This window comes from Winogradskya humida, from assembly GCF_016862215.1.
In the GTDB taxonomy this organism is placed as follows: domain Bacteria; phylum Actinomycetota; class Actinomycetes; order Mycobacteriales; family Micromonosporaceae; genus Actinoplanes; species Actinoplanes humidus.
In genome coordinates this window covers 57,672-115,342 of sequence record NZ_BOMN01000032.1, presented here as the reverse complement: position 1 = coordinate 115,342, position 57,671 = coordinate 57,672, and the positions used below count along the sequence as shown (strand labels likewise).

The window sequence follows — 57,671 nt, the reverse complement described above, 5'->3', positions numbered from 1 at the left end:
ACGGCAACACCGAGGTCATGCCTGTGTACGGCCTGCACCGCACGGATTTTGTCACCGAGGTGTCCGTCCCGCGGCAGTTGGCGGCGGGTATCGAGGCGGCGAACCTCGGGAAGCCGGCCGTTGTTCTGCTGCTGGGTAACCCGCGGCTGCCGGAGAACAGTGGCAACTACGCGCACGCGAGTGACCCGGATGCGGCAGCGAAAATCGCCAACCTGAAAGACGGCGAGGTCCTCGTCCTGCGTGCCGGGAACGTGCCGCAAACGGTGTTCAATCACCTTTATCAGCAAGGCTCGTTGCCCGCGGTGCTCGAGGGCGCGAACACCGCGAACCTCGCCCAGCTCATCGAGCGGCCGTACCTGAATCTGCGGGAGCATTTCGACCGGCCGGGGATCGCCTCGGATGTCACGCGGTTCCCGTCGACCGGGGACACCGCGCTGGACAATCAGGCCGTTGAGCAGCTCAATCAGGCACAGCGTGCGATCACCACCGACACCCCGGCGGTGGAGGACGTACGCCAGGAGCAGGCCTTCGACAACTACACGAAGGTCCACACAGCGCGCGACGTCATGCGCGCACTGGGAGCCGTACCCGAATCCGATCGGCGCCTGACTTTCGATGAGATGGAGCGACTCAGCAAAGCGTTCCAGGATGACAAAGCACTCGCGGACACCATTACGCAGAACGGCGGCCCTCCGCGCGTACGCGTCAATGACTACGGCCTGGACATCCCGCTCCCGCAACAGACGCTGGATGCCCTGAACCAGAAGCTCAACGACCTCGCGACCGACCTTGCGGCGGAGCTGGAGCCTTCGCTGGCGGCGATCACGCCCGACCCGCAGTCCGTGGCGGTTGTCGCCGACACCGTCTCAGCGCTGACCACTCAGCCGGACAGCGTGCAGTCGACGTACTTCGACAACGTCTTCGATCAGGCTCGCGGTCCGGAGCGCGACCAGGTCACCCAGGCCCTGTTCCAGCTGACCACGCCGCCGGTGACCCTCGGTTCGACCGCTGCGGTGCCGCCGGTGACCAGTCTGACCCGCGGCCCGGACGGCACCTGGCGGGCCGACGGCAAGCCGCTGGACATCCGGCCGCTGCCCGGCGACCGGCCCGGCATCGCGCTGCTGTCGGATGACGACTGGAACTCGCTCGGGTCGCGGGATCTGCTGCCGCCGGGTGCGTCCACCGCGGTGGTCGTCCATGGTGCCGGTGACAAGGTGCATGCGCCGGTACGCAATCCGGACGGTACGACGACCACGGTCGCCCTCGACCCCAACCAGCTCGCGGCCATCGTCGGCGATCTGGGAACACCGATCGCGCTCGTGTCCTGTGACACCGGCACCCTGGCCGGCGGCTTCGCCCATCAGTTCTCCGACGCGCACCAGGGCGACGTCCTGGCGCCGAAGTCCGACGTCGTGATCGGCTCCGACGCTGCTCCGGGGCAGATCATCACCCCGAACGGCGAGTCGTGGCAGCTCTACACCCCGGACGCGATCGACGATGAGGGCTGGGACGTCGTCAACGACGAGCAGCCGTTCGACGGCATCAGCGCCACGCCGGTCACCACGGACGACGGGGTGCAGCTCACCGGTAAAACGCCGGTGCTGTCGGACGTGTTGCCGCGGGATCAGTGGTGGCAGCTCTACCTGGACCCGAAGCATCACGCCGAGGCGCAGGCGAAGTTCCCGGACGACCCGGGTTCGCTGTACGACAACGACCAGTCCCCCGGTTTCCAGCGCGGCATGGTCGAGGCGTACGAGTCGTTCCTCAACGATCCGTCGGTCAACAGCTCGACGCTGGACTCGTCGACGTACAAGCGGATGCACGAGACCGTCACCCAGCACCTGGCGACACCGCTGGACTGGACGGGTGGCACGGCCCGGGGCAACTTCGCCAGGCCGACGTCGTTCCCGGTGCGTAACGCCGAGGTCAGCCCCGACGTCTTCACGGACCGTGTCGGGGATCGGCCGCTGATGATGGATCTGCGCGACGCGATCAAGCAGCGTGGCGCGAAGCCGGTCACGTTCACGAGCACGCTGATGGGGCGTAGCGGCGCGAGCAACAACGACATGCCGCGCACGATCACGACGAACTATCTGCGGGCCGATGCCCCGGCGCTGGTCGACCAGATCTTCGACCAGTACCGCGGTGAGCTCGTCGCGGCCGGGACGGATCCGGACGCCAAGCTCGCGGCGATCGCCCGGACCGTGCGTACGCTGCACATCACCCACCCGTTCGAAGACGGCAACCGCCGCCTCAACGTCCACGTCCTGCTCCCGAAACTGCTGCTGGACAACGGATTCCGCCCGGTCATCGCGCCCGACATGGACCAGCTGTTCCAGGGCGGCCGGTCCGTCGAGGACATCGTCACCGCGCTGAAGGATTCACAGCCGGACGGCGTACGGCTGGGTGCCCCGAGGCCGGACCCCACGCCGCTGCTGAGCAACGCGCTCCCCCGTGACCGCTGGTGGCAGCTCTACCTGGACCCGAAGCACCACGCCGAGGCCCAGGCGAAGTTCCCCCGCGACCCCGGCTCGCTCTACGACAACGACCAGTCCCCCGGTTTCCAGCGCGGCATGGTCGAGGCCTACGAGCGGTTCCTCAACCGGCCCGCCGTCAACAGCACCACCATCGGCGCATCGACGTACAAGCAGATGCACGAGACCGTCACCCAGCACCTGGCGACGCCGCTGGACTGGACCGGTGGCACGAGCCGCGGCAACATGGCCCGGCCCACCTCGTTCCCCGTGCGGAACGCCGAGATCGCCCCGGACGTCTTCCAGGACCATGTAGGTGGCCGGCCGCTCATCATGGATCTGCGCGACGCCGTCCGGCAGCGCGGCGCCAAACCCATCACGTTCACCAGCACGATCATCGGTCGCGGCGGCGCGAGCAACAACGTCATGCCGCGGACCATCACGACGAACTACAGCCGCAGCGAGGCGCCGGCGATCGTCGAGCAGATCTTCGACCAGTACCGCGACGAGCTGGCCCGGGCGGGGAACAATCCGGATGCCAGACTCGCGGCGATCGCCAGGACTGTGCGTACGCTGCACATCACCCACCCGTTCGAAGACGGCAACCGCCGCCTCAACGTCCACGTCCTGCTCCCGAAACTGCTGCTGGACAACGGATTCCAGCCCGTCGTCGCCCCCGACATGGACCAGCTGTTCCAGGGCGGCCGGTCAATCAACGACATCGTGTCGGTGTTGCGCCAGGTTCGCCTGGGCAGCGTCGAAACCGTGCCACCTGCCGAGACGGTCACCCAGGGACCCGACGGAACCTGGCTGGCGGACGGGCGGCCGCTGGACATTCGCCCGCTGCCCGGCGACCGCCCCGGCATCGCTCTGCTCAACGATCACGACTACCGCTCGCTCGGCGACCAGCCACTGGTCCCGGACAGCTCGTCCACCGCCGTGGTCGTGCACGGCGCCGGCGACGTGGCGCATGCACCCGTACGCAATCCGGACGGCACCACCAGCACGGTCGCGCTCAGCCCCGAACAACTCGCAAAGATCATCGATCAGCCGGGTACGCCCATCGCCCTGCTCTCCTGCGACGCCGGCACCCTCGCCGGCGGCTTCGCCCACCAGCTCGCCGACGCGCACCAGGGCGACGTCCTCGCCCCGAAGAGCGACATCGTCGTCGGCAGCAGGGACATCCCCGGCGGCGTCCACACCGTCGACGGCGAGTCGTGGCAGCTCTACACCCCGGACGCGATCGACGACGAGGGCTGGGACGTCGCCAACGACGTGCGCCCGTTCGACGGCATCAGCGCCGACCCCACGGCGTCGGACGACGGTGTGCAGCTGACCGGGCAGACCCCGCTGCTGGGTGACGCGCTTCCCCGAAACCGCTGGTGGGAGCTCTACCTCGACCCGAAGCACCACGCCGAGGCCCAGGCGAAGTTCCCCCGCGATCCGGGTTCGCTCTACGACAACGACCAGTCCCCCGGTTTCCAGCGCGGCATGGTCGAGGCCTACGAGCGGTTCCTCAACCGGCCTTCGGTCAACAGCACGACGCTCGACTCCGGCACCTACAAGCAGATGCACGAGACAGTCACCCAGCACCTGGCGACGCCGCTGGACTGGACCGGTGGCACCAGCCGCGGCAACATGGCCCGCCCGACGTCGTTCCCCGTGCGCAACGCCGAGATCGCCCCGGACGTCTTCCAGGACCACGTAGGTGGACGGCCGCTCATCATGGACCTGCGCGACGCCGTCCGGCAGCGCGGCGCCAAACCCATCACGTTCACCAGCACGATCATCGGCCGCGGCGGCGCGACCAGCAACGACATGCCGCGCACGATCACCACCGCGTACAGCCGGGCCGAAGCACCCGCGATCGTCGACCAGATCTTCGACCAGTACCGCGACGAACTGGCCCGGGCGGGAAGCAATCCGGATGCCAGACTCGCGGCCATTGCGCGGACCGTGCGTACGCTGCACATCACCCACCCGTTCGAAGACGGCAACCGCCGCCTCAACGTCCACGTCCTGCTCCCGAAACTGCTGCTGGACAACGGATTCCAGCCCGTCGTCGCCCCCGACATGGACCAGCTCTTCCAGGGCGGCCGATCCATCCCGGACATCGTCGGCGTGCTGCGGAACTCCCAGCCCGAGGGCGTCCGGCTCGGTAGCACCGACAACTCGGCGCAGCAGCGGGTGCGGGACTTCCTCAGCGACCCGCAGCAGCCGGACCTGGCCGTCTACATCGACAAGGCCACGAACTCCGGGCACGTCGCCGCCGGCATGAACCTCATCGACTCGCTGCGGGCGCGGGGCTACGACCGGCCGATCCAGGTGATCATGTCGCCGGGGACGCGGGACGCGCTCGGGCGGATGGCACCGGGCGGGCTTACCGCGTACGAGCAGAGCCACGCCCTCACCCTCGACATCCGGCCCGAGTTCGAGGCCGGGACGTCTGAACCGGGGCCGCGGCGAACCGACAGCGCGGGCCGCACACCGACCGTGCTCGTCCCCGCGATCGACGACATCAACGGCACCACCGAGCAGACGGAGTTCCTCGACTACCTCGGCGTCGACAAGGCGCTGGTCATGCAGCCGTTCGCGTGGCAGCTCGGCAACCGCATGATGCTCGACCGCAACGAGGGCACCACCGCCCTCCCGATCGACGAGTTCTCGGTCTACCGCTATCCCGTGCCGACCACGGGCGCGACCGCCGAGATCAGCCGCTCGATCACCGACCCGACGGTGGCGAGCACGCTGACCACGCTGGTCGACCGGGCACAGAGCGGCGACCTCGAGGTCATGCCGGTGTACGGCCTGCACCGCAGCGACTTCATCACCGAGGTCAGCGCCCCACGTCAGCTCGCCGCCGCCATCAAAGCCACAAACGACGGCAAACCGGCAGTCGTGCTCCTCCTGGGCAACCCGCGACTCCCGGAGAGCGGCCCCGATTACCGCCACGCCGCCGACCCGGGCGCGGCGACCGCCATCAACAACCTCAAGCCCGGCGACGTCCTGATCCTGCGCGCGGGCAACGTCCCGCAGACGGTGTTCAGCCACCTCTACCAGCAGGGCACGCTGCCCGCGGTGCTCGAAGGCGCGAACACCGCGAACCTCGCCCAGCTCATCAAGCGTCCCTATCTGAACCTGCAGGAGCACGGCGCGTCCCAGGCCGGCACCCGCTTCCCCTCGACCGGCCGGCCGGAGCAGGACTCGGCGGCGATCCAGGACCTGAACCGGGCGCAGAAGGCACTCGTCGAGGAGACGTCCGCGACGAAGGCCGTCCGGGCCCAGCCCGCGTTCGGCGACTACGAGACGGTTCACACCGCCCGCGAGGTGCTGCGGGCGTTGAACGCGTTGCCGCCGGACGAGCAGATCCTGCGTAACGACGAGGTCAACCGCTTCCAGGACGCGCTCGGCGACGATGCCGTCGCGCAGGTGCTGGCCCTGAACGGCACGCCGCAGTCCACCATCGACAAGCTGATGATGGACCCGGGCACGTTCGTCATGCTCCGCAACAACGACCGGTACTTCACGCAGGCCACCGCCGAGCAGATGGGTGAGTTCGATCGGCAGTTGCGCGCGGCCGCCGAGCAGAGCTCCCGGGACCTGGGCCCGTACCTCGCGCAGATCACGTCCGACCCGCACTCCACCGCCGTGCTGACTGACACCATCAACGCGCTGCGTGACGACGCGGACAGCACCACGGCGGAGTACTTCGACCGGCTCTGGGAACGGTCCGACAGCCCCGGCCGCGACCAGGTCCTCCAGGCGCTCGACCAGCTCAGCCAGACCACGCCCCGCCAGACCACAACCGAGGCAGCCTCGTTCAGCGCTCCACCCAACGCCACAAAGGCCACCAGAGCCCCAGAAACCCGGAATGTCCCATCCGGCATCGCCATGCTCGGCCAACGGCATGCCGACCCCGACGACGCACTTAATCGCCTGGTCAACGCGTTCCCCCAGGACGGCCGCCTGCACGTCTTCGTCCACGGCGATCCGCAGCACGCCCTCGTCGACAACGAGGAACACACCGCGAAACAGGTCGCCGACCAGATCCGCCCGAGCTGGATCGCCGCCGGGCAGCCCCCGATCCACCTGCAGTCCTGCTACACCGGAAGCGACGACATCACGGGCTTCGCCGCCGAACTGGCCCGCGAATTCCCTGGCACAGCGGTCATCGCCCCGCCGAACCTGGGCTGGCTCGTCCGCGGCACAGCACCGATCGTCGCGCCCGCTGAAACCACGTACTCCGAGGACGGCCGCCCGCTGCCCGGCGTACCGACGGTCGAGGACCAGTGGCGCGAATACCGCTACGAGCCGACGGACACCGAACCCGACCGCTCGGTGCCCGTGCCCTACCGGACGCTCGGCCCCGTACTTCAGCCGGCGGACGCACCCCAGGACTACGTGCCCGACCGCAACGACCAGGTCGACCCGGATCTCGCGGCGGAGCAGATCGAGCGGTACGCCGCCACGACCCGAGCCGCCGTCGCCACCTTCGACGCGCACCGCACCCGGGCCGAACAGGAGCTGCAGCCCGCGATCGACTCCGTCACCGCCGCCCGCGACCTCACCGCCCAGGCGACGGAACTCACCGGCGACAGCACGACGATCGACCGGAACATCGAGTCCGCGCTGCGCGACATCGACGAGGCGCTCCACGAGGTCCGGTACAGGACGGGACGGGCCGAGGTTCCGCTGACGTCGCCCGCGGCCGTCCGGGACACCAGGACAGCACTCGAGGATTTCCGTACGGCCGCCGCGCACACCGAGTTCGACGCCAAGGACGCGATCCGCGAGCTGGAGAACCTCACCCGCTTCCAGAGCCGGCTCCCCTCGATGCGCGCCGAGGCCGTCACGCTGGCCGAACGCGCCGAGGACTCGGTGGCGGCGGCCCGGCAGGCGCTCGCGGAGGGCCGGACCCGCGACCTGCGTACCCTGCTGGACCAGGCCGCCATCACCACCGCCCGGTCCCGGCTGCTCACCGGCATGGCCGACGCTCTCGTGGACAACGCGACACGCGAGCAGGACGCGACCGTCAAGCGGGCCACCGACACGATCGCCGATGTCCGGACGCGGCTGGCCGACGTCCGGACGCTGCGGGACACCGCGACCGCCGCGCAGGACACCCTGCTGACCGGGCTCACCGCCGACCGCCAGTCTCTCGACACCGCGTTGCGGGCCGCCACCGATCAGGGTCTGGGAGCCGCGGACGAGTCGGACAGCGACATCGACCTCTCCGATGACGACCTGGTAATCCCCGATGACAGCGACACGGAAGACCTCGCAAGTGCGCTCGCGCCGTCGCCGTCGCCCTCACGACGGTCCGTCCAGCGCCGCGTCGAAGACTTCCTGCGCGATCCCCGCCAGCCGGATCTGGCCGTCTACATCGACAAGGCCACGAACGCCGGGCACGTCGCCGCGGGGCTCATGCTCATCGACTCGCTGCGCGGGCAGGGATATCGGCGACCGGTCCGGCTGATCGTCTCGCCCGGAACGCGGACGCTGCTGGACCGTCTCGCGCCGGGCGGGCTGGCCGCGTACCAGCGGCGACAGGACCTGGTGCTGGACGTCCGGCCCGAGTTCGAGGTGGGAAACCGGGTCCGCACACCGCGGATGCGCGACGCTCAGGGGCGTACCCCCATCGTCCTGGTGCCCGCGATCGACGAGATCGGCGACCGGGACGACCAGCGTGACTTCCTCGATTATCTCGGTGCCGATCAGGCGCTGGTCATGCAGCCGTTCGCGTGGCAGCTCGGCAACCGCATGCTGCTCGACCGCAACGAGGGGACCACCGACCTCAGCAACGCGATCGACCGGTTCGCGGTCTACCGCTACAACGTCCCACGCACCGGGGCGACCCAGACCATCACTGCCGAGATCACCGATCCGGTACGCGCGGACACGCTCCGAGCCGTCGTCCGTGACACCCGCGCGGGCCGGGTCGAGGTCATGCCGGTCTACGGCCTGCACCGCGTCGACTTCGTCACCGAGGTCGCCGCCCAGCGTCAGCTCGCCGCCGGTGTGCGGTCGGCGGGGCTGCGGCAACCGACCGTGATGCTGCTGCTCGGCGAGGGCCGGCTGCCCGAACGCGCGCAGCTGCCCGGCATCCGGTATGCCCGCGCCGACAGCCCGCGCGCCCTGGACGAGCTCGACGGCCTGCGCCCCGGCGAGGTGCTGATCCTGCGCGTCGGCAGTGTCCCGCAGCCGGTGTTCCAGCACCTGTTCCAGCTGGGGACGCTGCCCGCGGTGCTGGAGGGCGCCAACACCGCGAACCTCGCGCAGATCGTCGAGCGGCCCTACCTGAACCTGCGCGAGCATCACCAGCGGGCCGGCATCGCCTCGGACGTCACCCAGTTCCCGTCCACCGGCAACTCCCGCGAGGACGCGCGGGACGACGCCCGGGCCATCAACGTGTTCAACGAGGTCCAGCAGGCGGTCACGCTGGAGACCGAGCAGGTCGAGGACATCCGCTACCTCGAGTCGTTCGAGGACTACGGCAAGGTGCACACGGGCCGCGAGGTGCTGCGGTCGCTGCGGGCGTTGCCGCAGAACGAGCGCGTGATGACGTACGACGAGGTGGAACGGCTGCGGGCCGCGTTCGGCAACGACCGCCGGCTGAGCGACGTGCTCATCGGCGCGGGGGCGTCGCCGCGGACCGTGGACGCGTTCATGCTGCCGCAGGACCGGTTCTGGCGGCTGCGCGGCGCCGACGAGATGTCCATCCTGCTGACCCCGCCCATGGCGACCAGCCTCAGCCGCAACCTCGACGCCGTCGCGGACGAGCACCTCGACGATCTCGCCCCGCACCTCGCCCGGATCACGCCGGACCCCGCGGCCGCCGACGTCATCGGCGACACCATCCGCGCGCTGCGCCGCAACCCGGACAGCACCGAGTCCACCTACTTCCAGCGGCTCTGGCGCGAGGCGAGCCACCCCGACCGCGACCAGGTACTGCAGGGCCTTTACCAGCTCAGCCGGGCCCGGTCCGCGAATACCGGCAGCTCGTCGGCAGCCGCGTTCGGGCGGCAGAAGAAGCTGCCGAAGGACGTCGTGGCCACGCGGAGCAACACCGCGTTCACCACGCTGACCGCGGGCGCGGCCCCGGACGGGCGTACGCCTCAAGAGATCGGCGCGGAGCTGATCGAGCAGCGGGCGCCGCTGTCGTACGTGGTGAACATGATCGTCCCCGCCTCGGACGTGGACCGGCTGGGCGACGTGGTCACGTCCGTCCGCGCGGGGCTGAAACCGGGCACGAACGTCGCATTTGTCATCGGGGTCAACACGATGGCGCAGGTCGCCGATGACGGGCTGCGCGCCGCGGTCGACCGGGCGGCGACCATCGCCGACAGCATCCCCGACGTGCCCATCGCGGTCACCGGTAACGCGATCGGGGGCAAGCGCGGCGCCTTCCAGTACGGAACCGCCCGCAACGCCGTCCTGAAGTCCGACCCGACCATCGACGCGGTCAACGCGCTCGCGGCCGGCGGCACGTACCCGTACGTGGCGTTCCAGGACTACGACACCGGCACCCGGACCGTCCCCTCCGGCACCCACGTCTTCGAGCACTTCCAGCAGCGCACCCGGCTTCCCGGCGACGGCGGGCGCGGCGTCGAACGACCGCTGATGATGGCCGGCGGTTACCGCGTCGCTGATCCGGCGAAGCTGCTCGCCGATGTCGGGCCCCGGCTCCGGCAGGACCGCGACGAGCAGGAGACCAAGCTCGAGAAACAGCGCCAGGCACTGGCCACGGCGACCACCGACGCGCAGCGGGCGACCATCGACCGGCGGATCGCGGACCTGTCCGCGCGGCGGGCCAACGCCGACGCGGCCCTCGACATGCTCGCCGATCCCGCCCGCGCCGCCCGGTTCGTCGACGACTTCCTCACCGAGGTCGGCGACGACATGCAGACCCGCAACCGGCTGACGGAGCTGGCGCCGCTGCTCTCGTACGCGCCGGAGCCGAACCTGTTCGTCGACGGCCTGCTCGCCGCGGGCGACCCGGAGATCCGGTTCGGCGACGGGCTCGCGGAGTTCAGCGATCTCGGCAACAGACTGAATCGCGCGTACGCCGCCGAGCTGCACCAGCACCAGACACGCACCGGCCACGACGACGGAGCCGACGCGCAGTACGGCCGGCATCCGGTGCGCGGCGAAGCCTTCCTCACCGACTTCACCGGCGCGGCCGTCGAGACCGACCTTTCCCGGCTGGCCGCGGCGTACGCGGTCACAGGCAACCTGCCGCAATCGCACGTCCCGGAGTCCACGCTCACCCAGCGGCTCGCCGCATATGGCGGCCACGCGGTCTCCTACACCGACCCGTCCGGGATCCACGTCGGACTTCCCGCGGGCATCAGCACCGTCAGCCAGCTCACCCCGTCGTCGACCACGGCGACCATCGCGCGGGACTTCACCGCGGCCGGGAACGTCGTGGCCGAACTCGCGCCGCCGATCCAGGACAATTCCCTGGTGGCAGCGCTCGCCACGGCGACCGGGCAGACTGCCACCGACCTGCGCGCCGACCTCATCACCACCGGGCAGCGCCTGACGGGCACCCCGGACGGGCGGGTCGCGGGCGGCCTGCGCAAGCAGCGGGTCACGCAGTCCTACGACCACGGCCACTTCCTGGTCGCCGCGACCGGGGTCACCACTCCCGCGGGTGATCTCGCCCGGCAGCAGGCGGCTTACCGGGTCGTCGCGGACGTGGCGGCGCAGACGCTCGGGCGTACGATCCGGATCCACACCCCGGACGGCCTGGTCACGCACGCTCCGGCCCTGCCCGCGGCCGGTGTGATCGACGTACGCCAGGACGTCGGCGCGGACGGGCGCATCACGTTCCAGCCGGGCGCGCCCGCGACGTTCGCCGACCTGGTCGACGCGGTGCCGCCGCTGCGCCGCGACCAGGACCTCGCCGCCTGCGTCACGTCGCTGCGGCGCCTGGCCCGGGCCCAGCACCCCGACGGCCTGACCACCCCCCGCGCCCGCGACGATCGCGACCTCGATCCCCGCAACGTGCTGCCCGGCATCTCCGACCGCCGCTGGCAGCCGACCAGCACGTGGACCGGCGTCGAGGCCGCGCTGACCGCCGCCGGGCCCGGGACGACCGCGTATGTCCTGGTAGGACGGCCGGGCGATGTCGGGCACGCGGTCGCCGTGCACCACGACGCGCAGGGCATCGGCTACATCGACCTGGGCCGCCCACCGGGTGCCCGGATCGCGACGACGCCGGACGCGCTGCCCGCACCGGTGGACGCCCGTGTGCTCCTCGTCGGCCCGGACGGCCGGGTGCAGGACACCCCGCTGCCCGCAGCACCGCCCACCACCGCGCAGGCCATGGTCGACGCCCCTGCGACCGACCAGCGCGGTACACGGTTCGGCGCGATCGGCATCGAGGTCGAGGGGCGCCGGCACGAGTTCACCGGCACTGACGGGCTCGGCTACGGCGACGTCCTCGTCCGGCACCGCAGCGGCCTCGCCAAAATCACGATCGACGAGTACCACGCCCGCGACAGCGCCGGGAAGCTCACGCCCGACAAGGTCAAGCTCGGTGAGGCGGTCGGCGAGCCGAGCCGGGTGCTGTCGCAGGAGGGCCGCCCCGACCGCGCGTACGTCACCGGGCTGGTCGCCGAGGCGAACCGGAAGCTGGACGGCCTGCGCGCCGGTGAGGAGCGCTCGCTCACCGACCTGTTCCCCGAGTCCGAGGGCTGGATCGTCGACCCGGACGCCGCCGAGGTCGGCGTGCGCGGACGCGTGCTGAACCCGAAGAGCGACCCGTATACGCAGTTCACCCTCGGGGTGCCGCTCGCGCGGACGGCGAACTTCATGCGCTACGTCGCGGACAACTCGGCGTCCGTGGCGATGGACGGATCGCTGCGCAGCCGCCGGGCGATCATCGAGGACGGGCTCTCCGTCGCCGACGAGCTGCGGGAGTCCTACCGGCGCTGGGCGGGACCCGACGCCACCGACCGGGACGCCGACGAGATCGCCGGTCTGCTCGCGGTGATGTATCCGCACGTCGCGGCGTTGATGTACAGCGACGTCTCGCGGCTGATGAATCGACCGCGGCGGCTGCTCAAGAGCTACCTCGCGGTCGCGTCACGGGTCGCGCCGAACGGCATGCGCACCGCGCTGTCCCCCAAGGTGAAGGCTTTCCTGGACGAGCACGCCGAGGACGTACGCGAAGCCGTGGCCAAGCAGTTCGGCACCGCGATCGCCGACCGGCCCGACGTCGTGGCGGCGCTGGGTGACGACGAGCCGATCGACCTGCTCTCCGGAACCCACGTGGGCGACTACCTCGACAACGCCCTGTACGAGCGGGGCAAGTACGACATCCCGTTCGTCGACCAGCGGGACTTCCTCACCACCCGTTTCGACCGGCTGGACGACAACGAGGGCCGCCTCGCCGACCGGCCGCTGGTGCAGCTGGAGATCCGCGCACTGCGGGCCCACCAGGACCTGGACGGCATGACCCGCACGGTCGAGGACCTGGCGGAGCTCGTCACCGGGTACGACCGCGAGCTCGGCGGGTTCGACATCGACGCCGCCCGCGCCGAGCTGGCCACGCAGGCCGACCGGCTGCGCACCGCCGCCGCCACCCTGGCCACCACCGCGGCGCAGACCCGCCGGGCGGCGGCACAGGCGCTCGGTGACTCCCGCGACTTGAACGAGCTGATCAACCACTCGCGGGACACCCAGGCGGCGCTACGCGACTACAGCGCGTCGGCGCGACGGGCACGCGCGGCGCTCAACGATCTGGTCGACCGGGAGAACCACGTCACCCGGGTCAACCGCCGGATCGTTGCGGAAGCCACCGCACGCCTCACCGGGCAGGGTGCCCCCGCCGCGCTGGCCGACCTCAACACCGCCGCCGCCACGCATCGGGATGCCGTCGACGCCGCCGAGGACGCGGCCGAGGACTTCGGACACGCTGCCCGGCGCAACGCGGCGCGGACCGACGCGGCCCACAACGCCATGTCTCCCGTGATCGCGGAGGTGGGCCGGACCGACAACACCCTGGCCCAGCTCTTCATGCTCGACGCCGACCTTCGCGACGCCGCGGCCGACGCCGCCGAGCTGGCCGAGGCCGCCGATCGCTATGTCGAGCAGGGGCGCACCGCCACCGGCCCGGCCGAGGTCGCGTTCCTGCGCAATGCGGCCCGCGTGTCCACCGCCCAGGTCGAGACCGATCGGGACGCCACCAGGGACCGGCTCGCCGCGCTCCTGGACGACACCGGCACGAGCCTCGACGAGCTGCCCGGCAGTCTGCACGACCGCTTCCGTGACCTGGACCAGCAGTATCGGGCACTCATCGGACCCGCCACCACCGCGCTGGGCCAGCACAACGCTGACCGGCCCGCGTACGACCACGCGCGCCGCCTGATCGACCGTGCCACCCGCCGGGGTGACGCGGTGCTGGATCTCGCCGAGGACCTCGGGATCGACCCGGGCACCGCGATCCGGGCCGAGCGCCGGGCAGCGGCGGGTGTCGACGAGGTGAGCCGGCTCGTCCAGCAGTGGACCGTGGCACCGGACGCCATGCCGGCCACCACCACCGACGAGCCCACGCGGCAGTACGACCTCGACGAGGTCGACGTCATGGTCATCCGCAAGCCCGCGGACGCGGACGGTAAGCCGGGCCCGGTCATCGGCGTCGGCTTCCCCACCCGCGCGGGCGACCGGAAACTGTTCGAGACGTCCATGCCCGCCATCGACGACGCGCAGTCCGGCACGTACGTCCAGGAGTCGCCGGCCGGTTCCACCACGCTGCAGGTGCCGTGGGGTGGTCCCGCCGGGCTCGGCGACCGCCAGATGTTCTACGTCCAGGCGCACGCCGAGCCGACGTCGTTCCGCATCCGGCTCAAGAACGCCGACGGTACGCCCGGCCGCGTCGTCCCCGTCGACGGCGAGCAGCTGGAACACCTCGTCAGCCAGACCCACGCGATCGAGCAGAGCAGGTCGGGCAAGCAGTCACCGCTGCTGTTCCTGTCCTGCTCCGCCGCGCAGTTGCAGTCCCGGGGCGGCGCCGTCTACGACTTCCTGCGCAGCGCGTCGGGGCGGCACGGGCACCTCGGGGAGGCGTACGGCGCCACAGGAACCCTGCGCGCCGGCCCGCCGCTGCGGATCGAGGACGGCGGCAACCTCGTCCAGTTCCGCAACCCGAACGCGGACGCACCCCGGGTGCCGAGCATCGCCGCGGTCACCCAGGCCCCCGGTCACCTCGCGACGAGCATCGACGACGTGCCCCTGGGCGGCAGCGTGCAGACCCGGGACGTGGATGCCGGGATGCTGTTCGTCGACGACGACGATCCGGGGCAGGCGGCCACCGCCGAGCACTTCCCGGCGCGCGACGACCGATACACGGTGTTCTCGCACGCCGACGCGTACCACCTGCGCCCGGAGGGCCGCCGCGTCACCGCACGCGACCTGGCCCGGCGGATCCGGGCCGACCCGCGCTGGAACAACAAGCCGATCGTGCTGATGGCCTGCGACACCGCCGCCGACCTCGACAACGGCTTTGCCACCCAGCTCGCCCGGGAACTGCCCGGCACCCGCATCATCGCTCCCGTCGCCATCGCGTGGGCCACCTCGGACGGGCACGCCGTGGTCACCCCTGCGGCCGACTACGCCAACGACGGCCGGCCGATCGTCGCGACACCGACACCGCAGACCACGTTCGTGGAGCTCCTCCGCACCCCCGGGCCGGACGGACGGCTCACCGTCACCGATCTGCCGCACGTGCTCGGCACCGACGCGGACCTGGGCGACATCAACCCCGCGGGGATCGCCGCCGAGATCGCGCTCGACGCCGACGAGGCCCGGCAGGACGCCGCCGACACGGCCCGGATGCTGCAGCCACTGATCGACGCGATCACTCCGGTGCTGGCCGACTCGCCGACGGCCGAGCAGTTGCACCGCGACGCGTCCGACCTCGCCGGGCAGCTCCGCGGTCTCGGGGACCAGATCGGCGACTCGCACAGCGAGCTGGGCGCCCGGATGTCGGACCTCGCGAGGCGGTCCCGAGCCGCCGACACGCCGGTCCGCACCGCCCTGGCCGCGGCGAACGGGTTGCGCCCCGACATCGACGCCGTGCGGCGTCACGCCGACCGGGCCGCCGCCGATGCCGGCCGGGCAAAGAGCACATTGGACACGCTGCGCCGATTCCACAGGCACTTCAGCAACCTGGTCACCCGCAGCCAGGCCGCCGCGGACCGGGCCACCGCCGCCGAACGGGACAGCAACACGGAGACCGGGGCGTTGCCGCTCGCCCAGGCGTTCGCCGCCGCGCACGGCGCCCGGCTGAGCACGAACCACGACCGGGACCTGCGTGACCAGATCGACCGGGCATACCAGGACCACGTCGGGGACGTCGGGGAGCGGGCCCGTGAGGTGCGTGCGCTGCTCGACGACGCTGCCGACCGGCTCGAACAGGCTTCCGAGGAGGTACCCGACGCCGTCGCCGCGCACGAGGAGGCCGTCGAGCATCTGACCGAGGCGCAGGAGCTGATCCGCGAGGCGCAGGAGGACCTCAGCGATTCCGACGACGACGGCGATCCGCCTGCCGACCTGCTCATCGAGGCTCCCGACGATCGGATGTCGGTCGAGCCCGTGGTCTCGCGGTTCATCGAGGACGCGGACTCGATCGGGGTCGCGCTCACCACGTCGGGCGAGGTCGCGGTGCCGGCGCCGCTTGCGGTTGTCAATGCGCTCCCCGCGTACCTCAAGGAGAGCCGGACCCTCGGCCTGGCCGAGCAGCTGCACCCCACCGAGGGTGGACCGATCGCCGACATGGTCCGCGGCCTCGCCCCGGGCATCGCGAAGGCCGACCTCGACACGCTCGCCGAGGACGCCCGGCTCGACATCGACCAGTTCCTCGGCGCCGGACGCCCGTACGCGGTCACCGTCGACGGCCGTCCCGCCGAGCTGACCGTCACCGCGACCCTCGACTGGGACGCCGTGACCGTGCAGGAACCCAGCACCAAGGCGGCGAAGGCCAAGACCAAGACCGACGGCGAGGCGCGGCACTCGATGCGGCACGGCCGCGCCGACCACATCGAGCCCAAGGCCACGGTCACCGCGGTCCCGGGCATGATCGCCGGGGTCGGCGCGACGCTGCCGACCCGACCGGCGACAACGCGCTCGTCGGCGCAGCGCACGGCGTACACAACGAGCACCACGGTCGAGATCCAGGAACGCGCGGACGTTCGCGTGCCGATCACGTTCCACGCCACGCTGACCTTCCCGGACGGATCAACCCCTGATCCGGTACGCGCGGACGGCACGGTCGCCCTCCGCATTCCCACCGCACTCGCCAAGCCACAGCCGGTCGAAACAAACAAGGACGCGCCGCCGCTGAGCGCCGCACCGCCCCGGCGCTTCGGCATGGAAAGCCTCGCGAGCCGCCCGGACGGCGACCAGTTCTTCAACCAGGTCGAGACCCTGCTGGCCGACCAGGGCCTGAGCGACGTGACCCGCATCGGCACACCCGGCCGCCAGGTGCTGCAGCAGTTCCTCAGCGACGCCAACCTCGCGGCGAACCTCGGCCGGATGGTCGTGCACGACCCGGCCGACCAGCAGGGCGGCTGGGTGTCGTCGGCGCCGCTGCTGCGCTCGCCCGCCCGTGGGTGGCGCCGGTTGTTCCCGGGCCGCGACCGGCAGATCCAGATGCGGCTCGTCGCCCGTCAGGTGCAGGTCGTGGAGAACGTCGACTCGGCGACCCACGTCGACGTCGCCGCGTTCGCGGGCGAGAACACCGACACCACCTCGACCGACCGGCCGGTGACGGTGTGGGGTCTCGCCGGCGGTGGCCTCGACATCCCGCCGCTCACGCTGCTGGTGGCGCCGAAGGTCTCCGCGTCCCGGACCGGCACGACGGTCCAGGAGATCAAGGAGGAGGCCAGCAACAAGCAGACGCTGACCGCGACCGGGCCCGCTGTGCGCTACCAGACCGTGTACGACCTGCAGGTCCGCACGCTCGGAGCCCCCGCCCGCACGCTCGCCGGCAGCGTCCACACCCTGCAGTGGACAACCAGCGACCGGGTGAAGGACAGCGCGCTCGACCCGGACCGCGACCACGCGGGCTGGCGCGGACGGCGTGGCAGCGACCGCACCCACTACGCGCCGGCGCAGATCGAACAGGGCGAGTCGTTCGGCGGCGCGTTCGTCGACGACCTCAGCGGCGGCGACCGGATCTACGAGTCGATCGTGGCCGCGTTGCGCGGCGTCCCCGGGAAGCACGGGTTCACGCTCGAGTCCGACGCGTTCGTCCGGACGTTCGACGATCCCGGCCTCGCCAAGGGCCTGAACGCGACCGTGCAGGCCGTGCTGTCCCGCGACACCGAGGCTCAGCAGCGGCTCTCCGACCGGCAACTGCGCTACGTGCTCGACCGCATCGTCGGCCCCGGGCTGGAGATCCCGCTCGTGAAGCGCGGACGGTTCTTCACGTACACCACGGTGGTCACGGTCGGCGGTCGCCTGGCGGACCTCTCCGACGGAGAGCTCACCGACCGCGGCGCACTGCGCACCGACAACAAGCGCAAGAACAAGACGACGACCACCACCGGCAACGAGCGGACCCAGACCACCGAGGTCAGCCTCGAGGCGCGGATCCTCGGCCCGGTCGGACGCGCGTTCTCGACGCTGCTCGGCGGCCCGCGCGTCAGCCGGACCAAGGCCCGCGGCCACGAGGTCAGCCTGTCGCAGGGGCACGTCGCCGACTCCCGGCACGGCCCCGATCTCGACGAGACCGGCGAGTACGCGGACCAGCCGATGCGGGAGTTCGCCGCGACGCTGCAGATCTCGGCGAGCATCCGGTCCAGCGTCCGCGCCAACGAGAACTTCCGGCACGTGTCGATCGGCCGGCCCGGCCGCGGCGTACCCCGCGAAGTGGCAGTGGCGAACTACCGGCCCAAGGCTTTCCCGCTGTCGGTACGCCTGCTGGTCCCCGAGCACCGCGTCACCGATGCTCCGCCCGCCGCGCTGCCCGTGGTGACACCGGCCCGCCAGGAATGGATCACCGACCCGGGCCCGCTCAACGCCGTGACCGGTGGCTACCCGCTGGCGTTGGACGGCGCCCGGATCGAGGCCTTCCGCGGCGCGGAGCTTCTGCAGGACGCGGTGAAGGAAACCGTGGTCAAGGCTTCGGGGGATGAGATCTTCGCGTTCCCGGACGGGCGCAACTCGACGGCGATCGCCAACATGCTCTCGCCCGAGCTGCTGACCACGAACCCGGAGATCTTCAGCCGGGCGGCGGCGCTGAGCAACCTCGGTCACGACCGGCGGCTGACGAACGCCGACGGCGATGTGCGGATCAAGCTGACCCCGAGGAACGCCAAGCCGTTGGGGACGTCCGAGTTCGAGCGGGTCAAGCACGTGCTGTCCGGCGGCTCGACGGTGAGTGCCAAGCGCGGGCGGGCGTACGAGGTCAGCACCTCGGTCACCGGCGTCGCCTCGGTCACCGGGCCGGGAACCGTCTCGGACGACGTCACCGCCAGCCCCGGCGGCGTCCTGGTCGCCTCGCTCACGCCGTGGCAGCGCACCTGGGGCAACGTCAAGGACCGCAGCCTGGCCGGTGTCACGAAGCTGCGCCTCGGCCGGGCCGCGGACCGCATGATGCTGGTCCAGCTCGATGTCGAAGCCGAGGTGTACGCCGAAGCGCAGCACCGCACCACGCTCGACCCGCTCGGTCTCGTGCCGGGCCGCAAGAACATCGCCGCGCAGCGGTTCACCATGCCCGGCGCGGTGCTGATGTGGATGACCCCGGAGCAGCTGCGCGGGCTGCAGCAGCACGACGAGGAACTGCGCCGGACCAGCGACGAGAAGCGGCTGGAGGACAAGCACCAGCAGGAGACCGCGCAGCAGGAGGCGGACTTCAAGGCGGCCGGTGACGCGCTGCGGGCCGGTCACGAGCGGGAACCCTCCGACCTGGCCCGGCGGCAGCGGCGCGAGCTGCGGGAGGCCCGGGACTTCGCCGATCGCGTACGCCGCGACAACACCCGGGGCGAGCGGGAGTTGCGCCGCACCCAGGCCGAGGAGCTGCGTACGCTGCGGGCGGGCACCACGCCCGGCGACTGGACCGGTCTGCGGCAGGTGGTGGAGCTGCAGCGCCGGCAGGCCCGGGACCTGCACCGGTTCCAGCAGAGCGCGGCCCGGCGCGAGCGTGCGGTGGCCGACGCGGTCACCGATCGGCCCGACCGCCAGCGCACCGAGCGGCTCGCGGCCGAGGGCCGCCGCCAGGCCGAGACCGACCGGCTGAGTGCGGAACAGAACGAGCAGAAGACTCTCCGCGTACGCCGTCAGCGGCGCGAAACCGAGCTCGTCCACGAGGCACAGCGCGACCGGGTACAGGCCCTGGAACGGCCGGAACCCGCACCGGCCCCCGAGCCCGCCGGGGAGCTGCCCGCGCCGATCACGTCCGGACAGCCCGCGTCACTCGGGCTCGGCGGTGTCCTCACACCCCTCGATCTCGCCGGTGTCGTCTCGGAGCTGCGGGACGCGATCGCCGCGAAAGCCGGCCGGGATGTCGCGTACGCGCTGCTGCCCGACTCCCCGCTGGACCAGCCGCACGACAACGTCCGCATGGTCCAGACGTTCCTCGGCAAGGCGGACCACCACCTGGGCAGCGCGCTCAACGGCGGCCGCAGCCTGCCCATCCGGCTCGAGGGCCGGTTCCGCGGGCACACGCACCACGTGACGCTGTCCGCGAACTTCAGCGGGACGCCCACGTTCACCGGCATCGAGCACGTCACCGAGCTGTCGGTCACCGACGGCACCACGGTCAAGGACTCGGACGTCACCAGCAGGGGGAGGACCGTCGCGTCCGTCTCGGTGACCGCCCGCGCGCAGGGCACCTGGACCGAGACCACCGGCAAGGACGACCCACCGGCCACCTCCGGGCACGGTCCCGCGAGCGGCTTCCTCGGCGGCGGCTACGTCGGCAGCGCGAACCTCGGCGTCAAGTCCACGAAGAACACCCAGCACGACGGTCAGGAGTTCGAGCAGACGCTGAGCGTCAAGGGGCCGGTCGCGCGTTTCGACGGCGAGCTCGGCTTCACGATCACCGTCACCGGCCACGACGTACCCGACGGCGGCGCCACGGTCACGGCGCGGCGGCCGGTGCAGGTGCACACGATCCCGGGCGACACCCGCCCGCTGCCCGTCGGCAACCGGCCGCTCGGGCACGCCGGCCGGCCGATGCGGTTGCACGCGGACGAACTCGGCGACCAGGCGCGGGAGAGCTGGCGTACGGCCGACGGGGAGCACGCGGTGCTGCCCGAGCGGGGCCGGTTCGCCGTTGAGCACGTCCTCGCGAACGTCGACGACCTGCACGAGGTCGCTCGTACGACGCTGGTCGACTCCGGGGCCGATGTCGACGAGGCCACCCGTACCGCGCTGCGTGACGGCCTGACGGTCACCAACCTCAAGGCGGCGCTCGAAGGCGGCATGACCGGCGGGCGTTTCGTCCTGCCGCTCGGCAAGGCGGGCCGCGACCTGATCGTGGACGCCCGGCTGCGCCCCCGGCCCCGCTTCGCCCACGCCGACGCGCGCGTCGAGATCAAGGGCACGCAGCACCACGATCGTGGCCGCAAGTTCGAGCGGACGACCGCCAACACGTACGCCGTGAAGATGAACGGCCCGGTCGCCGGTGGCGGGGTCAACCACCCCACGGGCGCCAAGGAGGTCGGCCAGCGCAACGAGTTCGGTGCGGTCAACGCGTCCACGTTCATCGAACAGCCGATCTACCGCAGCGACCCCGAGCGCGACCTCAAGGTCGAGAACAAGCTGCCCGGCAAGGGCACCAACCTGCTGCCGACGCACGGCGAGACCGAGGACAACCTGACCCGGAGCCTCGCGTACGACGTGGAGTTCCGGATCATCGCCCGCTCGCAGGACACCGGCGTGAAGCACCGGGCCGGCACCGAGCTGACGATCTCCGACGCGGTCACGGTCCGGATGGCCGAGGTGGAGGCGAGCACCCGTACGGGCGTCGACCTGCCCGGATCCCTGCGCGAGTCCGCCCTCGACCTCGCCCGCCGCAGCGAGGAGTGGACGGCCGCGATCGGCCGGCAGGACGGCGTCGCCGAGGCGGAGGACGCCTGGTGGGCGGCGCACCGGACGCATGAGGCCGAGCTCGACGCGTTCCGGTCCGCGGATCTGTCCCTCGATGATGTCCGGGCCGTCCCGCTGCGCGACTCCCAGGGCTCGGTCATCGGGGTGGGCTTCCCGAGCCGCGACGGCGACGAGACCACGATGACCGGCTTCGCCGCGGCGGGCCCGAGCGACGTGGACACCTACCGCAGCTTCACGGACACCCCCGACGGCGAGCACACCGAGCAGCCGGCACCGTGGCGCGCGGAGGGACGGCGCCCGGTCTTCGTCGACGTCCACGGCGACGCGCGCGGTTTCACGGTCGGGCTCAAGGGTGGCGGCACGATCCGGGTGCCGGGAGCGCAGTTCGCCCGGCTCGCGGCGCAGGCCGAAGCGCTCCGGGGGTCGGCGGCGCCGGTCATGCTGCTCTCCTGCGACACGGCCCAGGTCGCGGAGCAGGGCGGCGCGGCCTTCGACTTCCAGGAGAAACTGCGCGGGATCCGGGACGGCCACCGGCAGACGTACGCCGCGACGACCCGCCTCTTCACGAACCCGGATGCCCAGGGCCGGCCCGCCATCGGCGTCGCCGCCGGTGGCCGCATCGTCGCCTTCGGACCGCAGCCCACCCCCGTCCCCGCTCCTGCCGGCGATGCCCCTTCCGTCGCCCGGCAACCCGACGACGGGGTCTGGACCGCGCGTCCGCCGCAACGTCCTCAGGCGCCGCTGCCGCCTCTGCCGCCGATCGACAACGACGTGGCTGCGCGAGACGTCCGCATCGTGCACGTCGAGAACACGGCCGGCACTGTGATCGGCCTGAACTTCCCGCTGAACGACGCCGACAAGCTGGTGATGTCCCGCGTCAACCTGGCCGCCCGCGACGGCTTCTTCTCGGTGCCGTCGCGTCGCGCCGGCTACATCGCGGATGTCCGGGCACCCTGGCATGGCGGCACGCACCCGCCCCGCACGGTCAACACCCGGACCGCAGGCGACGGATACGCCGTTGTCCTGCACCAGGACCGCGGCCTGATCCGCGTCGACGGCGCGGCCCTCGCCCGCATCGCCATGGAATCCGGCCTGTTCGACGGCCCGAACGCCGACGTCACGCCGACCGTCCTGTTCGGCTCGTCCTCAGGCAGCCGCCGGGCACCCGGTGGCCTCGCCCACGACTTCGCCGATCACGCCTACCACAACGCCGGTCACCTCGCCGCCGTGTATGCGCCCGACAGCGAGACGGACCTGCGCCGCGTCACCGATCGGATCTACCTGCCGCAGGACGGCGAGTTCCAGGCGTTCAAACCGATCGAGAACGACATCGAGATCGAGAGCGTCCACTCGGATCCCGAGTCGGAGTCAGAGTCGGAGCCTTCTACCCCCACCGCCGCTGAGCCGGTCACGCCGCCGCGCACGCTGGGCAACGATGCCGGGTTCTCCTTGGTCGCCGATCCCGCCCTGAACCGCGAGCTGACCGCCTACGCGGACGCGCTCACCCCCGGCGACACCGGAGTCGTGCTGTCGGAGACGGACCTCGGCGGCGACCAGATCGACCGGCAGACGCGGCCCGCCCCCTGGGCCCCCGACGCCGACCGCGCTGGCGGCAAGCCGGTGTTCGTCTTCCTGGAACGGGCGGCCGGCGGAGCCGGGTTCCGGGTGCCGGCCCGCAACGGCGGAACCACCGTTGTCGCACCCCGCGACCTGGCTCGCCACCTGCAGGAGCAGCCCGGCTTCCGCACCCTGGACACCTCCGGGTTCAACCGGCCGATGGTGCTGGTCGTGCTCGGGTCGCACGCGGGCCTGTCGCCCGGCGAGGCCCGCGACGTGCTCGACGGGCAGCTCGCGGTCGGTGGCTACCGGGCGATCTACCACCCGGACGGCACCAACGCGCAGCTCCGGACCGTCGCCCGGCAGAGCGGCGCCCGGCTCGCCGTCCGCGACGGCACCTTCGCGCTGGTCCGCGGCCCGCGCCTGAGCGACGTGACGGTGCGTGAGCTGGGCGGCGATCGCGGGCTCGCGCTCACGCTGCCCGGCGACCCCGACGACATCACCGCCGGTGGGATGGTCACCGGCACCCCGCGGGGCGCGTCCAGCTATGGGATCGCGGTCGCGGGTGATGGCGTACGCGTCTGGGCGCAGGCCACCAACGGCCGCAAGCTGGAACTGACCGGCGGCGACCTCGCCCGGGTACTCGCGGAACACCCCCGCTTCGCCGAACTGCTCGCGGACGGTACGACCAACGTGCTGCTCGGCTCCCCCCGGGCCGGCGCCCGCAACGAACCGGGCAGCGTCGGCCACGACTTCGCCTCCGCCCTGCCGCTCGACCCGGCCCAGCGCACGGTCCTCGCCAGCACCGGCCCGGTCGTATGGACGCCGTCCGGCCGCATCGGCATGCTCAAGGGCCAGCCCCCAGCCCGCATGGCCGCCCCGCAACCCGACACCGCTTCCCCCCAACCCTCAGCAGCCCAGCCCGCAGCAGCCCAGCCGCCCACACAGGCCCAGCCCCCCGCGCAGGCCCAGCCCCCCGCGCAGGCCCAGCCATCGACGGCGGCCCCGGCGGGTTCGCAGGCTTACGACAGCGACGAATCCGACGACAGCGACACCGAGGTCCCCGACAGCGACGACGAAAGCACCTCGTCCGAGGACAGCGCGGCCGCCACCAGCCCGGCCCAGAACAACTCGGCCCAAAGCAACACGGCCGAGGACAGCGACAGCGAGGACAGCGACGACGACAGCGACGACGACAGCGACAGCGACAGCGACAGCGACAGCGACAGCGACGAGGTTGACGGGCACGTCATCCGGGAGCCGCGGCAGCTGCGCGACGCGAACGGCCGCATCTTCGGCGTGAGCTACGCGACCGACGACCAGCACCGCGACGCGATCGCGACCTGGGCCGCATCCCGCCCGGCGGCCGAGCACGGCACGGTTCTCAGCTACCCCGGGCCGGCGGGAACCGGCACACCGCAGCGGATCCGGCCGGGCTGGGCGGGCAGCAAGGGACGCCGCCCGTTCGTCGTCCACTTCGACCTGTCGGACGGCCGCTCAGCAACGGTGCCGACCCGCAACGGCCTGCGTACCCTCGGTCCCGCCGACGTGATCCGGCTGATCAACGGCACCGGCCTGCTGGACGTGCGCGGCGCGAACCCGGCGACGTCGATCGTGTTGCTCGCGCCGTACGCGGGTTTCCACGCCCAGCCGGGAAACCTGGGCCACGACGTGTTCGCGGCGGCCCGCGCCCTGTTCGACTACCGCGGCGACCTCTACGCGCCCCAGACCTCGGTGACCGTCACCGAACCGTCGCTCGCGCTGGACCACCACGGCGAGTTCACGGCGATGGTGGCCGCACCGGAAGCACCCCCGGCACCGGCACCGCCTGCGGCCGATCCCACGCCGGCGCTGCCCATCGTCGACGACCTGAAGATCGCCGACCTGCGCCCGCCGCTGTTCCTCGGTGACGGGCACGGTGGCCTGTCCGGGATCGCGTTCCCGCGGGACGACACCGACGAGGCCGAGATGCGGTCCGCGCACCTGGCCGCGCAGCAGCCCACGATCCGCGAGTTCGATCCCGCGACCGGGCAGATGACCGAGGTGCCGGCCCCCTGGCGCCGCCGCGGCGCCCCGTTCACGGTCGACGCGATCTCCGCGGGTCCGCGCTACGTCCAGGTGACCCGCGCCGACGGCTCCACGGTGCGGATCGACGGCCGCACGCTCGGTGCCCTGGTCGCGGAGGCGCAGCGGCTGGTCAACCATCGCGTACTGCGCACCAGGGATGTCGTGCTGTGGCCGTCGCGGGCGGGCACGGCCGTACGCCCCGGCCAGGTCGCCTACGACCTGCTGCGCCACCTCACGACGCAGGAGCACTTCGACGCGTCGGTCTGGGCGGCGAACGGTTCGGTGACGCTGCCCGGCGGCCGGGTGCACGTGGCGGCGGGCAGCCGTTTCCGCGAGTTCGAGGTACTCGGCACCGGCGGGCGCCGGGTCATCCAGGCATCGCCCGCGAACCCCGGCGAGTACGGCGAGTTCCATCTCCTGCATCCGTCGTCGACCCAGCCCGACGAATCGCCGCTGCTCTCCCCGGTGGCGGCGCCGACGCTGGACGACCTGGACGCACACGTCGAATACCTGGGCGGCGACGACTCCAGCGAGATCGGCGAGACGCTGTCCGACCTCGGGGACGACGAGCTGTCCGACGACGAGGACGAACCTGTCGCCGTACCCTCGCATGCGCCTTTCAAGGATGCCCTGAACGGCCCTGCGGCGACGCCCGACAGCAAGCCTTCAACCTCGGCACCTGCACCGGCACCCGCACCAGCACCCGCGCAGCCGAGCGCACCGGTGCCCGTACCCGTGCCGGACCCGGCCATTCCCGCGATGCCCGCGCCGGACACCACCACCGCTCCCGGGCCGGCCCCGCTGCCCGTCGTCGACGCCGAGCTGAACGGAGCCGAGGTCGTCACGCTGTTCAGCAGGAACGGCAACGCCCCGACGGGTGTGGCGTTCCCGACGACCTCGCTGGGCGGCCGGCTCGCGCAGACCACGATCAACCTGCTGGAACTCGATTCCAGCCCGGACTACTACCAGGGCACGAGCGACGGCAGCACCGGGCAGATCGTCCGCAAGCCCTGGTCGGGCAACCCGCCGTTCTTCTTCGTCGTGGCGGACGCCGACACCCAGACGTTCACGGTCCGGGTCGGCGGCAACCGCTCCGTGACCGTCCCGGGTGAGCAGCTCTTCGCGCTCGCCGCCAATGCGGGCGCCATGTCCGGCATGCGGGCCGGCAGCACCACGCCGGTGCTGTTCTTCTCCTCGAACGCGGGCCGGATCCCGACGATGGGCGGCGCGGCGTACGACTTCATGGCCGCCCTCTGGCGCATGGGTCACCGCGGCGAGGGCTATGCGGCCACCCGCCGGATCGACGTGCTGACCAGCACCTCGATGAGCCTGATGGTCGCCGACAACGGCTCGCTCGTCCGCATCGAGGAGTTGCCAACGCTCAACCCCTCGCTGGCCCCGGTGACCGACAACCTGCGGCTCGCGGACGTCCGCCACACCGTCACGCCGGGTCCCGACGGCCGGGTCGTCGTCGCGTTCCCCCGCAGCACCACCGACGACTACAGCGCCGATTCGCTGGCCGGCCTGTCCGCCCCGACATACCGCAGGTACGCCGGAAGCCGCGCCGACGGCACCCCGATGATCGAGGACGCGCCCTGGTGGACGATGCCGGGTTCGACGACCGCCCCGATCGCCGTGGACGCGGTGAACGCCGGCGTCGGCCACGTGTTCGCGTTCGCCCGTGGCCGCGGCCCGATCCGCATCGACGGCGGGACGCTGGCCCGGCTCACGGCCGAGGCGGGGGCGATCAACTCCGGTGGCCGGCCCTCGCCGGTCGTGGTGTGGACGTCGTACGCCGGTGCGCGGTGGAAGCCCGGCGGGCTCGCGTACGACTTCACCGACCGCCTCGTGCAGGGTCACAACTTCCAGGGTCTGGTCTTCGCCACCGACAGCCGCCTGAGCGTCGGCCCGCAGGGCGCCACGCTCACGGACGACGGCGTCTTCGTCTCCTTCGGCCCGACGCAGGCCACGACCACGGCCACCCCGCCCGCACCCACATCCGCACCCGCATATGCGCCTGCGCCTGCGCCGGCCCCCGCATATGCGCCGGCGCCGGCCCCCGCACCGGCCACCGCTCCAGCCCCGGCGACCGGTCCGAGCACGCACGATCCGCTGCACACCTCGCAGGCCGGCAGCTTCACCTGGCGCGACGTCTACTACGTGGTCACGACCGACAAGAACGGCCGCGAGATCGGCATCGCGTTCCCGAGCAAGAGCGGCGACACCGCCGTCATGAGCAACGACGACCGCGAGATCGCCCACGACGAGCTCGACTACTACTACAGCTACCCGGCCCGCGAGTCCCGCAACGGCACCGAGCTGCGTACGCCGTTCCGCGGCCGGCGTGGTCTCGGCGGCCGCGACCTCATCGTGCTCGACGCGCACGCGGACCCCGACCACTTCCACATCAAGCTCCGCGACGGCCGCCGGGCAGCGCTCAACGGCCGGCAGATGGCCCAGTTGTTCGCCCAGATCCGGCCGCTGCAGACGTTCGTCCGCTCCGGCCGCGTCGCGCCGTTCCTGTTCCTGTCGTGCAGCGCGGGCCGCAACGACGCCCCGGGCGGTGCGATCTACGAGTTCATGGCGGCCATCCGCGGGTGGGGCCACGAAGGCGAGGGGTACGGCGCCACGCAGACCCTCGTCGTCCACACCTCCCGCCGCAACGCGCTCGGCGTCTACAACCACGGCGAGCTGCGGCAGTTCGGCGTGGTCCCGCAGTTCACGCCGGGCCAGTTCCCCACCGGGCTCGCCGCCCAGCCGGTCGCCAACCAGCACTTCTGGTACACGCCGTGGACCGGTCCCGACGCACCCATCCGCGGCGAGATCGACGACCTGGACGTCGACCTGCCGATGGAGATGAGCCGTCCCGGTCCCGGCACGCCACGCGTACGCCCGGTGCTCGATCCGCGTGGCCGAGCGTTCGGTGTCGCGCTCGCAGCCGACTCCGGCTACCTCGACGACATCCGTACGTTCGCCAACAACCTGGGCGACGACGCGCTCGACATGGCCCGGCGCTACCACAAGAACGCGCTCGGCGATTGGGAGATCACCGAGAAGCACAACCCGTGGGGCGGGGACCGGCCACGTCCGGGCGGCCGGCCGCTGATGGTCTTCGTCGAGCGGGAGCCGGGCGGTGACAACTTCGTCGTGGCGGACAGTGACGGCGGTTCCACCGTGGTTGCACCGCGTGACCTGCCGGCGATCCTGTACGCCAACGACGACTTCCGCCGCCTCGACAACTCCGCGTTCAACCGGCCGCTGGCGCTGCTCATGCCGGAAGCCCGCAGCGGCAGCGACGAGCACGCGGCGTGGATCGCCAAGGCCGCGGACGATTTCCTCGAGGGCCAGATCGCCGTCGGCGGATACCGGCCGGTCTACCGCGCGACGAGCGGCATCTTCTTCTCCGGCAAGAACTGGAGCCTGCTGCGTACGACGGACGCCGACTTCGAGCTCGTCCGCGAACCCCGCCTCGACGATCTGGTGGTGACCACACTCGACGGTGGCCGCGGCATCGCGCTCCCGCTGCCCGGTGACGCCGCCGACGTCGCCGGCCCGGTCGCCGCGGTGGCCGGCACCCGGCCCGCCGGTGCGGACCTTGTTGTCGCGGTCGCCGGCAACGGCACCGAGGTGTGGGCGCAGACCAGGAACGGCGGCCGCAAGCTGGTTCTCGACGGCACGGCGTTCGGCCGGATCGTGGCAACGCATCCCGTCGTACGGCAGGTGCTCGACGGGCCGGCGAAGACCGGCATCCTGCTCGCCTCGCCGGGGGCGGGTGGCCGCAACGACACCGGCCGGACGGGGTACGACTTCGCGCTCGGGCTGGACACCGACACCGCCGCGCGCCGCGTCCAGGCCACGGCGGGCAACTCGATAGCCGACATGACGAACGCCGTACGCATCGCCGAGGTGCGCTCCGACGACGTACGGTCGCTGGTCATCAAGAGCTCCGGCAGCTACCCGGGCGAGGTCGGGGTGGTGTTCCCGACGCCGCAGCAGTACTACTACAGCACCCCGAGCGGGGTGGACGAGTGGGCGGAGAACACCGGCAAGTACACGATGCAGCACTTCGGCACGCCCGGCGGCGGCATGGAACTGTCGCCCGAGCCCGCGTGGGCGCAGGCCGAGGAGATGCCGGTGGTGGTCCTGCTCGGTTCGGAGGACGGTCGCACCTTCGCGGTACGCGGTGACAAGCCCGACCGCCCCCTCACGCTGCCCGTCAACGAGCTGGCCCGGGTGCTGGCGGCCTCCCCCGCGTTCCGGTCGGTGGCCGAACGGGACCCGGACAAGCCGGTCATCGCCATGCTGCCGAGCACGTTCTCGCCGCTGCGCGCGGGCCGGGCCGCCGAGAGTCTCAGTGCCGGGCTACGGCGACGGGGCTACTTCCGTACGGTGCATGCGGTTGTCGGCTCTTCGATGCTCTCCAGCGGCCGGGTCACGATCCCGTCCTGGCAAGCGACGATCAAGCCCGGCCCGCTGCTGCCCCGGCACGTGGCGATGCGCCCGGTGTTCTACCGCGACGGTCAGCTCGCCGGCGTCGACTTCCCCAGCAAGATCGGCGACCTGGCGACGGACACGCAGTACCTCTACAACACCGACGTCGGCGGCCCGCTGTCGTACACGAGCGTCCCGGACTCTTCGACCGACGCCGGGGTCACCCATCAGCTACGCGACGCCAAGGAGCGCTGGGACGCCCTGATCTTCGCGCACGGCTCCACCCGGGCCATGGCCGTCGTCATGCGCCACGGCGGCGACAAGTTCCTGGTCAAGGGCGACACGATCGTCGACCTCATGCACTCCGCCGGCTATCTGAAGGCCTTCTCCCCGGCCAAGTTCCGCGGCTTCACCGGCATCATCTGCCTGGTCGGTACGCAGAAGTGGCCCGACGGCCCGATGTCCGACTTCGCCCGCCGCCTGCACGCACTCGGTGACCACCGTCCGGTCCGCGCGGCCGGCGGCTCGGTGCTCCTGGTCCCGAAGGGCACAACCGCGGTCGACGGCATGGGCGAGTACTCCGTGTTCCCGCCGAACGGCGAGATCCTCCCGGCCGACCCCACCCTCGGCACCGTCGCCGACGAACCCGACTGGGTGGAACCCGGAACCGCACCCGCTGCTCAACCCGCTGCCGTCGAGGTCCCCGCCGAACCGGTCGAGCCCGCCGTCCCCGCCGCCCCGGCGAACCTGCGGCTCTCGGATGTCCGGATGCAGATCCTCACCGACGACGCGGGCCGGGTCACCGGCTACGGCTTCCCGCTGGACGCCGCGCACGCGGACGCCCTGGCCGAGGTCGGCGTCGACCAGCCGGAGTTCCGCAGATACCGCGGCGCCGTCGGCCGGGGTCAGGCCAGCAGCCACGCGGCGCCCTGGCACACCGGCCTGCCGTCCTTCTCGCTGCTGGTGACCGCCGAGGACGGCATCCACGCGTACCGCAAGGGTGCCGGCGAGGTCCGGATCCCGGAGGCCGCGTTCGCCCGGATGCTGCTCGACGCGGGTCTGCTGGAGCTCCCTGGTGTCGGCACGCACACCCCCATGGTGCTGTGGCAGTCGGCAGCAGCCGAGGACCTCGACGGCGCCGAGCCCGCCGCGCAGTTTTTCGACGCCCTGCGCGCCGGCGGCCACCGCGGCCAGCTCTTCGCGCCGACCACCCAGCTCGTCATGGACCAGGACGGCGCCGCACTCGCGGACGGCGGGCGCTTCCGGGCGTACGGTGCCGCACCCGACCTCGACACCCAGACCGGCCCCGAAACAGCCATGGTCGACCCGAACCCCGCCGCCGGCACCCCCGAACCCCAGGCCCCCTACACCTGGTCCCCCAATGCCGCCTATGCCCCGCCGCCCCCGCCCCGCCCCACTCCAACCCCGGCTCCGGCCCCGCCGCGCCCCCAGGCCAACCCCCCTCGGCCGCAGCAACAACCGCAGGCATCCGGGTCGACCTCGGCGTCGGCGCAGCAGCCGAACCCGCCGCGTCCCCCGCGCCCCCCGGCACAGCCACACGCATCGCAGCCATACGCACAACAGCCCGCCCAGCCGCAGCCCGCCCAGCCGCAGCAGCCCGCACCCCAGCAGGCGACGCCTCAGCAGGCCGCGCCGACACCGACGCCGGGCCCTGCCGCGCCGATGCCGCTCGACGACGTGCGCCACGTCGTGGTTCGCCGCAAGGACAAGGTGATCGGCATGGGCTTCCCGGCGGGCTCCTACGGCCGCGATCGCATCCGCGACTACGTGACCGACATCGACGCCAACCACGACAAATACGCCCGCTACGACCGCAACGGCAACAACGCGAACTCCTACTCCACCCCGTGGGGCGGCCGCTCCGGCATCAGCCCGACCCGCGTGTTCTGGATCGACGTGTCCGCGACGGCGACGACGTTCAAGCTGGAGACGGCGACCTCCGCACGCGACCGGATCACCCTCAGCGGCACGGCGATGGCCGACCTCGTGCTGGCCACCGGCGCCCTGCGCGACTCGCGGTCCGGCATGCAGTCGGTCATCGTCCTGCTCGCCTCGAACACCGCGAAGACCTCCGAACAGGGTGGTTCCGGGTACGACTTCGTCACCCGGCTGCGACGCTTCGGCTTCACCGGCGACGTGTACGGCGCGACGGGCTCGTTCCACGCGAACTCCGGTGCTGGTTCGCTGCTGGTGGGCGAATACCGCCGGTTCGGTGTCGACGGCGGCAAATACACCCGGATCGACGCGCGCTGACCCGGTGGTGCTGCCCACCGGCACCGCGCCCGGACGGACGTTGGGGCACGGCTGCCGACCGGCACGGGCGGCCCTCCGGAGCCCCGTGGTCGAATGGGGTGCACGGATGACGACACAGACGAGGACGGCATGACGGACCCCCGGCTCGAGGTCCAGCCTGAGCTGGCCCGGTTGCACGGCGAGCTGCTGCGGCTGGCCGGGCGGGTGCCCGGTGACCTGCTCGCGCGCGCCCGCCTGGTGCTGGCAGACGGTGACACCGACACCGTCGCCGAGCTGCTCGATGACGTCGCCGACGTGCGCTCCGAGCCGCCGTTCAGCTTCGAAGCCGGGCCCGGCGAGACTTTCCTCGATCTGACGTCCGGCCCGTTGACCGATGAGCTCGACCGGGCCGCGGTCCGGGCGCTGGCCCGGGTGCCGGAGGCCGTCGCGCTGTGGCGCTCCTGGCGGGTGCCGGCGCAGTGGGCAGCCGAGGCTATCGCTCCGGTGCGCGTCTACGTCGCCGAAACCGCCACCCGCCCCGACCTGCTGCCCGCCGTCTCGGGCGTCATGATGCGCGCACTCGACCGCGCCGGCCTGGCTGACCCGCAGGTCGAGACGTACCCTTCGGGCGTGGAGCCGCCGCCGTACCAGGTGCGTGCGCGCTCGGCCGCGGCTTTGCTGTGGACAGCCGGGCAGCTGCCGGCGGTGCGTGTCGCCAGGGTCTTCGACCGTGGTGGCGCCCCCGGTCCCCGGTTCGACGACGACCATGAGCTGCTCGACGGGCAGGAGCGCGATCGTGTTCTCGCTTACCTCACGGCCGGCACTTCGATCATGGCGACCACGCAGCGCACGACGGACATCGTGGAGCCGTCGCTCGGCGCGGTCGTGCCGATGAGCTACCGCACCGACGGGCGCTGGGTCTGGACCGACACCGCGGCGTATTACCTGCGCGTCCACGGTCTCGCACCGGACGCCGAGCAGCTCGCGGACATCCGCGCCGCCGGCTACGCCGCACCTGCCACCACGCCGGTCGACGAGCACCGCGCCCTGGCAGCGCTGTTCCGTCCACAGCCCGCGACCGCGTCCTAGAAGGGGCCGAGAGATGACCACTCCCGCCGAGGCGCGAGAAGCAGAGGCGCGAGCAGAAGAAGCGCCGGAGGAGAGCGTCTTCCTGCTGATGGACCCGGAGTGGCAGCCAGTGGACGACGCGGACACCCCGCCGTTCGAGGCGGTCGTCGGCCTGTGGCCGCTCGCGGCGGACGGCGCCGTGGGCCGGTTCCGCAGCAACCCCGAATATCAGCCCACGAACGAGAATTCGCCGTCCGACCCGATCGACGCCCTGCTGCGGCTCGCGTTGCGCGGTGACGCCGAGATGGAGCAGCTCCAGCTCGTGCTCCGCGACAGCCTCGTCGACCAGGCGATGAACGGCGACGGGCGCCCGCTGATCGGTAAGTCCCCCGACGACGTCCCCTGCGTGATCCTCTCGACCAGCACCCCGCATCGCCGCCGCATCGCGTCCCCCGACTGGCGTCGCGCCGGGCTCGAGGACGTGGTCGCGACGCTGCCCGACGGCGTGGACGTGCTCCTGAATCCCGGTGGGCCCGCGACCGTACGCCTGACCGGTGAATTCATCCGCGCCACAGTGGACATGAACGACGACGAGCTGGAAGCGGCCCGCGCGGCGTTCCGGCCGGACGGCGAGATCACCGTTGAGCCGTGGCAGACGGAAGGAACGAACTGATGCAGCCGGATCAGCAGCCCATGGAGAACTACTTCCTGCTGATGGACCCCGACTGGCGGCCCCGCCCCGAGGACGAGGTGCCACCGATCGAGGCCGTGATCGGGTTGTGGCCGATCGCCGCGGACGGCGTGGTCGGCTCGTTCCGGAGCAACCCGGATTACGAGCCCCGCGACGAGGATTCGGTCACCGACCCGCTCGACGCGATGCTGCGGCTCGCGATGCAGGGCCAGATCCGGGCCGAGCAGCTGCAGGTGATGATCCGTGACGCGCTGCTCGGCGCCGCGCTCAACGGCGACGGGCGCCCGCTGATCGTCAAGTCCCCCGACGACGTGCGCTGCGTCGTCGTCGCCACCAGCAGCGCGCAGCAGCGCCGCGTCACCTCGCCGGACTGGCAGCAGGTCGACCTGATGGCCCTGGTGTCACTCCTCCCGGACGGCGTGGACGTGCTGTTCAACCCGGGTGGCCCGGTGCCGTTCCGGCTGACCGGCGACTTCATCCGGGAGACGGCCATCATGGGCGACGACGAGGTGGCCGCGGCGTACGACACGTTCCGCGAGGACCAGGCCGGGCAGGGCCTCGAGGTCATCCCCTGGGTCGTGGGCGACGACGAGGCCGAGGTCACGGTCGAGACGGTGCCGGCGCGGTAACGGGCTGGCGCTCAGGCGCTATGGTGGCCGCGACATCGCGAGGTACCACCGATGTGGAGGGACGCGACGATGGCCGCGACCGACGATCGCCTGCTGACCCGGCACCACCAGTTGCTGCTGCGCGTGGCGGGCTGGGCGCCGGACGACGTCGTGAGCAACGCGCGCGGCTGGCTCGGCGAGGGCCGCGTCACCGAGGCCGCCCGTGCGGTGCTCGGCGCGGTGCTGGCCGGGCGGGTGCCGCTCCGGCCCGAGGACGCCAACCTTCTGATCCGGGCCCTGCCCGATGCGGAGCAGACCGCGCTCCCGGCCGACGCTGCGGCTGAGGACGACTGGCCGGCGTACGGCTTCGCGCCCGTGCGCCCGTCCCCCGACGACTTCGCGCCGGCCCCGCCGCTGCTCGACCTGACCCTGCCGGGTTCACCCGAGCCGGGCCCGCAGGACGCCGTCGCGATCGCCTCGGTCGTGGAGGTGACCGCTGCGGTGGCGCTGTGGCGAGCCTGGCGCTTCCCGCAACCCGGCCGGGACGAGGAAGATCCCGTTCCGGTCTATGTGCTGGAGACCGCCGGCGACGCCGCGACGCTGCCCGGGGTCACCGCCTGGCTGCAGAACGCGCTCGAGGCGGCGGGCCTGACCAATCCGCAGGTCGAGGCGTACGCACCCGGCGTGGAACTAGCCGCCTACCAGGAGATGGCCCGGGGCCGCTCGGCACTGCTGTGGGCCGCTGAGCCGCCACATCCGGTGACCGTGGCGCGGGCCTTCGACTCGTATTCGCCGATGGCCGGTGGCGCGTTCGCCGCCGACCACCCGTTGCTGGCAGCGGGCGACGAGCCGGCCAAGGTGCGGAGCTTCCTGAAGCACGGCACGGTCCTGCTGGCCAGCGCGGCGAAGGAGATCGACGTCTTCGACCCGGACGACGGCCCCCAGGTGCCGACGAGCTTCCGCACCGACGGCCACTGGATCTGGGCCGACACGATCGCCTACTACCTCGGCATGCACTCGCTGCGCCCCGAGGAGGATTTTCTCGCCCACATCCGCGCCTGCGACTACACCCCGGCCACCCCGGGCCCGGTCGCCCTGCACCGCGCGATGTATGCCCTGAGCACCCCCGGCCCACAGGTAAGAATGGGACCGTCCGCGGGGTCGTAGGGGAAGAGCGGCGGCCGGGCCGGTGCCGGGGCGCGGCGACCGTGGTCGAATTCGATCGTGATGACCGACCAGGCCGAACTCCACGCCGCCCTGCTGCGGCTCGGCGGGCGGGTGCCCGACTCGATGCTGGCCGAGGCTCGCCTGCGGCTGGCCGACACCGGCACGGTCATCGTCCCCGACCCGGACGGCACGATCGAGCTGGCGTATACGTTCACGCCCGCCCTGCCCGATCCGCGTACGTTCGGCAACGCCGTGCCCGCGCTGCTCGACCTGATCGGCCGGGAGCTGAGCGACGATCTCGACAAGGTCGCGGTCCGGGTGCTGGAGCGGGTGAAGGAGCCGGTGGCGCTCTGGCGCGCCTGGCGAACGGCCCCGGAGTGGGCAGCCTCAGCGATCCCCACCTCCCGCGTGTACGTGCTCGAAGTGAACGGGCCCCAGCCGCACGCCGCCGCCGAGGTGATGCGCGAGCTGGCCGCGGCCGGGCTCGACGCGCCTCAGGTGGAGGTGTACCGCTCGGGCGATGAGCTGCCGAAGTACACGCGTACGGCACGCAACTCGGGTGCCCTGCTGTGGATGGCCGACGCCGCGCCCGCGATCCGGGTGGCTCGGGTCTACGACGTCGTCACCGACGGGTTCGCCCGGTTCGAGCCGGGCCACGAGCGGCTCACCGGCGCGGATCTCGAGCAGGTCGCCGAATACCTGGAGGCGGGCGCTGCGGTGCTGGCCACCACCGGCCGGCTTCCCGACGTGATCGAGCCGGCCCGGGGCGACGTCGTCCCGATGAGCTACCGCACGGACGGCCGCTGGCTGTGGACGGAGTCGGTGGGTTACTACCTCCGCGCGTACGGGCTCGCGCCTGAGCCGGACCTGCTCGCTTACATCCGCGCGGCCGGTCCGCTGCGTCCCACGCCGGATGCCGCCGGCGAGCACCGCGCCCTCGCGACCCTGTTCCAGTCGGCAGCCGTCGTCAAGGCCTGATCGACTCCGCGACGGCTCGCGGCGATCCACTCTGTCCGATGTTGATCGCTTTTCGTTTCTGCGCAACCACGTTCGGTTGTGGTTAGTCCTTGACAGGAAAAGTTCGTTAGTGCGTGAATGTGTTTCGGGATAGTTACTTGTCGATTCCCGCACTAAGGAGCGTCCACTGTGAGAGCGCTTTCTCGATTCCGGCCCGCGATCATCACCCTTGGCACCACCCTTCTTCTCGTCAGCGCCTGCGCGAAGGCGGAGGACAGCGACACCCCGGCGGCTTCGGGCGCCAACGCGTCGGCCGGTGCGCAGGTGGCCCAGTCCGCCGCCCCCGGCGCCAAGTCCTGCACCCTCGACCAGTTCGGCGGCACGAAGGTCGACCTGTCCACCGCGAAGATCGGCTTCTCCCAGTCGGAGAAGGAGGCGAACCCGTTCCGGATCGCCGAGACCCAGTCCATCAAGGACGAGGCCGCCAAGCTCGGCATCCCGGCCGCCAACCTGCAGACCACCAACGCGAACTCCCAGTTCAACAAGCAGATCAGTGACGTCGAGCAGATGATCGACTCGGGCGTGCAGCTGCTGGTCATCGCGCCGCTGAACTCCGACGGCTGGGACTCGGTCTTCGCCAAGGCGTCGGCCAAGAAGATTCCGATCATCACCATCGACCGGAAGATCAACGCGGACTCCTGCACCGACTACCTGACGTTCATCGGGTCGGACTTCGAGAAGCAGGGCCAGCGCGCGGCCGACAAGATGGCGGCGGCCCTGGGTAACAAGGGCTCGGTCGCGATCCTGCTCGGCGCCCCCGGCAACAACGTCACCACGCTGCGGACCAAGGGCTTCAAGGACCAGATCGCCAAGGTCGCCCCGGACATCAAGATCTCGTTTGAGCAGACCGGGCAGTTCTCCCGCGAGGAGGGCCAGAAGGTCACCGAGCAGCTGCTGCAGTCCAACTCGGACATCAACGGGATCTACGCCGAGAACGACGAGATGGCGCTCGGTGCCGAGGTCGCGCTCAAGGGCGCCGGCAAGGCCAAGGGCGACGTCAAGATCGTGTCGATCGACGGTACGAAGGGTGCCGTCCAGGGCATCGTCGACGGCTGGATCTCCGCGGTGATCGAGAGCAACCCGCGCTTCGGCCCGCTCGCGTTCGAGACGGCGACCAAGTTCTTCAACGGCGAGCCCATCCCCGAGGACATCATCATCGCCGACCGCGAATACGACGAGGCCTCCGCCAAGACGGACCTCGGCAGCGCCTACTAGGAAGAGCAGACCCATGCGCCGGATCCCCGCCGCGCTCATCGCGGTCCTCACCTCCACCATCGGCGCCGTAGTGGCGTCGAACAGCCCGGCAACAGCAGCCCCGAAGCCACCGCCGCTGAGCACGCCCTGGACCAGCCAGGTCTCCACCACCAACCCGCTGCCGGAATACCCCCGCCCGCAGCTCACCCGCACCGACTGGCAGAGCCTCAACGGCACCTGGCAGTTCGCGGGCTCCTCGAACATCAACACCCCGCCGGTGAACACCAACCTCGGCGAGGAGATCCTCGTCCCGTACCCGATCGAGAGCGCCCTGTCCGGCATCATGCGCCGGCAGGACTTCTCCTACTACCGCAGGACGTTCACCGTTCCGGCCGGCTGGTCCGGCAAGAACGTGCAGCTCAACTTCGGAGCCGTCGACTGGCAGTCGAAGGTCTGGGTGAACGGCACGCTGCTCGGCACGCACGAGGGTGGCTACGACAAGTTCTCCTACGACATCACCACCGCGCTGCGTGCCGGGTCGAACGAGATCATCGTCGGCGTCTGGGATCCCACCGACACCCAGGACATCCCGGTCGGCAAGCAGCGCGTCAACCGCGGCGGCATCTGGTACACGCCGTACTCCGGCATCTGGCAGACCGTCTGGCTGGAGCCGACCAACCCGGCGCGGATCACCCGGCTGGACACCACCCCGAACGTCGCGGCGGGCGGGCTCGACCTGGTCGTCCAGGCGGCGAACGCGAGCGGGCAGGCGGTTACCGCGCAGGTGCTAACCGGCGGCGCGGTGGTGGGCACGGCGACCGGCACGGTTGGCAGCTCTCTGCGCGTACCCGTACCCAATGCTCATCTTTGGACCCCTGACGATCCTTTCCTGTACGACGTGAAGGTCACGCTCGCGACGGGTGACACGGTCGGCGGCTACTTCGGGATGCGCTCGGTCGGCAAGGCAGTGCTCGGCGGGGTGCTGCGCCCGACGCTGAACGGCAAGTTCGTCTACCAGCTCGGCACCCTCGACCAGGGCTACTGGCCGGACGGCATCTCGACCGCGCCGACCGACACCGCGCTGCGCTTCGACCTCGAGCAGCAGAAGGCACTGGGCTTCAACATGGTCCGCAAGCACATCAAGGTGGAGAGCGACCGCTGGTTCTACTGGGCGGACCGGCTCGGCCTGATGGTCTGGCAGGACATGCCCGCGCTGGCCAGCGGCAAGGAGCCGTCGGCGGTCGGGCGCACCCGCTACGAGAAGGAGCTCAAGGAGCTGATCGACGAGCACAAGGGCATCACGTCGATCGTGCAGTGGGTGCCGTTCAACGAGGGCTGGGGCGAGTACGACGCCGGGCGCATCGCCGACCTGGTGAAGAGCTACGACCCGACCCGCCTGGTCAACCACAACTCGGGCTCGAACTGCTGCGACTCCGATCCCGACCCGGGCAACGGCGACGTGATCGACGACCACATGTACGTCGGCCCCGGCATCACCCGCCAGCCGACGGCGACCCGGATCGCGGTCAACGGCGAGTACGGCGGTCTCGGACTGCGCGTCCCGGGTCACGAGTGGCCGACCGCGGGCAAGTTCGCCTACGAGTGGCTGCCCGACAACGCATCGCTGACCAGCCGTTATGTGCAGATCACCAGCAAACTGATCGACCTGATCAACGGCAACGAGCTGTCCGGGAGCGTCTACACCGAACCGACGGACGTGGAGGAGGAGCTCAACGGCTTCTACACGTACGACCGCCAGGTGCAGAAGATGGACTTCGCCCGCGTCCGCGAGGTGAACCTGCGGGTTCTCGGCGCGGCCAACGGCACTACGTTGTCGACGAACAAGCTGGCCAGCCTGCGCGTCACCACGCCCGGTTACACCGACCGCTACCTGCGCCATCGCGACGGGGCAGCGCGCACCGACGTGATCAGTGCGAGCAGCGCCACGGCCGACCGCCAGGACGCGAGCTTCTACGTGCGGCCGGGTCTGGCCAGTGCCTCGTGCTACTCGTTCGAGTCGCGCAACTTCCCGGGGCAGTATCTGCGGCACCGGGCGTACCGCGTCTACAAGGAGGCCAACGACGGCGGCAGCACCTACAACGCCGACGCGACCTTCTGCGCGCGGCCCGGCCTGAGTGGTGGCGGCACCTCACTCGAGGCGTACAACATGGCCGGCTACTACCTGCGGCACCGCAGCGACGAGGTGTGGATGGACGCCAACACCGGCGGCTCGTTCACGAACGACGCGACCTGGGCGGTGTCCCCGCCGTTGTGGAAGAGCGGCGCTGACCTGACCGTCGGGCAGAACCGGTCGTTCCGGGTCACCACAGCCGGCTACGACACGCGCTACCTGCGGCATCGTGAGGGGCTGGCGCGGACGGACGTGATCAGCTCGGCGAGTGCGGCGACCGACCGCGCGGATGCCACGTTCACCGTGCGGACCGGGCTCGCGGATTCGAGCTGCTTCTCGTTCGAGTCGGTGAACTACCCCGGTCAGTTCCTGCGGCACGCCGCGTACCGGGTGCAGAAAGCGTCGAACGACGGAACGGCCACGTTCCAACAGGATGCGACATTCTGCGCACAGCCGGCCCTGAACGGCGGCAGCGGCAACGTGTCGCTGGAGTCGTTCAACTACCCCGGCTACTACTGGCGCCACTACGCCGAGGCCGTCTACATCGCCACGAACGGCGGCGGCAACGCCTGGGACAACCCGGGCAGCTTCACCGCCGACGCCACCTGGAACAACGCCGCCCCACTGGGGTGACGCGAACGGCGGGTCGAGCGGTCATCCGCTCGGCCCGCACCGCGATGGGGGGAACATGCCAATACTCGAGGTCACGGACGTCAGCAAGGTTTTCCCGGGGGTGCGCGCACTCGACGGGGTTTCCTTCGCGCTGCAGCCCGGCGAGGTCCACGCCCTGGTCGGCGAGAACGGCGCCGGCAAGTCCACATTGATCAAGCTGCTGACCGGGGTCTACCAGCCGGACGGCGGCGAGCTGCGCTACCGCGACGAGCCCGCCCGCTTCGCGACACCCATGGACGCGCAGCGCGCCGGGATCTCCACGATCTACCAGGAGGTCAACCTCGTCCCGCTGATGAGCGTCGCGCACAACCTCTTCCTGGGTCGTGAGCCGCGCAACGCGTTCGGGCTGGTCGACGAGAGGCGGATGATCCGCGAGGCGAGCGAGATCCTGGTCCGCTACGGCGTCACCACCGACGTACGCCGCCCGCTCGGCACGATGGCGCTCGGCGCGCAGCAGATGGTCGCGCTGGCCCGCGCGGTGATGGTCGACGCCAAGGTCGTCATCATGGACGAGCCCACGTCGTCGCTGGAACCGCGCGAGGTGGAGACGCTGTTCGGCGTCATCCGCGACCTGCACGCCCGGGGCATCGGCATCGTCTACGTGAGCCACCGCCTCGACGAGCTCTATCAGATCTGCGACGCGGTCACGATCCTGCGCGACGGGAAGGTCGTGCACACCGGCAAGCTGGCCGAGCTGGAACGGATCAAGCTCGTGTCGCTGATGCTCGGGCGGGACATGTCCGCCGTACGCCGGGAGGGCTTCACCGGTTTCGCCGGCGACCACACCGGCGCGGCCGACGCACCCCCGGTCCTGAGGGTCACCGGGCTGAGCAGCCGGCACCGGCTGCACGACATCAGCTTCGCCGTGCGCCCCGGCGAGGTCGTCGGCCTGGGCGGACTCCTCGGCGCCGGCCGCAGCGAGACGATCAAGGCGATCGGCGGCGCGTACCCCGTGGACGCCGGTGAGATCGAGGTCGGCGGTAGGACGCTCAAGAATCCGACACCCGTGCGCGCGGTCCAGGCCGGGATCGCCGTGCAACCCGAGGACCGCAAGGCGGAGGGCATCGTCGCGGGCCTGTCGATCCGCGAGAACATCGCGCTCGCCGTGCTCCCCCGGATGGCCCGCTGGGGCCTCGTCTCGGACCGCAGGATCGACAAGATCGTCGACACGTACATGACCCGGCTGCGGATCAAGGCGTCCGGGCCGGACCAGCGCGTCGGCGACCTCTCCGGCGGTAACCAGCAGAAGGTGCTGCTGGCCCGGCTGCTCGCCACCCAGCCCCGGGTGCTGCTGCTCGACGAGCCGACCCGCGGCATCGACGTTGGCGCGAAGGCCGAGGTGCAGGCGCTCATCGACGAGCTCGCGGCGGACGGGCTCGGCGTCGTACTGGTCTCCTCCGACGCGGAAGAGCTGGTCGAGGGCGCCGACCGAGTGGTTGTGCTGCGCGACGGCGCGGTGGTCGGCGAGCTGACGGGCACGAACGTCACCACGGAAGCCCTGCTGGAAACGATCGCGGCGGCAGCGGTCTCATCGGAGGAACCCCATGACAACTGAGGCTCTGGTCCGGCGGCCCACCTTCGATCGGGCCTGGCTGCCGAAGTACGGCGTGTACGCCGCGATCGTGCTGCTGGTGCTCTACAACGTCGCGTTCACCCCGAACTTCCTCGCGTGGAGCAACCTGCGGATCCAGCTCGTGCAGGTCGCCCCGATCGTGATCGTCGCGCTCGGCATGGCCCTGGTGATCGGCACCGAGGGCATCGACCTGTCGGTCGGGTCGGTCATGGCACTCGCGGCGGCCCTCATACCGCTCTATCTCGGGTACGGCGTCATCGCGGCGATCCTGGTCTCGCTGGTCGCCGGGGTGGTGGTCGGCCTGATCAACGGCGTACTCGTGGCCCGGGTCGGGTTGCAGCCCATCGTGGCAACGCTCGCGCTGTTCGTCGGCGGTCGCGGGCTCGCCCTGGTCATCTCGCACGGGCAGCTCAAGGACGTCCGCAACGACGACCTGATCTTCCTCGGTTCCGGGGACTTCCTCGGGCTGCCGATGCTGGTGTGGATCGCCGCGCTGCTCGTGCTCGTGGTCGCGTTCGTGGTCCGGCGCACGGTGTTCGGCCGGCGGCTGCTCGCCGTCGGGGGGAACAGAGCGGCGACCGAGCTGGCGGGCGTACCCGTGAAAAGGGTGTTGATCGGGGTTTATGTCCTCTGTGCGGTGCTCGCCTCGATCGCGGGGCTGCTCGCCGTCGCCCGCATCCAGTCCAGCGACGCCTCGTCCGTGGGTCTGCTGATCGAGCTCTCCGCGATCACCGCGGTGGTCGTCGGCGGCACCCCGCTCACCGGCGGCAAGGTGCGGGTGCTCGGCACGGTCGCGGGTGCCCTGCTCATGCAGCTGGTCATCGCCACGATGATCAAGCACAACCTGCAGCCGTCCACCACGGAGATGGCCCAGGCCGTGATCATCCTCGTCGCCGTCTACGCCGCCCGAGAGAGGAAGTCCCGGTGACCGCTCTGGCTGTTCCGGTGGAGACCGAAGAGCGCACGAGCGAGCGCTCCGACCGGATCGTCGACCTGGTGCAACGCCAGGGCGCGCTCGCCGTGCTGGTCGTCGTCGTGATCATCGCGGCGGCGGCGTTCCCGAACTTCCGCGGTTATGACAACGCGGGGACCATCCTGATCGCGGCCGCGCCGCCCGCGCTCATCGCGCTAGGGATGACGTTCGTGATCATCACCGGCGGGATCGACCTGTCGGTCGGGTCACTCTACGTGCTGGGTGGGGTCGTTTCGGCGTACGCGTCGAAGTGGGGTTTCCTGCCCGCCCTGCTCGTCCCGCTGGCGCTGTGCGGGCTGGTGGGAGTCGTGAACGGGGTGCTCATCGCGTACACGAGAATGGCGCCCTTCATCGTGACCCTGGCCGCCCTGCTCGGCGCCCGCGGCCTGATGCGTGCGCTCAGTAACGAAGGCTCGACCACGTATCTCGTGGGCGACGACGGTTTCCGCAGCTTCGGCACCGGCTCGTTCCTGGGCATCGGCTACCCGGTCTGGCTGGTCGCGGTCGTCTTCGTCCTCGGCATGGTCCTGCTGTCCCGCACCCGATTCGGCCGATCTGTGTACGCCGTGGGCGGCAGCGAAGACGCGGCGAGCCTGATGGGCGTGGCCGTACGCCGCACCAAAGTAACCGTCTACGTCATGTCCGGCCTGCTCGCGGGGCTGGCCGGCGGGATCAACGCCGCGAAGCTCGGCTCGGGCGTCACCGTCCTCGGCACCGGCATGGAACTCGACGCGATCGCCGCCGTGGTGATCGGTGGCACGCTGCTCACGGGTGGTGCGGGCACCATCGCCGGCACGATCGCGGGTGTCCTGCTGCTCGGCGTGATCCAAAACATGATCAACCAGGTCGGCAACGTCCCCAGCAGCTATCAGCAGGTCATCAGCGGAGCGTTCCTCGCCGTGGTCGTCGTCGCCCAGACCTACCTGGTCAAGCTCCGCCGCCGCACCTGACATCATGGGGGCATGGCCGGTAACACGTTCGTCTATGACGGCGACTGCTCGTTCTGCACCTCGTGCGCTGAGTTCATCGAGCGGCGCATCCCGTCGCGGGCACGGGTGATCCCGTGGCAGTTCGCCGATCTCGACGCCCTCGGCCTGACGCTGGAGCAGGTCGAGTCCGCGGTCCAGTGGGTCGGCGAGGACGGCACGGTCGCCGCCGGCCCCGACGCGATCGCCCTGCTGCTGCGTGACGCCGGCCGCATGTGGGAGGTGCCGGGCCGCGCGCTGCAGCTCAAGCCGGTGGGGTGGCTGACGTGGCCGGCGTACCACTGGGTCGCCGACCACCGCCACCTCCTGCCGGGCGGCACCGCGGCCTGTTCCCTGCCGCAGGCGCAACGCGACAAGCTCTACGGCCCTAGTACTTCACGCTGAACCACGTCCCCGCCGGGACCACGACGCCGTTCAGGGTCCGGTTGTCCTGCCAGGCCAGCCGGACCTGATCCGCTGAGGTCGCCGTGACCTTCTGATCGGCCAGGACCTGGGCCGCGGGCAGGTTCAGCAGCGCAACCCGCTGCTCATCGCGGTCCATTCGCCGGTAGGCGACCGCGATCGCCTTCCCGTCCGGGGACAGCCGCAGATCCGTCACCGAGCCGCATTTCAGCTCGGGCGGCATGGCCGCCACCAGTGCTTCGATGGGCTTCCCGCGACCAAAGTTGAGCTGGCAGTCCGCGCTCAGTCCCGCCACCGCCAGCCGGCCGTCGGCGTAATCCACGGCCTGGATCGGCGCGGTGCCGATCTCGAGCACGGGGCGCTCGGTCCCGGTGGCCAGATCGTGGGCGACGAGCGACCTCTCCTGCCACACGTACGCCGTCGACTCGTCCGCGGTCAGCAGGCTCATCGGTTCGCCCTTGCTCGCCGGGAGTTCACGGCGCAGCAGCGTCGTCCCTGAGCGGTCGACCTCGACGAGGCTCCAGGTGTGGCCGCCGGCCCCTCGCTCCACCGCGACAACCCGGCCGCCGGGCAGCGCGACAGCTCCGTCCCACGTCACGCCGTGGATGTCGAACGATGTCACCACCCGGTCCGGCCACGCGTCCCAGAACGTGCCGGTGATCTTCACGCCGCCCTTCAGCCGGGGGTCGCCGTGCACCAGGATCCCCTGGGCACGTTTCGCAGTCGGTTTCGTCTCCGTTTGCGTCTGCGTCGCCGGCTGGCGTGATGTCCGCTGCGGGCGGTGGTCGATGGTCAGGCCCACCCCCGCTATCAGGAGCAGAGCCAGCACACCACCGACGGCCGCCCTGCTGCGACGCCGGCGGCGGTAACGGCGGTAGACCTCGTCGAGGCTGCCGGCGTATCCGGGGGCAGCGTGCGCGACATCCCGGACCAGCGCTGTCATGTCGTTCGGAATCTGGTCCATGGTCATTCCTTCTCGCTGAGCGCGGACCGCAGGGCGGACAGGCCACGGGACAACCGGCTCTTCACGGTTCCCTCGTTGAGCCCGAGCGCCAGCGCCGTCTCGGCCGTCGACAGATCGAGCAGGATGCGGCACGTCACCACCGCACGCTGGGGTAGAGGCAATACGGCCAGCGCTTCGCGGGCCACCACCGACGACTCATCACCGGCTGGTATCGACGAGTCCTCCGCGCCTTGCGGGCGCTCCCGGCGTACCTTGCGCCACCAGGACGTCGCCCAGTTCAGGCCGACCCGGAAGACCCAGCCCGCGGGGCTCTCCATGCCACTGACCTTGGGCCAATTGGCGTACGCGCGGGCCATCGCCTCGTCCACGGCCTCGCGCGCCAGATCGTCGTTGCGCAAAGTCACCGCGAGCGCACGATGCACCCGGTCGACGTTGGCCCGGTAGAACGCCTCAAAGTTGTCGTGCTGCACGGGTCTCGGCTTCGAGCGCCACTTTCATGTCCCGTACACGCCTGGGCGTGGCACGGGGTTCCCATCAATTCACATGAGCGGTGCCGAGCAGATGACCCGACGAGTCGCTGACAGCGATGTCGGTGACGCTGCGCAGCTGAATCGAGCTCGCGCCGGTGACCTTGGCGTTGCCGCTCGGGGTCGGGCCCCACATCGCCGCCTGCTCGATCCGCCCGTCACCGTTGCGCACCTGGCACACGAACGGGCCGTCGCCGGCGAGCTTCTGCACGATCAGGTCGACCGAGACGCCCCACGTCTTGCCGGTCAGCACCGCCTCGCCGGTGAGCCCGCTGCCGTCCGCGGCCTCGAACGCGGCAGTCACCTGCGGCTGGCTCGCCGGGCTCGTCTGGTTCGTCTGATTCGTCTGGCTCGTCTGGGCAGGCGCGGCCCGCGGCACCGTCTCATCGTTGTCGCGAGAAATCACCAGACCGCCGGAGATCGCCGCAACGAGCAGCACAGCCGCTGCGACAGCGAGCCGTCTTCCTTGCCGGCGCCGATCGCGGGACCTCTCCGCACGCATCCGGCCGAGCAGGCTCTCCACCCGGGCCGGGCTGGGCCGCGCCCCCGGCGCGACGGCAACGGGCGGGGCCTTCGGAAACGCGCGCAGCAGCTCGGGCACGGGCGCCAGCCGGTCCAGCTCGGCGCGGCACTCGTCGCAGGTCAGCAGGTGCTCGTCGAGCCGGTCGGTGTCCGCCTCGTCGAGACCGCCGAGCAGGTAACCGCCGAGCAACCGCCGCAGCTCATCATGGTCGGTGCTCATCGCAGCACCCCCATCTCCTCGAACGCCTGCCGCAACGCGCGAACCGCATAGTAGGCCCGCGACTTGACCGTGCCCTCGGGCACCGACAGCTGCCGGGCGGCGTCGGCGACGCTCTGCCCGTCGTAGTACATGGCCTGGACGACCGCGCGATGATCGTCGGACAGCCGCTCCAGCGCCTCGGCCACGAGCCAGCCCTCGACCATCTGGTCGACGTTGTCCCCGGTGGGCGCCGACTCGACCGCCACGTCATCGGTCACCAGGCGCGGGCGGCGCTGCTCGGCCCGCCAGTTGTTGGTCACGACGTTGCGGGCGATGGTGAGCAGGTAGGAACGGGTCCGCCCGGGGTGCGGGTCGAGGTGATCGATGTGCCGCCAGGCCCGCAACAGGGTCTCCTGGACGAGGTCCTCGGCGCGGTGCCGGTCGTGCACATAGCGGGTGATGAAGTTGAGCAGGATCCCGTAGTGCTCGGTGTAGAGGGCGGTCATCAGCTCCTCGTCAGGGCTTCCCCGTCGCATCATCCGCCGCCTCCCCTCGGTGCTCCCCTGCTCAGTACCCCGCGACGGGTCGTTCGGTTCGATCTCCACGCAGGAAAAACGCCCGGCCCCCTCGGAAGGGAACCGGGCGTCTCGATGTTCGCGCAGCGTCAGCAGTTGTCGCTGTCGGTCTCGGGGTCGTCGACCGGCCCACCGAACCGGAACGTGCGATCGCTCAGCCACTTGAAGTTGTAGCGGTAGGTCGTGTTCGTGAGCGCCGGCTTCGGCTCCGGGCCGTTGGTCATCGAGATGCTGCCCACCCGGGCGGCGGTGCCCGACGTGGGAGCGAGTCCGTTGCCCATCTGGGTGCACGGGTTCTGGTTGTTCGCCGCGACCTCGCCGAACCACTGGGTGTACTCGCCGCGGGTGAAGCGGCCCTCCCAGAGCGAGTCGGGGAAGTAGCCGATCCACTCGGAGTCGTACGCGACCCACCAGTTACCGTCCGAGTGCTGGATGCCCATCCGCTTGGCCACGCCGGCGGGCAGCGTGTCGCCCGGCTTCATCGATGAGCTGTACTGCGTCCAGCCGCACGCGTTGTAGCACGTGGCCACGCCGTCTTTCCAGTAGAAGACGAACAGGTGCGGGTCGCTGTCACCGTTGACCGTGCGGTCGACGTTCCAGCCCAGCTCGACGACGTGGTCGCCGTTCGTGGTCTGGACCGCGATCTCGGTCAGGGTGTGGTAATCGCCCTGCTTGAGCTCCGGCTTGGCGATGCTGAGGTTGGCCCAGGTCCCGTCGGTGTCGCCCTCCTGCTGGCCCTGCGCGTAGAGGTAGTAGACGGCCCCGGCCTTGGCCTTGGCCGTGGCTTTGCCCGCGGCCGGCGGGGCCGGCGGCACCACCGAGGTGTAGCCCTTGCGCAGGGTGCTGTCCTCGGAGATGCGGCCCTTGGGCGCGTATTCAGCCTCCGGCAGCAGCGACCCGCTGGTGTCAGCGGGCGCGGCGTCTGCCCCCGCGTCCGCCACCTCCTCGCTGTCCGCGCCGGCCTCGGCCTGCGTCAGTTCGGTGGGCCGGTCTCCCCAGGGAAGCAGTTTCGGCGGTACGGCCGTAGCCTCGTTGACCGGTGCCACCGCATCGGCGGAAGCCGATTCGGCGACAGTGGACGGTGCTGGCGTTTCTGCGGCACTCGCATTCAGGGTCCATACGACCCCGGTGGCGCCGACAACGGCTGTAGCCAGGCCGGCGGCAAGTAATCCGCGGCGTGATTTCGACACGTGTCCGTCCTCGTTGATCAGGGGGCGTCGATCGGGGTTGTCGGAGGCGGGTACCGGGGTGGCCTCCAGCAGGCGTCGCCGACCATATAACGCTCTGGATGCGCTTGGCTGCGCTCGCAGAGCCAATCAACCTGAACGGTGGAGCGCCCCGGCCGATACGGTGAGCGATTGCCCATTATGGTCGACGGTGCGTATTGATGCAGTTGCTCTAAGACATAATTCGGTGATCGTCTCTGAAAGAAGCAAACAGCCGCGAGGTTCTTTCGGGTGGTGCGCCGTATCCGAGGTCGGCGACGGCTACTAAATAGCGATTCCTATCGATAAGGAGCGCCCATATCGCCGGAACGGGGCTTCTCCCATATTTTGGAACTTGTTTGTCCAAGGGCACCCTTAGGCGCCATGATGGGCCTCATGCAGCGGCAGGGAATACCTCTCACCGCCCGCCTGGTGATCGACCTGGCGCGGTGCGCCAGCGCGCGCTGTCCGCGCTGACCAGCACCCCTCTGTTCCACCCCGGCCTCGTCCGCCGGCTTCCTCGGGTTCGTCACACGCGCGTCGCGTCATCCACGCCCACGTCTGACGTTAAACCTATAGAGTTGATAGGCAATGTATGAGAGGACATCCCATGACCGCCGTTGACATCCGCCTCGATCACCTCGCCGTCGCCCGGCAGCACGCCGCCGACCAGGCGTCCTGGCTCGTCAAGCCACAATTCGACGCGGCCGAACGCTGGTACCACCGGCTCGCCGAGGAGATCGATCACGAGGTGTGGCTGCTGACCTGGCTGCCCGGACAGGGCACCGACCTGCACGACCACGGCGGCTCCGCCGGCGCGTTCCACGTCTTCTCCGGCTCCCTGATCGAGGAGACGGTCGCGGTCTCCCCCGGCCACGCCCCCCGCATCACCGCCCGCGAGCTCGGCGAGGGCGCCGGCCGCCGCTTCGGCACCCGGCACATCCACCGCATCACCAACCGCTCCAACCAGCCCGCGATCAGCATCCACGCCTACGGCCCCGCCCTGACCACCATGACCCGTTACCGCATCGGCGCCGCCGGCCTCGACGTCGTCACGGTCGAGCGCGCCGGAGCCCAGTGGTGAGCGCCCCCACCTTGACCGCCCCGGCCGGCTCCCAGGGCATCACCGAACTCCTCAACGCCGCCCGCACCCGCCTCGCCCGCATCGGCCCCCAGGAAACCCACGACCGCATGACCCGCGGCGCCATCCTGGTCGACATCCGCCCCGCCGCCCAGCGCGCGGAGCACGGCGAAATCCCCGGCGCCCTCATCATCGAACGCAACGTCCTCGAGTGGCGCCTCGACCCCCGCAGCGACGCCCGCCTCTCGTTCACCCATTACGACCTGGACGTCATCGTGACCTGCCAGGAGGGCTACACGAGCAGCCTCGCCGCCGCCGCCCTGCAGGACCTCGGCCTGCTGCGCGCCACCGACCTCGCGGGTGGCTTCGCCGCCTGGCAGGCCGCCGGCCTCCCCACGATCTGACCTATTTTCCCCGGGCCGCGGGCGACACCACCGGCGAATCGCTGGATGCTGTCGCCCGCCGCCTCCTGACCCGCCAGACCATGGCGGCCAGCGCAAGAATCCCCGGCAGCGCGTGCACGGCGAGCACCCCGATCAGGTGTGGGCCACCCCAGTCGTTGCGGTAGGTAGCCGGATCGCTCAGATCAATCACGAACGGCTCAACCACCGCCCGCCCCACGAAATACAGCCCGACGATCCAGAGCAACACAACCCCGAGACGCTTCATCCCTCGACGGTAGAAACCCACCCGCCCGAGGTCATGGGTGCTAACCCCCATCTTTCGCGCCTGCCCAGCCAACCCGGCAGCCATCCCAGACGCCCTCCGCGACTCAGCGGCCCGCTCGCCACTGGTCGCGCACCCAGCCTTGCCACTGCCATGCAAAGGCCGCTCGAAATCTGTAGGTAGACCACGATCAAATTCGACCGGCGTCCGCTATCCGACAGAAATCTCATCGAGCCTGCCGAATAGCCTTGGCCTGCGCATCTGCCTGGCGTTGACCGATCCTCCCATTGGACAATCAATGGCTGATACCGCACCCTCGCATCCATGCTCTTACCGGCAGCCGGCGATCGGCCCGACACCGGCGGATCTTGCATCACCAGGCGATGCCCGTGCCCGTGAAGACCTGGGATTTCTACAAGACGGCCGCCGGTGCAGTTCCCGTGCATAAGGAGCTCGATAAACACAAGCTCAACGCCATGGAACTGGCCAAGCTACAAACGATCATGGATCGAATTGCCGAAGGCCGAGCGCAACCCAAAGACGTGAAGAGTCTTCGCGACGGCGTCTTGGAGGTTCGAGTGCGCGTGGGCAAACGCCAGCTCCGCATGACCTACGCCGAGGGTGGGGATGGACTGATCCTGCTCGCCCTGCATTTCTTCCAGAAGCAGCGGCAAGTAGAGGCAACCCACATCGATCTGGCGGTCAGCCGGCTGGAGGACTGGCGATCACGAACACCGAACTGGTGACGTTATCGCTTTTAAGCGATACGCTACTACCGCGAGGGAGGCGGCATGGGAACCGAACTTTTTGATCTATTGGGTAAAAATCCGGACGAACCACGCTTCCAGCGCGCTCTCCGTGACGCCAAGGATGTCGAACAGTGGATCGACACACTGGTCGCCATCCGGCATCGCCTTGGCATGAGCCAGGCTGAACTGGCCGAGGAGATGGAGACAACCCAGTCCGCCATCTCGAAGTTCGAGCGAGCCGGAGCCGACCCACGAATCTCCACGCTCCAGCGATACGCGAGCGCGGTAAGCGCGAAGATAAAACTAACCGTCGACGTGACGGCGTGCCGCGCTCCCGCATGGCGAGCCAACTACGAGATTCCATCGGCAGCCGAGCCCGACATCGAAGAGACCAACTACCGGGCGGACCCTGGACACGTAATTGGATTGGCCTCATGAGTGGCCGTACCGTAAATGATTTGAAAACTCTGCAATCATTGTTGGAATTGACTACCGTACGCATCTATGAGCTCGCTGCCAAACGTAAAGACGGCTTCGGCCTTGAAGACCTGGCGGCAGACTCGGATCACTCCAACCTAGAAGTTTCGATTGACTTCGAAACCGACTCGTTGACATTCAGATGCCGCATTGAAATGAATGGCCGAGGAGCCCTGTTCGCGGTCGACGTCGCTGCGATATTTGCGCTGAGCGAAGAGATCGAAGAGCCCCCAGCTGGGCTTATGGACGAATTCTCACGCAATGCGGGGCTGCCAATCGTCACCTCGTACATTCGAGTTCACATCCAGCAGCTAGCACGGCAACTCGGAGTAGCAATTCCCGTGCTCAAACATTACTGGCCACACGAGTACGACGAAGTCGCGGCCACTCATCCCGCAGAGGTCACTGCGGTCGAGGCGTAACCAGCCCCAGACCCTGTGCCGTCCCGGCGCCCCCGACAAGTACCCGATCCGCAGAGCCGGGTGGGCCGCGTGGAGGGGTACGGCCTAGGTTTGCGGGATGACGAGTATTCCTGAGGGCCTGGTTGAGTTGCTGGGCAAAGCGAGCCCGTGTTTCATCGCGACGGTTGATCCGGATGGCTCGCCGCAGTTGACCGAGACGTGGGTCGGGACGGATGGGGAGCACATCCTGATCAATACGGTGGCCGGGTTCCGGAAGGTCAGCAATGTTGAGCGGGATCCCCGGGTGTCGGTGATTGTTACCGATCCTGCCGATGCGTCCGATTATTTCTCGGTGAAGGGACGGGTTGTGGAGGTCACCGAGAAGGGCGGGGTAGAGCTGATCGAGGAGTTGGCTCAGAAGTATCTCGGGGGGCCTTATCCGTGGTTCGGGGGGCGGGATCAGGTTCGGGTGGTTTTCAAGATCGCGGTTGACAAGGTCATTCACGCGCCCTGGAAGTGAGTTCGGTACCACCGGAGCTGGACGGGGCCGATCAGGCCGTACGCCTGCCGGGTGGCGATGCCGAAGACCGCGGGGTTCGTGGTCCGCAGCCTGTTGAGCAACGTCGTCGCCACCTCGACCTCGATCGTGTTCCGTCCCGGCCGCACGTACGGTCCGATGTCGACGATCGGGTTCAGGACGTCGGCGGGCGGGAGCGGACTGTCGTTCACGCGTACCCGACAGGTGTCGAAGACCTCGCCCAGCTCGAGATAGGCACCCAGACCGCGTGGCACTTCGATGGTGGTTCGGTAGCGACCGATCCCGGAGACGTCCTCCAGGCCGGGGATCGCGGACCACGGCGCCAGAGCACTGAGGGAAACGCGGCGCGTGGAACGGCCGGTCGGCTGCCAGTCCTCGACCTCGAGATCCCAGGTCGTGAGCGGGGTGGGCGGGTCGGCAACGGTCCGGACGGGCGGGAGGGCCGGCTTGCCCGCCTTGAGCGCGACGAGCATCGACTGGCCGGGCTTGAGCGTCGCGCGGATCTTGATGCGATCGCCGTCGCGGGTGAAGGGTAGCCCCGTGATGCGGCCCGTCCAGGCGTCGAGCAGGTGCGGGACGGCTTTTCGCGAGCGGGCGGTAAGCCACACGTCGTGGTCGATGTCGACGATCTTGCGGTTCTCGGCGTGCCGCGCGTTGGCCAGGTAGTAGTAGTCGGTGTCGCCGTCCACGCGCCGCACGGTCATCAGCGTCGACCGCTCGTAGACCACATCCCGCGTCACGCCGAGCGCCTCCAACGCACCCGGAATTCCCGACATATCTGGCACGATGGTCGCGCGGGCGAGCAGGTCATTCAATCGGGGGTCCGCGGACCAGTCCCCGACAACGATCACCGGAAGTCCGGCGCGCGCAAAGCCCGAGATCAGCGCGGCCGCACGATCGGTGAGCGCGTGTTCCTTACCGCGGAAGATGTCGCCGTCGAGGATCAGCGCCTTGTAGGCCGGCCCGTCCGGAGCGAGCCGCCCGTTACGCACGTGGGCGCGGGGAAGGGCCAGCGCCGCCTCACTGAGGAAGCCATGCGTCCACCCGATCGGAATGCCGTCGTTGGTGGCCCACGGAGCGCCGATCCCCGTGGCCGTCCAGCCCTTCTGCCGGAAGAACACCAGGTCGGTGCGGGCCCTGCCGAGGCGCAGCACCATCTGCGTACGCGCGAACCACCCCGCGATGTCCGGCACGTGCCGCCACGTGGGCTGCCGCGGGCCCCAGGCTTCGGCGTACCCGATGCCGTTGCCGTTGTAGGGCGAGAATGCCGCGAAGCCCGGCCACGCCGCCCCGGGAACCGCACCCGAATACGCGAATCCGTGCAGCACCGCCTGATTGACCCCACCGGCGAACACGCTGCCCATCGTCTGCAGCACCTTGTCCCAGCTCGTGCTGTAGGCGCCGTTCGCGTACGCGGCCGCCTCGCACGACAGCAGCAGGTTCCCGCCGAGGTCACGCCCGGACGCGAGCACCCGGTAGTCGTCGAGGTTCTTGAAGCCCAGCGACTCGCTCTCCGGCACGTCGAGCAGGGCGGCGCTGCGGATGGCGTCGGTCTGGAGCCCGTACGGCTGGACCCGCAGTTGCATCCCGAGGCCGTGCGCGAATTCCCGCAACGGGAGCAGGTGGTTTTCATGGTACAAGTCCGACAAGGTGAGGTTGTAGTCGTCGCGCACGTGGTTGGACGTCACACTGTCGAACGAGTACGGGTACTTCTCATCGCGCTGAATGATCACCGGCAGATATGGCAGCAGGTCATAGCCCCGCCGCTCCCGAAACTCGACCAACAACCGATTGGTCCAAATCGTCCAGTCAGTCTCGATCTCCAGCGAGTCCTCGAAAAGATCGCCCCCAGCATCCCGCAGCAGCGCCCTAATTGTCCGGTTAAGGATATTTGAATTCCACTCGGACAACACAGCATCAGTGCCGAGCCGCCCGAAATGATCAACCACATAGGCGGGTGGTGACGTGTGCGGCCCGGCCTCGGGTTGCTGCCCCGACCCGCGCTCGGCATAGCTGAACAGCAACCAGTCACCCTCGCCGACGTCAACGCTGAGCTGCCCGTTCGCCGGCGTCAACGTCCGCACCGAAGCGGGGTCGAGCACCGCCCCCGACACGACCCGCGCAACCTGGACGATCGACCCGCTGACCGGCCCCGAGTACGACCCGGTGAACGGCACGACGGTGTGCACGAGTTCCTTCGCCGCCGCCGGATGCTCGGGCGTAATCGTCGGCACCGCCGTCGGCCAGCACGGCCCCATCGCCAGGTCGACGGTGATCCCGCGGGCCTTGGCACGGCGCAGCGCGACCTCGACCGCCGCCAGCCACGCCGGCGTTCCCCACCCGTGCCCGACAACGTCGAGATCCTCCTTGACGCTGTGGTGCACGTCCTGGATCTCCACCCCACCGAACCCCGCGTCGGCGATCCGGTCGACCTCCCGGGCGATCTCCGCCGGGTCGACCAGCCCGTGCGGCCACCACCAGCGGAACTTCGCCGCGGTCCCGGCCCCGGGGTTGGCGAATCGCTGCTCGAAGGACTCCCCCGGCGATGACGGGAGCGGCAGGGCAGCGCCGAGGCCCAGGGCGAACAGAGTGCGGCGTCTCATCGGTTGCCTCCCAGCACGGCGGCGGTGGAATCGTTTCAAACACACGACGAACACGCGGTCCTGGAGCCGGTGACAACCCCGTAACCGCAGGAATGAAACGTTTTAACATGCCGGCAACAGCCACGCTAATGTGCCTCAGGCCACAGAGTCAATAAGGACCCATGAATGCGTCGAGGGCGGCCCCGGCCGGGACCGCCCTCGATTTCCGCGGGATCAGATGTTGACGCTGGTGTATTGCTTGCCGCTCTCGGTGATGACCCGCACCGAGGCGACCTGGTCCGGCGGCACGAGCGCGCTGCCGTCCAGTGTGGTGCCCTCCGCGGCGCCCGTCTCCGAGACGAGCCAGCTGCCGGCGAGCGTCACCTTGCCGCTCTTGTCGAGGACCTCCAGCAGGCAGCGCTCGCCCTGGGGAATGCCCGCGACGGCGGCCTTGATCCGCACCCATCCCGGGGCGGGGGTGACCGCGACGGTGATCCGCGCCCCGGTCGTGGCGTCGACCGCGGTAGCGGTCTTCGTGCCAGGCGCGGTTGTGGGCTGCGACTGCGTCACAGGCGGCAACGCGGTCGTCCCGGGCTCGTTGGAGGTTGTGGCACCCCCGATCGCGACGCCACCGGCGACGGCAGCGGCCACGAGCACCGCGGCGGCGACACCCACGAGCGTCGATCGCCGCCGACGCTGACCGCCGGCCTCCGTGCGGATCTGCCGCAGCGTGCGCTGCAGCAACAGGTCGGCGTCGTCGGGAGGGCCGTCGAGCAGCATCGCCTCGGGGACGGCTTCGAGGGCCATGGTCCACTCCTGCAGGGATTCCACCTCGGCGCGGCACTCGTCACAGCCGGCGATGTGCTCCTCGGCCGCTCGGTTCTGCTCGGCGTCCAGTGACTGGGTCAGGTAGCCGGCGAGGTCCACGTGCGTCTCGTTCATGATGCAGACCGTTCTGTTCCGGCGGGGCGCAGCGTCTTCACTTCACGCAGGGCCCGAAGAGCGTAGAAGGAACGTGATTTGACTGTTCCGGGTGGAATGCCCAGGACTTTAGCGGCCTCGGTGACCGTGCTGCCCTGAAGATAGAGCTGTTCCAGGACCTCACGATGCTCGGCGGAGAGCCGGCTCAGCGCGTCGACCACCACCATGGCGTTCACGACCTGCTCGGCGTGATCCTCGTCGGAGGCCACGTCGACGGGGCTCTCCCGCACCTCGGTGGCTCGCGCGTTGCGGGCCCGGATCTGGTCGGTGACGATGTTGCGGACCACGGTCAGCAGCCAGCCGCGTACCGACCCCTTGCCGTTGACCAGGCTGTCCGGATGCCGCCAGGCGCGCACCAGAGCCTCCTGGACGACGTCCTCCGCGGCGGCGCGGTCCCTGGTCAACTGGGTGGCATATGCGAGCATCGCCCGGCCGTGTTCCTGGAACAACGATCTGACCAGCGCCTCATCGGCCACCTCCCTGCGACGTTGGAGCTTGAACCCCGGCATGTTCTCCCCCCGGTACGGCGGTGGCGGTGTACCTGCCGAGGCTGGCCGGACGGAGCGTGCCCGGCCACCCCCGACCCCCGTTGCGTCGGTCTGACTCCCAGCACACGTAAGGGGGTCACGAAACGGTTCAGAGAAATTTCGCCTGAACCGATTCTCACCCCTCACCCGTGTGGAGGTGGTCATCTCAACCGCAGGGGGAACCATGAAGCGCACCGCCATCGCACCCGTCGCCCTCGCGGCGGCCGGCCTCTTCAGCCTGGCCGCCTGCGCCGCCCCCGGCACCAACCCGTCGACCCCGCTCGTGCCCGCCGCGCAGGCCGTCGCGGCCAGCGAGACGCCGGCGCCCCTCGCGTCGATCGACGTGCCTCCCGCGCCAGTTTCCGAACCCCCGACCGGTGAGCTCGCCGCGGTGGAGACGCCCGAGGCGCCCAAGCCGGTCCCCGAGCCGACGGTCGCCAAGACCCAGAAGTGGGTCAAGATCTACAACGGGCCGTCGGCCAAGGACGTCACCCCGCCGAAGAGCATCACGTCGGGCAGCAAGACGGTCGAGCTCAACGCGACGGAGAACGACGACATCGGCACCTACGTCGCCGACGGCGCCGGCCGCACGCTCTACCGCTTCGACAACGACTCCAACAAGCCGCCCAAGGCGACCTGCAACGGCGACTGCGCGAAGACCTGGCCGCCGCTGCTGATCAAGTCGCCCGGCAAGATCTTCCCCAAGGGCATCGACCCCAAGATCCTCGGGTACGTCGAGCGCGCCGACGGCCACTGCCAGGTCACGATCAACGGCTGGCCGGTCTACTACTTCAGCAAGGACACCGAGCCCGGCGATATCAAGGGCCAGGGCGTCAAGAACACCTGGTTCGCGGTCTCCCCCACCGGCGGCAAGACCTCAGCACTCCCGCCCGCCGGCAACTGAGTTCAGGCAGCACACTCCTTGCCGCCGGCAACTGAGTTCAGGCAGTCCGCGATGTGCCGCATCAGGGCATCCGGCATCAGATTGACGAAGAAGGCGTGATCGGTGCGAGGGCTGTGCCGCTGATCGTCGAACGAGTCGATCCGGTACCGGGTGCCCCGCGGTATGTCGTAGGCCACGACGATCTCGAGCCGGGGCACCGCGAAGGTTCCGAGCGGGCAACCACCACCGGGCTGGGGAAACACCAGGTGCCGGCGGTGACCGGTGCTGTCGATGCGCCGCCCGTCCCAGCAGCTCGGGAAGTCGAAGACCCGCAGCACGCGACGGCCCTGGGCACAGATCGGATAGTTCAGCGTGCGCCGCGCCCCGGCACCCTCACAACTCCAGACCGGCGCTGCGAGGGCACCGCCGTTCGTCACGGCGTACGCATCCCCGACCGCACCCCGCAGGAAC

Annotated in this window: 27 protein-coding genes and 2 pseudogenes (2 of these 29 cut by a window edge); 19 read left to right on the top strand and 10 right to left on the bottom strand. The window is 70.4% G+C overall.

All coding sequences use genetic code 11. The features are described from left to right. From Ahu01nite_RS14310 to Ahu01nite_RS14255, 12 genes and pseudogenes are all read left to right on the top strand, one after another. Window positions 1-31,862: the 3' portion of a DUF8616 domain-containing protein gene (locus Ahu01nite_RS14310; RefSeq protein WP_203836982.1), read on the top strand. The gene continues 886 nt to the left of window position 1, outside the view; only the last 31,862 of its 32,748 coding nucleotides appear in the window; its start codon lies beyond the left edge, outside the window; it ends in the stop codon at window positions 31,860-31,862. A 129-nt stretch (window positions 31,863-31,991) separates the two neighbouring features. Further along, entirely contained in the window at window positions 31,992-32,930 is a 939-nt protein-coding gene (locus tag Ahu01nite_RS14305; RefSeq protein WP_203836981.1) for a hypothetical protein, read from the top strand. Window positions 32,931-32,943: 13 nt separating this feature from the next. Beyond that, window positions 32,944-33,477, top strand: a pseudogene (locus Ahu01nite_RS14300) (type VII secretion system-associated protein); the annotation flags it as partial. A 104-nt stretch (window positions 33,478-33,581) separates the two neighbouring features. Beyond that, window positions 33,582-34,085 (top strand): annotated as a pseudogene (locus Ahu01nite_RS14295) (type VII secretion system-associated protein); the annotation flags it as partial. 213 nt (window positions 34,086-34,298) lie between these two features. After that, complete coding sequence (locus Ahu01nite_RS14290) at window positions 34,299-35,375, top strand: serine/threonine-protein kinase (protein WP_203836979.1); 1,077 nt, start codon at window positions 34,299-34,301, stop codon at window positions 35,373-35,375. A gap of 60 nt (window positions 35,376-35,435) precedes the next feature. Further along, a complete protein-coding gene (locus Ahu01nite_RS14285) occupies window positions 35,436-36,353 on the top strand; it encodes a hypothetical protein (protein WP_203836995.1) in 918 nt (305 codons plus the stop codon). A gap of 168 nt (window positions 36,354-36,521) precedes the next feature. Further along, the gene (locus tag Ahu01nite_RS14280; RefSeq protein WP_203836978.1) at window positions 36,522-37,607 is read left to right on the top strand and encodes an ABC transporter substrate-binding protein; all 1,086 of its coding nucleotides are present in this window, start codon (window positions 36,522-36,524) and stop codon (window positions 37,605-37,607) included. Between the two features lie 13 nt (window positions 37,608-37,620). Beyond that, window positions 37,621-40,350, top strand: coding sequence for an AbfB domain-containing protein (locus Ahu01nite_RS14275; protein ID WP_203836977.1), 2,730 nt, complete (start codon window positions 37,621-37,623; stop codon window positions 40,348-40,350). Between the two features lie 55 nt (window positions 40,351-40,405). Continuing rightward, entirely contained in the window at window positions 40,406-41,944 is a 1,539-nt protein-coding gene (locus tag Ahu01nite_RS14270; protein WP_203836976.1) for a sugar ABC transporter ATP-binding protein, read from the top strand. Beyond that, entirely contained in the window at window positions 41,934-42,890 is a 957-nt protein-coding gene (locus Ahu01nite_RS14265) for an ABC transporter permease (RefSeq protein WP_203836975.1), read from the top strand. Before Ahu01nite_RS14270 ends, Ahu01nite_RS14265 begins: the two co-directional genes overlap by 11 nt. Next, entirely contained in the window at window positions 42,887-43,885 is a 999-nt protein-coding gene (locus Ahu01nite_RS14260; RefSeq protein ID WP_239158839.1) for an ABC transporter permease, read from the top strand. Before Ahu01nite_RS14265 ends, Ahu01nite_RS14260 begins: the two co-directional genes overlap by 4 nt. A 12-nt stretch (window positions 43,886-43,897) precedes the next feature. Continuing rightward, window positions 43,898-44,305 carry a thiol-disulfide oxidoreductase DCC family protein gene (locus Ahu01nite_RS14255; RefSeq protein ID WP_203836974.1) on the top strand — a complete coding sequence of 136 codons (408 nt, stop codon included), beginning with the start codon at window positions 43,898-43,900 and terminating at the stop codon, window positions 44,303-44,305. Here Ahu01nite_RS14255 and Ahu01nite_RS14250 read toward each other — a convergent pair. The 5 genes from Ahu01nite_RS14250 to Ahu01nite_RS14230 all read right to left on the bottom strand — a co-directional run bounded on the left by Ahu01nite_RS14250 (window position 44,289) and on the right by Ahu01nite_RS14230 (window position 48,300). Beyond that, a complete protein-coding gene (locus Ahu01nite_RS14250; protein WP_203836973.1) occupies window positions 44,289-45,287 on the bottom strand; it encodes a WD40 repeat domain-containing protein in 999 nt (332 codons plus the stop codon). The two genes, Ahu01nite_RS14255 and Ahu01nite_RS14250, sit on opposite strands and share 17 nt — an antisense overlap. Window positions 45,288-45,289: 2 nt before the next feature. After that, on the bottom strand, window positions 45,290-45,757 hold the full coding sequence (locus Ahu01nite_RS14245) for an RNA polymerase sigma factor (protein ID WP_203836972.1): 468 nt from the start codon (window positions 45,755-45,757) through the stop codon (window positions 45,290-45,292). A gap of 64 nt (window positions 45,758-45,821) precedes the next feature. Further along, window positions 45,822-46,556, bottom strand: a complete 735-nt coding sequence (locus Ahu01nite_RS14240; protein WP_203836971.1) for a zf-HC2 domain-containing protein — start codon at window positions 46,554-46,556, stop codon at window positions 45,822-45,824. Further along, window positions 46,553-47,074, bottom strand: a complete 522-nt coding sequence (locus tag Ahu01nite_RS14235) for a sigma-70 family RNA polymerase sigma factor (RefSeq protein ID WP_203836970.1) — start codon at window positions 47,072-47,074, stop codon at window positions 46,553-46,555. Before Ahu01nite_RS14235 ends, Ahu01nite_RS14240 begins: the two co-directional genes overlap by 4 nt. Window positions 47,075-47,199: 125 nt before the next feature. Continuing rightward, window positions 47,200-48,300: a neprosin family prolyl endopeptidase gene (locus tag Ahu01nite_RS14230; RefSeq protein ID WP_239158838.1), complete on the bottom strand. Its 1,101-nt coding sequence runs from the start codon at window positions 48,298-48,300 to the stop codon at window positions 47,200-47,202. Between the two features lie 625 nt (window positions 48,301-48,925). Between Ahu01nite_RS14230 and Ahu01nite_RS14225 the strand changes: the two genes are divergently transcribed. Continuing rightward, window positions 48,926-49,399, top strand: a complete 474-nt coding sequence (locus tag Ahu01nite_RS14225; RefSeq protein ID WP_203836969.1) for a cysteine dioxygenase — start codon at window positions 48,926-48,928, stop codon at window positions 49,397-49,399. Next, window positions 49,393-49,800 (top strand): rhodanese-like domain-containing protein, encoded by a 408-nt coding sequence (locus tag Ahu01nite_RS14220; protein WP_438874782.1) that lies wholly within the window; start codon window positions 49,393-49,395, stop codon window positions 49,798-49,800. The genes Ahu01nite_RS14225 and Ahu01nite_RS14220 overlap by 7 nt, the downstream gene beginning before the upstream one ends. Window position 49,801: 1 nt before the next feature. Here Ahu01nite_RS14220 and Ahu01nite_RS14215 read toward each other — a convergent pair whose 3' ends face one another. Next, window positions 49,802-50,065 carry a hypothetical protein gene (locus tag Ahu01nite_RS14215; RefSeq protein WP_203836967.1) on the bottom strand — a complete coding sequence of 88 codons (264 nt, stop codon included), beginning with the start codon at window positions 50,063-50,065 and terminating at the stop codon, window positions 49,802-49,804. Window positions 50,066-50,445: 380 nt separating this feature from the next. On the opposite strand from Ahu01nite_RS14215, the gene Ahu01nite_RS14210 reads away from it, so the two are divergent. From Ahu01nite_RS14210 to Ahu01nite_RS14195, 4 genes are all read left to right on the top strand, one after another. Next, window positions 50,446-50,808 (top strand): type II toxin-antitoxin system RelE/ParE family toxin, encoded by a 363-nt coding sequence (locus Ahu01nite_RS14210; protein WP_203836966.1) that lies wholly within the window; start codon window positions 50,446-50,448, stop codon window positions 50,806-50,808. Window positions 50,809-50,853: 45 nt separating this feature from the next. Then, window positions 50,854-51,249, top strand: coding sequence for a helix-turn-helix domain-containing protein (locus tag Ahu01nite_RS14205; protein ID WP_203836965.1), 396 nt, complete (start codon window positions 50,854-50,856; stop codon window positions 51,247-51,249). Beyond that, window positions 51,246-51,710, top strand: coding sequence for a hypothetical protein (locus Ahu01nite_RS14200; RefSeq protein WP_203836964.1), 465 nt, complete (start codon window positions 51,246-51,248; stop codon window positions 51,708-51,710). Before Ahu01nite_RS14205 ends, Ahu01nite_RS14200 begins: the two co-directional genes overlap by 4 nt. Before the next feature lie 97 nt (window positions 51,711-51,807). Next, window positions 51,808-52,209, top strand: a complete 402-nt coding sequence (locus Ahu01nite_RS14195) for a PPOX class F420-dependent oxidoreductase (protein WP_203836963.1) — start codon at window positions 51,808-51,810, stop codon at window positions 52,207-52,209. Here the strand turns inward: Ahu01nite_RS14195 and Ahu01nite_RS14190 are convergent. The 3 genes from Ahu01nite_RS14190 to Ahu01nite_RS14180 form a co-directional block, all read right to left on the bottom strand. Beyond that, window positions 52,191-54,830 (bottom strand): glycosyl hydrolase, encoded by a 2,640-nt coding sequence (locus Ahu01nite_RS14190; RefSeq protein ID WP_203836962.1) that lies wholly within the window; start codon window positions 54,828-54,830, stop codon window positions 52,191-52,193. The two genes, Ahu01nite_RS14195 and Ahu01nite_RS14190, sit on opposite strands and share 19 nt — an antisense overlap. Window positions 54,831-55,043: 213 nt before the next feature. Continuing rightward, window positions 55,044-55,751: an anti-sigma factor family protein gene (locus Ahu01nite_RS14185; RefSeq protein ID WP_239158837.1), complete on the bottom strand. Its 708-nt coding sequence runs from the start codon at window positions 55,749-55,751 to the stop codon at window positions 55,044-55,046. Next, complete coding sequence (locus Ahu01nite_RS14180) at window positions 55,748-56,299, bottom strand: sigma-70 family RNA polymerase sigma factor (RefSeq protein WP_203836961.1); 552 nt, start codon at window positions 56,297-56,299, stop codon at window positions 55,748-55,750. The genes Ahu01nite_RS14185 and Ahu01nite_RS14180 overlap by 4 nt, the downstream gene beginning before the upstream one ends. A 202-nt stretch (window positions 56,300-56,501) precedes the next feature. Between Ahu01nite_RS14180 and Ahu01nite_RS14175 the strand changes: the two genes are divergently transcribed. Next, window positions 56,502-57,221: a COG4315 family predicted lipoprotein gene (locus tag Ahu01nite_RS14175; protein ID WP_203836960.1), complete on the top strand. Its 720-nt coding sequence runs from the start codon at window positions 56,502-56,504 to the stop codon at window positions 57,219-57,221. 2 nt (window positions 57,222-57,223) lie between these two features. Here Ahu01nite_RS14175 and Ahu01nite_RS14170 read toward each other — a convergent pair whose 3' ends face one another. Next, window positions 57,224-57,671 carry the 3' portion of a DUF1996 domain-containing protein gene (locus Ahu01nite_RS14170; protein ID WP_203836959.1) on the bottom strand. It continues 494 nt past the right edge of the window, so the window shows 448 of its 942 coding nt (coding positions 495-942); its start codon lies off the right edge, out of view — the gene reads right to left on this strand; its stop codon occupies window positions 57,224-57,226.

What these genes read in the sequence shown, in the direction of transcription:
- Ahu01nite_RS14285 (WP_203836995.1), top strand. Translation starts at nt 35,436, where the DNA reads ATGACCGACCAGGCCGAACTCCACGCCGCCCTGCTGCGGCTCGGCGGG.
- Ahu01nite_RS14275 (WP_203836977.1), top strand. Translation starts at nt 37,621, where the DNA reads ATGCGCCGGATCCCCGCCGCGCTCATCGCGGTCCTCACCTCCACCATC.
- Ahu01nite_RS14290 (WP_203836979.1), top strand. Translation starts at nt 34,299, where the DNA reads ATGGCCGCGACCGACGATCGCCTGCTGACCCGGCACCACCAGTTGCTG.
- Ahu01nite_RS14195 (WP_203836963.1), top strand. Translation starts at nt 51,808, where the DNA reads ATGACGAGTATTCCTGAGGGCCTGGTTGAGTTGCTGGGCAAAGCGAGC.
- Ahu01nite_RS14175 (WP_203836960.1), top strand. Translation starts at nt 56,502, where the DNA reads ATGAAGCGCACCGCCATCGCACCCGTCGCCCTCGCGGCGGCCGGCCTC.
- Ahu01nite_RS14210 (WP_203836966.1), top strand. Translation starts at nt 50,446, where the DNA reads ATGCCCGTGCCCGTGAAGACCTGGGATTTCTACAAGACGGCCGCCGGT.
- Ahu01nite_RS14255 (WP_203836974.1), top strand. Translation starts at nt 43,898, where the DNA reads ATGGCCGGTAACACGTTCGTCTATGACGGCGACTGCTCGTTCTGCACC.
- Ahu01nite_RS14205 (WP_203836965.1), top strand. Translation starts at nt 50,854, where the DNA reads ATGGGAACCGAACTTTTTGATCTATTGGGTAAAAATCCGGACGAACCA.
- Ahu01nite_RS14225 (WP_203836969.1), top strand. Translation starts at nt 48,926, where the DNA reads ATGACCGCCGTTGACATCCGCCTCGATCACCTCGCCGTCGCCCGGCAG.
- Ahu01nite_RS14240 (WP_203836971.1), bottom strand. Translation starts at nt 46,556, where the DNA reads ATGAGCACCGACCATGATGAGCTGCGGCGGTTGCTCGGCGGTTACCTG.
- Ahu01nite_RS14250 (WP_203836973.1), bottom strand. Translation starts at nt 45,287, where the DNA reads ATGGACCAGATTCCGAACGACATGACAGCGCTGGTCCGGGATGTCGCG.
- Ahu01nite_RS14200 (WP_203836964.1), top strand. Translation starts at nt 51,246, where the DNA reads ATGAGTGGCCGTACCGTAAATGATTTGAAAACTCTGCAATCATTGTTG.
- Ahu01nite_RS14270 (WP_203836976.1), top strand. Translation starts at nt 40,406, where the DNA reads ATGCCAATACTCGAGGTCACGGACGTCAGCAAGGTTTTCCCGGGGGTG.
- Ahu01nite_RS14180 (WP_203836961.1), bottom strand. Translation starts at nt 56,299, where the DNA reads ATGCCGGGGTTCAAGCTCCAACGTCGCAGGGAGGTGGCCGATGAGGCG.
- Ahu01nite_RS14235 (WP_203836970.1), bottom strand. Translation starts at nt 47,074, where the DNA reads ATGATGCGACGGGGAAGCCCTGACGAGGAGCTGATGACCGCCCTCTAC.
- Ahu01nite_RS14185 (WP_239158837.1), bottom strand. Translation starts at nt 55,751, where the DNA reads ATGAACGAGACGCACGTGGACCTCGCCGGCTACCTGACCCAGTCACTG.
- Ahu01nite_RS14190 (WP_203836962.1), bottom strand. Translation starts at nt 54,830, where the DNA reads ATGAGACGCCGCACTCTGTTCGCCCTGGGCCTCGGCGCTGCCCTGCCG.
- Ahu01nite_RS14265 (WP_203836975.1), top strand. Translation starts at nt 41,934, where the DNA reads ATGACAACTGAGGCTCTGGTCCGGCGGCCCACCTTCGATCGGGCCTGG.
- Ahu01nite_RS14215 (WP_203836967.1), bottom strand. Translation starts at nt 50,065, where the DNA reads ATGAAGCGTCTCGGGGTTGTGTTGCTCTGGATCGTCGGGCTGTATTTC.
- Ahu01nite_RS14305 (WP_203836981.1), top strand. Translation starts at nt 31,992, where the DNA reads ATGACGGACCCCCGGCTCGAGGTCCAGCCTGAGCTGGCCCGGTTGCAC.